The sequence below is a fragment of the Pseudomonadota bacterium genome, from assembly GCA_026388275.1.
GTDB lineage: Bacteria > Desulfobacterota > Syntrophorhabdia > Syntrophorhabdales > Syntrophorhabdaceae > JAPLKB01.
In genome coordinates this window covers 1-57,671 of the sequence record JAPLKB010000017.1, presented here as the reverse complement: position 1 = coordinate 57,671, position 57,671 = coordinate 1, and the positions used below count along the sequence as shown (strand labels likewise).

Below are 57,671 nucleotides of genomic sequence, written 5' to 3'. Positions count from 1 at the left end.
ACGTTTTTCCCTTCACTTATATATTCGGATATACATTTCATATAATATGCAATGCGGCTTTCTATATCCCCAATATATAACTTTTTTTCGAAAGCTCCATCTCCCCCGTATGTCTTCCGGGATGGGGCAAAGATTTTACCGGTAAAACTATCCCGGAATTCTATTAAACCGTTTTGAAAAGACTGAATAATTGCATCTTTTCCAGGATTTTTATACGCTTTTTTCAAGGGAACTCCCTCTAATGCTGATGTGCACGACTCCAGACTCCTGATGGAAATGTAGTTTTCAATCTTAAGCGTTTGCGGGAGGACAAATTTAAGCACCATACCGATAGGCGTTACATAATAACGGGAAGCCCATTCACACAAACGGATAATCTTGTCGTCAATTAAGGGGAATATGTCTATTATGTCACTGATGGCTTTCAGGCCTGCATCATCTTTTTCTTCAATATCGACAATAAAACCTGTTAATGTCCTGTTGTGAAAGGGGACGGCAACCCTTGAAAATGGTTTTATAAAGGACTCCCACTTTTCCGGCACCGAATATGAAAATGTTTTAGCTATTGGTATAGATAACGCAACATGAACAATCATGAAGAAAGCAAAAAATCATTATAATCGAGGCTTTTGAGATATTTTATATGTGATATTTTTTCTCCGAGAAAGCGGCCGCCTATTTCCTTAAACGTATCAGGGGAGTCAGTTACAAAATAATCACATCCCCCTTTCCCTGTGTCATTGACAATATTGTTTGTTTCAAGGGTATGCATCACTTCTTTGGCGGTTTCACATCCGGTATTTATAATATTTACGTCCTTACCCATAACTTTTTTAATAACATGCTCCAAGATAGGGTAGTGTGTGCAACCCATGACCAGCACGTCAACCCCTGAATGCTGAAAATTTTCCAGATACTTCTCTGCCATAAGGAAGGCAACACCATCATTTTCAAGCCCTTCTTCAACAATTGGAACAAAAAGAGGACATGATTTTGCCAGCACCTCTATCTCGGGATCGATCTTCTTTATAGCCTTTTCATAGGCCATGCTGTTTATTGTGGCTTTTGTACCAATAATGCCTACCTTTTTTGTTTTTGTGCAACGCACCGCTTCTGCCGCTGCCGGGGAAATAACACCCAGAACAGGGATAGGCAACTTTCTTTTGAGAATGTCCAGCGCCAGGGCAGAGGACGTGTTGCAGGCAATCACAAGGACTTTTATCCCTTTTGTGAGTAAAAATATTGCACTTTCAAGGGCATACTTTGTGATGGTTTGCGGAGATTTATTGCCGTAAGGAAGCCTTGCCGAGTCGCCAAGGTACAGGATGTGTTCTGAGGGCAGCAGCTCCTTTACCTCCTTTAGTACAGTAAGCCCCCCTATGCCCGAATCAAACATACCGATTGAAAGCGTTTTCATGGGAAAAGATTATTTTAGATACAGGGAAATGTCAAGCTAATAAGGTCTTCGGAGTTTCCTGAGTTTTTCACAAAATATTTTGGATCAGGAATATTAGCATAAAGCTAATCGTGGGCTTCCGTCCAATTCCTGCCCTTGCCAAGAGATACCTTCAGAGGTACAGCAAGGTTGATCACATGCTCCATTTCATGCCTTACAATCCTCTCCATATCAACAAACTCATCCTGCTTCACTTCAAAGACAAGCTCATCGTGAATCTGCATAATGAGTCTTGAGGCAAGCCTGTTTTCCCTGATCCTTCTGTGAATACTCACCATCGCCATTTTGATGATATCTGCTGCCGTACCCTGGATAGGCGTATTCATGGCAGTTCTTTCGCCGAGCTGCCGTACTGCTGCATCACGATTATTGATCTCCGGTATGTAACGGACCCTTCCAAAGAGCGTCCTTACAAAACCCCTGATGCGAGTTTCTTCCAGTACTGACTCAATATAGGCTTTTACGCCTTTATATTTTATAAAGTACTCATCTATATAATTCTGGGCATCTCTTTGCGAAACACCGAGTTCTTTCGAAAGTCCGTAGCCGCTCATGCCGTAGATTATGCCGAAGTTTATCACCTTCGCAACTCTTCTCATCTCCTGCGTAACATCGCCTGCCTGTACCCCAAAGACCTCCCGTGCCACATTTGTATGGATATCTTCATCCTTTAAAAAGGCATCTGTAAGAAGCTCATCTTTCGAAATATGGGCAAGAACCCGGAGTTCTATCTGCGAATAATCCGAAGAAAGGAGTAAAAAACCTTCTTCCGTTACAAAGGCCTCACGTATTCTCCTTCCTTCTTCACCACGTATAGGGATGTTCTGGAGATTCGGATCACTGCTGCTTAATCTCCCCGTAGCAACGACCATCTGGTTAAAAGAAGCATGTATCCTGCCTGTACGAGGGTTTATAAGGGTAGGCAGGACATCGATATAGGTGTTTTTCAGTTTGGTAAGAGTCCTGTATTCGAGAATCTCCTTTGGCAGCGGGTGAACCAAAGAGAGTTTCTCAAGAACCTCTATGTCTGTTGAATAACCTGTCTTTGTTTTTTTGCCTGGCGTGAGATGTAATTTTTCAAAAAGGATGCGGGAAAGCTGCTGCGGAGAATTAATATTGAAGGGTTCCCCTGAAAGGCTGTAAATTTCCTTCATGATGCCGGTAAGTCTTTTGTCAAAATCCCTTGAAAGCTCGTTAAGTATCTTCCGATCGATTTTTACGCCGGTGTTTTCCATACAGGCAAGGACTTCTACAAGTGGTATTTCTACTGTATGAAAAAGGTTTGTCAGCTCCAATTTTTCCATTTTCTCAGTCAGTATGTCTTTCAGTTCAAATAGATATTGAACAGTTTCTATCAGGACATGCTTTACATCGGCGGAAGATATATCTGCATCAATATGCTCCTCTATAATAGCGCCGATTCCATAATCTTTTCTCAAGGGATTGAGCAGATATGATGCGAGCATAGTGTCGAAAAATAGGTGAGAGAAGAGAGGCAAAGGATGAAATGCAAAAGGATTTAATGCGTCAGCTTTATTTAATAAGAAGAGTAAAACCGGTTTTATATTGTGGATTACGACCTCTTCCGCACTGCCCATGATGTCAATCAGTTCATCCTCATTCCTGGAGAAGTAAACGCCTTCATTGTCAAATGCGGCAAACCCGTCCAAATGTATATCATTAGGGCTTTTACCCTGAAAATTTGTAACGATTGCCACATTTTTCCTATTTAAGGAGGAAAGTTCTATTTCCTGCGATGCCTTTTTCTTTGTGTTCTCTGCCCCAATCTCCTTATAAAGTAAAGTAAATTCAAGCTCCCGGTAAATTCTCCTTAAGGCATTCGAGTCTTCTTCTTTCTGAACAAGATGTTCGACTTCCTTGCCGATAGGCACATCTATCCTGATTGTTGCAAGTTCCTTGCTCATAAAGGCCAGGTCTTTGCCTGCAACAAGCTTTTCCTTTACTGATATCTTTTTCACTTCTTCGAGGCGCTCATAAATTTCTTCTATTGACCCGATGCTGTCTATGAGTTCTTTCGCAGTTTTTTCGCCAACACCTGGCACGCCCGGTATATTGTCCGAGGTATCCCCGCATAATGCCAGATAGTCTGTCATAAGGGAGGGCTTAACACCAAATTTTTCCATTACTTCCTGCTCGCCTATTAACAGGTTTTTCATTGTATCACGGATAAAAACCCTGTTTGATACGAGCTGCATCATGTCTTTATCGCCTGTAACAATATACATTTGCACATTTTCTTCTCTGAACTTTTCTACTATGGTACCGATGATGTCGTCGGCCTCAAACCCTGCTTGTTCCAGTATCGGTATGCCCATTGCCTCCATAACCATCTTTACATAGGGAATTTGGACTGAAAGGTTGTCCGGCATGGGAGGTCTTTGCGCTTTATATGCCTTTGAGATTTCTTCACGGAAAGATGGTGCCTTTGAATCAAAGACTACGATCAGGGTGTCCGGTTTTTCTTCATTCATGAGTTTCTTCAGCATACTGATAAAGGCATAGGTTGTATTGGTTGGTATGCCTTTTGAGTTGGACATATATGGCGTAGCATGGAAGGCCCTGTATAAATAGGAATGGCCGTCAACCAGAAAGATCCTCCGGGTTATACCGGTTTCCTGCTGCTGAGTTATAAGTTCTGATTCTTCAGTCATTAACACTTTCCTTGCGCGGTCGCAGAGCCCATCGTTAAACCGGAAAATAGGTTTTTATCTTGAATACTTTTTTTTCAGGGAAACGGTAAATTTTAACTGCGTGCTTCTTTTCCAGGTCCGAAAGAAAAACTTCAATATCATCGCATGTTTTTGCAGCAATGGTAAACCAGATATTCAAATCACCTTCCCTTTCGTAATTATGGGTAACACCGCTGTGTTTATTGATCTCATCTACAAAGTCCATGATTTTGCCTTCATCCACACGTACCCCGCAAAGAGTGCTTACATATTTAAGCTTCTTTCGTTCAAGGATAGGCCCTATCCTTCTTATATAGCCATCATTTTTCAGCCTTTTGACCCTCTCGATCACATCTTTCTCATCCAGACCAACGAATTTCCCCACTTCAGCAAAGGGTCTCTGAGCGACAGGGAATTCCTCCTGCATCATATTCAATATTTTTTTATCAAATTCGTCCATTATCATTTCTTTGATCTTCTATTTTATACCAGTTTGTTTTCAAAGTAACGATAAAAGGGGAAATAGGTTCACACTGCGTGGTTTTCGCCTGAAATGCATACTGCGTGATTTTTTTAGAGGCACAAACAACTTCCTATAGTTGTTATCCTATTTCTGTTTTGTAAAGTACGTTATTATATGTGGCAATCATGTGTTCCTTGCAGAAAAAGAATATGCCGAAGAATGTCTTCCTATGCTTCGAGTGATGAAACTATCTCACGGTCAAAATGGGCTTCCAAAAGAACAAGAAAAGCTCTACAGGCCGGTGAAAAGCGTATGCCCCTTTGTATCACAATATCTATTCCCATTTTGAAGTCACTGTCAGTAACTGGAATGATTTTGAGTCGTTTTGCAGCCACATCCTCTTTCACGCTGGAAAATAACATCAGGGCCACGCCTTTCCCTTTTTGAACTAATTGTTTCATGAAATCTATGCTGTCAATATTTGCAACAGGAGATACTTTAATATTTCTCTCTTTGAAGAAATCAAGGATCAATTGTCTTACTATCGACCCCTCGCGGTGAAGTATAAAAGGATATCCCTGAAGATCATTCCAGGTAAGATGTTTTTTCATTGCCGGTCCGTCGCTTGGAGAGGTAACAAGCACCATGTTTTCAACTTCCGGAATGCGGAAAACCTGTAGCTCACCACTTACCTTAAAAAGTGGAGGCACAACACACAGATCATGTTGGAAATCAAGGAGTTCCTCGACAATTTGCACAGAGGCGCCTTCCTTTACACTTAAAAGTTTAGAAGGGTTTAATTCCTTGAATTTGTCAAGGATTGGGGTCAGATAGGCAGTCAAAGAGCTGGAAATTCCAACTCGCAGATTTGAATTTCGATCTCCTTGGAGAAAAGTCTCAGCGTTGATTGCTGAATGATATATTTCCTCGGCATACTGAAGCAGTGTACGCCCTGCCTCGGTCAAGTGGACTTTTCTCTTTTTTACGTGGATAAGTTTAACCCCGAAGTGATTCTGTAATGCCCTGATTTGTTTCGTAACAGCTGGTTGTGTTATGCAAAGCCTTTCAGAGGCAGCGCTGATATTCTCTTCCTTGCCGACAAAGTAGAAGGTGATAAGCTGTGAGACATTAATCTGCGGGAGTTTTAACACACTTAATTTTAACCCGCATAATGCCTGGAGCGCAAGAGGTACCCTTACCTCATCCGGGAAACGGATTGTTATCAAGTCATGACAAAATATGTCTTGAACTGCAAATAAGATTCTCTATAATTTATGTATGTCCTTCGGGGCGGAGTTGAAATGGTAAGCCGGTTCGAACATTTGACATTTGCCACATATGGATAGACTTTCCCCCATTTCGAATGTACAAATAGTGGGTTTATTTGCCGTGGCGAAGAGAAGGTCAAGTAAATCACGGGGAGGTTGTATGGCTAAGCTCAGGGCAAAGATAGGGTCAGGAGAAGTGGGACGTTTCGACCAGAGAAACACGATGTATATGCGGCCAAGGGATCCGGAAAAATCTGATGGCCGAATACTGGATATCGGCAAGCGCCATTACAGCGTAAAGCACTTCAGGAAAACACCGGGCTACACAATGAGGGATTGGGCATTCAGCATGTCAATGTGGTACATGGAGCGCTGGTGGGGCTTCGGGAACATGACGGGGAACGAAGGTCTCTTTACGTGGTTTCCGGATGAGGCGGAACGGGCATTGCGGGATCGCATGGAACCGGGAGAAAAATGGGAAGTCTCTGACCCCGAGGAGATGAGCAGGAATATTAAGAAGGCGGCGCTTTACATAGGCGCTTCTCTCGTCGGGATCTGTAAACTCGACCGGCGCTGGCTCTATTCGCACAGCTTCCACCCCCAAACCCATAAACACGTTCCCGTAGAAATCCCCGAAGAGTTTCAATACGCCATTGTCATGGCACACGAGATGCCTTATGAACTCATGCAAACGTCCCCTGCTTTAGGCGGTTTCTCATCGACCGGCCGGGGTTATTCAATGATGGCCTTTGTTGCCTCGTCGCTCGCTCACTATATTCGGAGCCTTGGCTACAAGGCAATCCCTACAGGTAATGACACTGCGTTGAGCGTACCCATCGCCATTGATGCAGGTCTTGGTGAACTTGGACGTAACGGGATGCTGATAACGGAGAAGTTTGGCCCCAGGGTAAGGCTCAGCAAGATTTTTACCAACTTACCTCTCGTGCCTGACAAGCCTGTTGAGTTCGGTGTAACAGGGTTCTGCAGGGCATGTAAAAGGTGCGCCGAAGAGTGCCCTGGTGTCTGTATCAGCTTCTGCGAACCGACGATTGACGGACCAACAATCTCGAATAACAATGGTATATACAAATGGTATATCGATCCTGAAAAATGTCTCGACTTTTGGGCGCGCAACAACGGGAGTTGTAGCAACTGCGTCCGCGTCTGCTCTTATAATAAACAGCCCGGAAAGCTGCATGATACGGCAAGATTCTTGATTAAACACGCATCCTGGCTGAACCCCGTGCTTGTGGGGATGGACAAGTTTGTCGGCTATGGCAGTCGGGTCAAAACGGAAGAAGCCTGGAAATAAACGAGCCGGGTTCATTCAGTAAAAGCATTCTCCGGTCCACTGAGAAACAGACTTGCCACTATTGTTCGATTATGCCGCTGAAGGGTGGCTAATCATTCCCTTCCTGTGATTTAGCTCTTGGCTGACAAAGCCGGGGGCCTGGTCTTGTTGCTTTGCACCAAAGATGTTGTTCATAAAACTAACATTTCATCTCATAATTCACGATCAAGGCCGCAAGGTTGTGTGCTCGATTGGCAAGTGTTAAAAATAGTCATCAAGGAATGTTTGAATATCTGATTTAGCATACATCCCGGTCTTTTTCTCAAAGTATGATTTTGCATTTTGTAAGACAGCAACCTTCTTTTTAATAGGTATGGGTTTCTGGTATGCTGATTCCAGTTTTCTTCTTTTGTATGCGGTAAGCATTTTCTCTAATTTAACATTGGTTACAGGCGTCTCCATTATTTCATCAAATATGGTAAAAAAGTCAGGACTTCCAAGGTTAGCAGTAAAGAGACATCCCTGTGAAACAGGAAGTTTTCCACTGATACGGTTTAATCACGACAGCGGAGTGACAATTACGTCCTGAATTTTAGGAACGAGTTTTAATAGGGATATCGTGCGGAACAAGGATGTGTAAGACTTTCCGGAGATTTCTATAATGGTGTCCACATTGGACACCACCGCGTTTGAGAGGGTTCCGGGGGAATATATAGCGTTTGTTAAAAAATAAGAAACTGCTTGACGTTCCTCTTGGACGTGTTAGGTATAGGGATATTTTTTAGAAAAGAAATAACTTTGGGAAGCAATAACCCCTCTTTCTCTTGGTAATCAATGCCTCTGGGAAACCACGCAGTGTGCGCATTCGCAGACGTTTCTCTTGGACGTGTAGGGAAGCATTGCTGCGAGAAATCCTTGCTTTTAGAAAACCGCGAAGCCGCTTATCCGTGCAAAGCTTTATTGACAACGAAGGATGTTTTTTATTAATATCCTTATTAAACCATGACCATGTATATCCTTTATTTTGTAGTTGCATACCTTATTGGCGCTGTTCCGGTTGGCGTAATCCTGTCCAAAATAAAGGGGATTGATCCGAGAAAGACAGGGAGCGGCAACATAGGCGCTACAAATGTTATGAGGGCAGCAGGCAAAGCCTTTGGCCTGCTTACACTCATAGGGGATATCCTGAAAGGACTTATCCCGACTCTGATAGCTACCAATTCCGGCTTGCCCTCTCCTGTAATTGCTGCAATAGGATTGGCCACTTTCCTTGGACACCTCTTTCCCGCTTATCTGAAGTTCAAAGGAGGTAAGGGCGTTGCAACTGCTCTCGGCGTTTACATAGCAATAAACCCTTATGCAATATTGATAAGTATAATTGTCTTTATATTGGTGTTTGCTAAATGGCGTTATGTATCCCTTGGCTCACTTATCGGGACAGGCGTTATGCCTTTAGCTCTGATTACATTGAAAGCACCAATGGAATATACTTATCTTTCTCTTGCAGTGGGCATTTTAATCTTCATAAAACACAAGGATAATATTAAAAGGCTTGCTGCGGGCAAGGAAAGCAGGTTCGGCCGTTCAGGCTGATCCTTCATATGCATAGTTGCATCGACAACCCTGTATATCCGGATAAAGGCATGAAAAATACATTGAAATACAGATGGATCGTTTTTTGGATCCTTTCCGTACAATACCTGCTTGTCTATTTTCATAGGGTTTCACCGGCTGTTGCAGCCCCGGAGCTGATTGAAGATAAAAAGGTTTATCTATTACTTTACTTCAATCTGCCATAATGGTATTGTATACAATGGATTGATAAGCAGAACAATTAACGACATTTAATATTGCCGTACTATGAAAGATCAAGAAAAAACAGCAAAACAGTTAATTCAAAAATTAGAGTCAACGCACCGGTACATTAAGGAGTTTGAGCCTCTTCAATTAGAACTCGCTAAGGGCGAGAAAGCCTTTGTTGTCAGCAGAGTAAAATATCGTAATCTTTCTTATAACACTACAATGGGTTTTTTTAAGGTAACCTCAGACAAACCTGATACAAGCATCAACCATGCCTTCGCCATAATCCGATCAGTCATTGTTGACAACACAGCAGAGCAATTGCTCGCAAGACAGCGGCCGGCAAAAAACAACATTTAACATCCGCCTCCCTCTTGCCGATAAATACGAAGGAGTGAACTAACTATGAGAAGAGTCAAAACAAGGATGGTTGGAAAGAACCCATGAAAAAGAGACGCATCCTGTTTGTGGATGATGAACCTAAAGTTCTCGAAGCCTTTCAGATGATGCTCAGCGACAAAAGCGCAGAATGGGACATGGAATTTGTAACCAGCGGTCAACAAGCTCTTGAGCGTCTCAGTCAGGCACCGTTTGATGCTATAATTTCAGACATAGTCATGCCCGATATGGACGGTCACCAGTTGATGAATGAGGTAAGAAATATATATCCCCATCTTATCAGAATAGCCCTCTCCGGTCACTCTGAAGAAGAATCAATAATGAAATTAGCCCTGGCTGCCCACCAATACCTCTCTAAACCATGTGACCCGGAAATATTGAAATCTACTATTAAGCAGGAATTTGTATTCCAGGACCTTCTTATTGACGATCCTGTCAGGCATGTCATATCAAAAATTGACAGGCTGCCAAGCATGCCGTCTCTCTATAGCCAGATTACTGCGGAATTGAAACATCAGAATACTTCTGTCCTGCGGGTTGCAAATATAATTGCCCGTGATATAGGGATGACAGCCAAAGTGCTGCAGCTCGTCAATTCTGCGTTTTTTGCATTGTCATATCGTGTATCCAACCTTGTTCAAGCAGTCAGTTTACTCGGACTTGACACAATAAAAACACTGGTACTCACAATTCACATCTTTTCCCAGTTTGACCCTGCTGAAGTCCATGCCCTTGATATCTCACGAGCTTGGAATCATAGCCTCAGGGTTGGGCTCTTTGCAAAAACAATCGCAAAAATACAGAATCAGAATCAGGTAGTGATCGATGAATGCTTAACGGCAGGGATACTGCATGATGTGGGAAAATCTATTCTTGCTTATAACTTCCCGAAAGAATACAAAGAGATCAGGCAACTGGCAAAAGAGGAAGGTATTCCTATACATAAAGCAGAAAGTAAAGTACTGAACTCTGCCACACATGCAGAAGTCGGCGGCTATTTGATAGGATTATGGGGGCTGCCGAATATAATTGCAGAAACCGTCCAGTTCCACCATAACTTTGATCGGACCGATATGAAAGCATTTAGTGCCTTGGGCGCTGTCCAGATTGCAAATGTTTTAGAATATGAAATAGAAGAAACTACAAATCAAACAGAAACAACGCATCAGGAAGAACGTGAGTTTTTTGCATCCTCAATGTGGGCCAACAAGCTTGATGAATGGCGGAAAGCATGCCAGGCAATAACAGAAAACGAGGTTTATTAGGCTGGCGTGCATTCTTTTGCTCCCTGATACAGACATTCCGGAACAGGCTTAAAAAATTATTTGCGGATTTTGTAATGGTCTTAAATAATCCTTTATGTAATTCAGCTTTGTTGATTTTAAATTGATTTCAATAAAAAATCATAGTTAAATAGCATATGATCTCTCTTATTAAGGAAAAACTTAGCAGTTATATTGGAAAAACACTGGAAAGTCCTCAGGATATATGCGCAGGTGTTATGATACCGATATTTGAAACGGATGGGGAAGTATTTATTGTACTTACAAAAAGGACTGAAACGGTGAAAGCGCATAAAGGCGAGGTATCGTTCCCTGGCGGCATGTGTGAAAATGAAGACGGCAGCAAGCTTAATACTGCCTTGCGGGAGTGCTGTGAAGAGATAGGTCTCAAGAAAAATGATGTTAAGGTTATCGGAAAGCTGGATGATATGATAACCCTTACAGGCTTTGTAATATCACCTTATGTTGGCATTATGCAATATCCATATACATTCAAGGCAAATCCACAGGAAGTGGCATACATTATATATTTACCTCTCAAGTTTTTGATGGAGGTAAATCCGGTTATGGAAAGGGCTGAATATGAAGGCCGGATCGAACAGGTTCCTTCGTTTCATTACAACAACGACCGGATATGGGGTGCCACATGCAGAATACTTCTGCAGTTAAGAAAGATTCTCACATCATAATTTACAAGCAATTAAGCCCATATTTTCAATTATGAAAGGACAATGTTTTTCATAAGAGTTGTACCCGTACCGTATCCTTTTTCTTTATACCTGCCTCTTTTGCAAAGCTTCCCATGTAACACCCGAACTCAATGTAGCCGGAGCTGTTAATAAGGCAGGTAAAGTTTTGCTCATAGTAGCTTTGATTAATAGAGCTGAAGGTCATATTGCCGATGTGTATTTTGAAAGGGTTTGTGGTGATGAAATCATTAAAAATCTCAAAATCAATATTAGTAATGGCATTCCCGAATCTGTCAAACATTACGACTTCCCCGGTTAATACCCCGTTTATAATATCAGGAAAGATGTCTGCAAGATAAACAGGATTTACTATCTTTGGTCCGAATGCAGAAGGATGCACCCCTGATGCAAGATGTGCAGCAACCGGCGCAAAGATATCTCTTCCATGAAAAGTTGAACTTATGCGGTTAAGTATAAAATCCCTGTTTTTTATCTCATAAACATCAGTATTTCTTTCAATAATATGGGAGAAGATCCCGTTGTCGGGCCCTACAAAATAATGTTCATCCTTAGAAAATACTATGGGTCTTCTTGTGCTACCCACGGTAGGGTCGATAACAGCTACATGACAGGTCCCGTTTTTAAAATAAGGGTAGTATTCTTTCATAAGGAAAGCCCCTTCGCGTATGTCCTGCGGGGAAACATTATGAGTAATGTCTATAATTGTTAAATCAGGATTGATTGAAAAGATGACCCCCTTCATAATGCCTACATAGGGGTCTTTCAATCCAAAGTCTGTTAAAAGTGTGATAATTTGCATGTCCCTACTCGAAGTGAATAGAATATCAAGGGTTGATCCTGAATTTGTTTTTGACTATTCACTGTTCACTATCTACTATTCACTGCCTTTAAAGCATCTTTATATATTTCTTAAAGGGTTTTTCTATTATACCCTTTTCTGTTATAAAGTTTGATATGTATTTTGCGGGTGTGACATCAAAAGAGTAATATTGCGCTTTAATTTTGTCAAGTGTTATGAGTCTGTCGCCGGCATACTTTACCTCTGTTCCCATCCTCTCCTCTATGGGGATATGAGCCCCGTTTTCAGTGTTTTTATCAAAAGTGGACACGGGTGCGGCTACAAAGAAAGGTATTTTATTCTGATATGCGCAGGTTGCTATCATGTATGTACCGATCTTGTTTGCAGTGTCCCCGTTTTTGGCAACTCTGTCGGCGCCTACAATGATTTTGTCGATCCTCCTGTTACAGCAAAGAAGGCCGGCGTGGTTATCAGGAACAAGCGTTACATCTATTCCTTCCTCATACAATTCCCAGGCAGTAAGTCGTGCACCCTGAAAATAGGGCCTTGTTTCTGTTGCAATAACCTTAATCTTTTTCCCGGCCTCATGAGCTGCACGTATTACGCCGAGTGCAGTTCCATATCCTCCTGTTGCAAGAGCGCCTGCATTGCAATGGGTGAGTATCGTATCGCCTTCATTGATAAGCTCTGCGCCATAGAGGGCTAGCATCCTGTTATTCTCTATATCTTCAACATGTATCGAGATCGCTTCTTCAAGCATAAGATCGGACATATCGGCGTTGTTTATGTATCGGCTGAAGGCGTCCTTCATCCTTTTCAGCGCCCAGAAAAGATTGACGGCAGTAGGTCGTGTCCTGCCCAAATCCTTGCATATCCTGTCCACATCTCTGTCCTCGATGTTTCTTTTTAAAGCAATGATCTCCTGAATTCCAAGGACCACGCCATAGGCTGCAACTATGCCGATGAGCGGCGCACCCCTGATGGTCATGTTCTTTATGGAATCAGCAACATCTTTTAAACTTTTACAGTGGACGTAGACTTTTTTAAAAGGAAGCAACTTTTGATCAAGCAGATACAATACGCCATTTTTCCAGTAAATATGGTTGGTCATGGTTACTCCTTCAATTTCTTTAACAGAAGCTCGTTCAACAATTTCGGATTTGCCTTTCCCTTTGTTTCTTTCATTACCTGTCCCACAAAGAACCCCAGCAGTTTTTCTTTGCCGCCTCTGAACTCCGCCAGTTCTTTAGGGAAACTTGCAATAACTGCATCAATGGTAGAGCCGATGGCTGTTTCATCGGATATCTGGATAAGCCCCTTTTTCTCAACCAGTTTTTTCGGTGAATCACCGCTTTTGTAAATCTCAGGAAAAATCTCTTTCCCTATTTTTATATTTATTGTACCGTCCTTTATGAGCGACAGGAGTTCTGCAAGATGGGCAGGAGAAAGCGGGGAATCTTTCGGGGACACATTGCCGTCCTTCAACTCCCGTAAAAGCTCGGTCATGATCCAGTTGCTCACCGTTTTGGGCTCGGGAAAAAGTCCGACTGCATCTTCAAAATATTGTGAAACCCCCGCGCCGGAGACCAATATTTCCACATCATATTTCGGCAGGTCGTATTCTTTCTTGAATCTTTCCATCTTCTCCATGGGCAGTTCAGGCAACCCTTTCCTGATATCCTCTATCCATTTATCATCGATTGTAAGCGGAAGGAGATCGGGTTCAGGAAAGTAGCGGTAATCATGCGCCTCTTCCTTGCCCCTCATCGAATAGGTAATACCCTCGTCCGCATTGAACAGCCGTGTCTCCTGCACTACCACGCCGCCTTTTCTGATAAGTTCTATCTGTCTTTTTATCTCATAATCAAGGGATTTCTCGATGAATTTGAAAGAATTCAGGTTCTTAAGCTCAGCCCTTGTGCCAAGTTCGTCTGCCTCCTTCTTTTTTACGGATACATTCGCGTCACAGCGGAAGCTCCCTTCCTCCATGTTGCCATCACAGATTTCGAGGCACAAAAGGACATCTCTCAACATCTTCAGGTATGCCACAGCCTCCTCAGGCGAACCAATGTCCGGCTCACTGACGATTTCCAGGAGCGGAATGCTTGACCTGTTGTAATCTACAAGACTGTATGAGCTTGCCTCTATGGCGCCTTCATGTACAAGCTTGCCCGCATCCTCCTCCATGTGGACCCTTTTAATCCTGATTCTTTTCTTTGTATCACCAACGGATATATCAAGGTAGCCGTTTTCACAAATCGGCTCTTCATACTGGGAAATCTGGTAGCCCTTGGGCAGATCAGGGTAAAAATAGTTTTTCCTGGCAAAAATGCTTTTTTTGTTGATGCCGCAGTGTAGTGCAAGTCCAAGCTTAATGGCAAAATCGACCACTTTTTTATTGAGAACCGGCAACGCCCCTGGAAGCCCCATACAGGTAGGGCATGTATGACTATTCGGCTCAGCGCCGAATTTTGTGGAGCATTTGCAAAACAATTTACTGTCTGTTAACAGGTGGGCATGGACTTCAAGCCCCATGACACCTTCAAAATCATCATATTCCACACTTCACCTCTTAGAAATAGCTTAAAATAAAAGAATGATTGAAAATATACAATACATTTGCAGTATTTTCAAAAATATTATTATTGGGGCTTAAGTTGCCCCCCAAAGAAGGTCGCGCCTGATACAGGCAAAGCAGCGCCCCGTTGTTTTCGCTATCTTTGCAATAGTGTAGAATATTTTATACGATCAGGCATTTATGGTTTGCAGCGAAGAGATACTATCGGGAAACAGAGAGATTTCCTGTCAGGCTTGTTATTTTGTCTTTTTTTATTTTCCCCGGGAGAGCGGCCTCACCGCTACTGCAATCCTCGTCACTCCTGCCTGCCTCACTGCGTCCATGAGGTCAATCACCCGGCCATGTTCCACCGCCCGGTCGGCATTAATCACTACCGAGACCTCCGTATTAGCCTTGGTTTGTGAGGCAAGGCGCAGAGATGCCTCGGCAGGGGAGGCAAGTTCTTCTTTGTCAAAGTAAAGTCTGTTATCCTTCGTGAGGGTAAGCGTCGTCACCTGACGTATCTCATCGCGGGCACTCGCCGCATGTGGGAGGTTTACAGGAAGTCCCCGCTGGACTGTCATGGAGAGGGTTGCCACCATGAAAAAGACCAGTAGAAAAAACATGGTGTCGATCATGGGAATAATCTCGATACGCGCCTTCTTCCTTGGTTTTCGCGGGAGCTTCATTATCACTCCTTTGGCTGCGCAGAGAGCGCCAGTTCAAGGCGGGTCGCATAGGCTTCGATTGATTCCGCTTCCCTGTCGACACGTGCCGTGAAGTAGTTGTATGGTATCAAGGTGACCACCGCCACTGCAATTCCGGCAGCCGTGCAGATGAGCGCCTCCGCCACTCCTCCGGTAACCGCATGGGGCTGTCCCAGACCTGTTGTGGCCATAATATTGAAAGAGTCGATCATCCCTATGATGGTGCCCAGGAGACCCAGAAGTGGTGAAAGGGTAATAATAGTATCAAGAGCCACCAATCCCCGCCTCATCAGTGAGAGCTCGGCAATCGCCGCCGCTTCCATGGCTCCTCCCGGCTCAAAACGATGGGTGATGCCGACCGACAGTACCTTCATGACCGGCAACAATGCCGTCTCATCAGTAATACCGAGTGCATCATCGGTGTCTCCCCTTCGGATCAGTGCGAGCACTTCCTCGCCGCGGTGTGATGCGCCGATGCGCCTGAAGAAGAGAAACCTTTCTATAATAATGGTTACTGCCACCACAGAACAGAGTGCCAGGGGAAGCATCATCCACCCCCCTCTTATAAGTAACTGAAACATGATAATCTCCTTTTAGTTTCTTGCGTTAAATATTATATTACCTTATCTTGCTCCGTCAAGACGGAATCTCACTCTCACATCGTGGAAGCTCGCTCCAGGGATACATTTCCTCGCCAAATATATTTGAATTATGGGTTAACATTATTATTGCCGACATTATTGCCGATCGGCTCTCACAAATTCCAGAATCTTCCTTGCCCTTTCCGAAAAGAGATGAATCTCCTGCCAGTCGGGTTGCGAGAAAATTTTTTGCATGAGCAGCCCGTCCTCACCAAACCATTGAGGCAGTATTCCGCCAAAGAAATAACCTTTATCCTTGAGCAAACCGACAATCTTACCAACCCAGGGCCACGACAATTTCAGCCAGACCTGGATTACCTCTGCGTTCCGGCTTATAATACGTTGCTCTTCCAAAAGAAAAACCTTCTCAAAATCTGATCCTGTCTCATGGACAGCTACACGGGCTATCCCGGAATTATCAAATATCTGAGTATCGATTCGGGTTTGCAATAAAGAAGGGATATCTTCCTTTGATTGTAAAAAAACCCGTCTGTCGTCAAAACTATTATAAATATATTTGAAATAGTCGGCATATATATCAGGGATATGGACAGTATGAGGATTCGGGGTAAGGGTCATGAACATGAGAAGCGTTGATACCCTGCCTGATGCGCTTTTTTCCTTCTCATATGCTTTGGCCGGCATGAGATCCACTTCAAGGGCTGTTTCCACTACAGGCAAAACGGAAATGGCGGCTTTCTGGATATATATATGATTACAGACCGGCTCTCCAAAAAACATATTTACATCGTTCATACCGGGCAAAATCTTTTTAACGTATTGAAAAATCATACTTATAACACCTGAATTCCGGTAATCCGGAGAGACCACTCCATTCCCTTTCTCATATACTCCCTTGTCAGGCGCTGCACGGAATAATGAGCTGTATCCGACTACCCTGTTATCCGGTGTGCGGACAACAATCGGTATATTATCCCGTTTTTCAAATGCGGCTATTAGTTCTTCAGGATTATAGACAACCTTTGCAGGATAACCGTCTCCGTAAATTTCTCTAAAAAGATTTGTCACACCTTCTGCATCTTCAGGCTTGAATAAATCAGCGGTCAAGATCTCGTTGCTCATATTTACTCCTCTTTTTAAATTTCGCAAAGCGTTATGCATGAAGCGTATCTCGTGAAGCGAATAAAGCCGTGGAACGTATCTCGTGAAGCGTGAAGAGTAAAAAAACCGACGTGAAGCCCTTGTCAAGCGAGGACGGGTGTTAAACCTTCCTGTTCTAACTAATATTCATAATCAACGACAGCCAAATCCGCTATCTCAGTCAGAAGATTCTTTATCCTGATGTGATCGGGATGATTCCTGTACCTCTCTAATGCTTCCACATTCTCAAAACTTGAAACTATTGCCAGGTCATAAGCTGTGCTCGAAGGCAGAGCTTGCTTGCCCATGCTCCATTCTCGTACCTCGGGAATAGATTGTCCCAGAGTACGGAGCATATTTATGGCATTCTCGCTTTTTTCTTCGGATGCTGAGGTACGAAACTTACAAAGAACTACATGTCTAATCATACTTTTTCCTCCTTTTACCGTCCAGCAATTAATATACGATGCTCGTTGTTTTCAGACTTTTTGTTATGGTATTCTTTGCTTATAATAAAGGCAAATAAAAAATGTTATTAATGCTATATACATCATTTTCCGGAAGGACATTACATCCCAAAATATAGCGACAAGCCCTGCTTCATATGGAATAACTCATACTATAGGGAAGGACGAAGTGCGACACTCAATTTGGCGGTACTTCTTCCATACCTGCTCATATAGAAATAGGGCAAAAACAGAATATAGCTTCGAGAAAGGAAGGACGGTCAATGAACTGGATTGCCTTCATGCCCATCCTGCGTGCAGTTACACAATGTGCCTCAGTATCATCTACAAAAAGAAGCCTCTCCGGTGCACAATTCAGACGTGTGATAATATCAGAAAAATGGGAAGGGTCCATCTTACTTTTTTTAAGATTATAGCTGTTAAACACAACATCAAAATATTTGAAGAAATCGTATTGTTCGTTTAATTCATCGAGCCAATTGGTTTGATCGCTGAGGATAGCAGTTCCAATACCATTTGCTTTGAGCTTTTTTACAATATCAAACATCCAGTGCCGCAGAACAAATCGTGAGAGGACTTCATTGCGGAGTATTGTGTCTTCATCTTCAATGCCTGTTTTTTCGCGGATTGCCTGCCAGAAGGCGTGTTCTTCAATGTGGCCCGTCAGATATCCTGTCGAGTAAATCAAGTCATAAGCCAGATTATAAAAGGCTGTTTCGTCTAACCCGTGGCGCATCGCAACAGCCCTCAATCCCTCTTCAAATCCTATTTCAGCCAGGACACCACCAAAATCAAAAACAACCATATCTATTGTTCTGTCTTGAATATTCATATTTATTTTCAAAATGAAGAATGTATCACACTCATAAAGCTATTTTCTACTTTTTAAAATGGACAAAAAAGTTTATCAGAAAGGATACATGTACTTATCTCGAAAAGAAAACATATACGCCACTGATCATTCACCCGAATTGAACACTCATCTTTTCTGGCGCCTTTCAGATGTTCATAGTTATTTGCAGGTGGAACACGTAAATCGTCTTCAGACAAGGCAATATCTATCATAATAAGCTTTTTCAAAGCCCGTGCAGGAAACTTAACGCTTCTCGTCTGTTAGCGTACCATCAGTTTTCAAATAACCTGATAATCCATCAACAGAACGTATGTGAATATCCCGCTGCGGATATGCTATTTTTATGTTGTGCTCCTTGAAAACCCTGTCAATTTCGAAACGGATTACTGATCTTACCTTGTCTCTTAAAAGTATTACGTGCATAATCCAGAATCGGAGATGGAAAATAAGCGCATTGTCCCCAAAATCATTGAACAGAACATAGGGGGGAGGTTCTTTCAATACATCCGGGTTTGAAAGCGCGGATCGGATGAGCAGATCTTTTATTAGATTCGTATCGGAACCATAGGCCACGCCTACAATTATCTCCGCCCTTCCCTTCGGGTCTTTATGCGTCCAGTTGACAATTTTTTTTGAAACCAGATCAGAGTTCGGCAGGAATATTGTAGAATCCTCATTGGTCTGCACTACAGTGCTTCTTATATTGATTTTTTCAACCCTTCCGTGAACATCTTCAAGCTGGATTTCATCACCGGGGTGTATGGAACGTCCAAAAAGCAGAATCAAACCGCTTACAAAATTCTTAATAAGATCCTGAAGGGCAAAGCCTACGCCTACCGACAGGCCTCCTGCAATAATGGTAAGATTGCCGATACCTATTCCCAGAAAGTTTAAAGAAACAATGACATAACAAAACCAGATTACATAAGATGAGAGGGTTTGAAGGGATTTTATGACTCCTTCTTCGATATTTTCCCAATGTATCTTTAGAAATTTTATGGCCGTATGAAAAAAGGCTATAAAAGAACGGGCTATAAAGAATAATGCAGCAAGGGTCAATAGCGTTGTGATCCGTAGTGATATCATACCCCAATCTTTTTTCCATTGAATAATTTTCATTAAAAGCGGCATTCCGCCGGTGTATATTGATGCCCATACAACAATCAGGGTAAAAAGCCCTATAAAGATAAGTGGTAAAACCATATTGCCCAATAAAATCAGGCTTATGGATTTCTGTTTGCCGGAATGTATGGTTCTCCAGAAATAGCTGCTCAATCCTGATCCGAGCACTATATTTAAGACAACCATGAACCAGAGCGCCGAGATGAGCATGGAAAGGCTTCCCCAGCCGAGCAAGGTCGTTACAGCAAGTATTGCAGTAAGCCCTGTTGTGAAAATGGATAGTTTTTGTTCCGGTTCGGATACTACGTGTTTCCTGATAAGGTAGTAATATACACTGCATATAATAAGTAAGACCGTGAACAATGGGGTCATTGTAACAATAGGGACGCGTAATGCCTGCACGGTTATTCCGGCGGCAAAGATAAGCCAGAGAGGCCATAGGATATTATAACCTGAGCGATGAGCCGTTGTGAGCGATGTTCTACGTAAATTCCAGGCAAGGGATACTACACTGCCTGCAAGCAGAATTTCCCCGAAGGCCTGATATGCGCCGAACTGAAAATAATCGGAAGTAACGGCATTGATAATGGTTGAGAGACCGAAAACTGCCCAGACACTGAAAGGCAAACAATATCTGACCGTATGGCTGTTATGCAATTTTTTGCCAAGCCATCTAAGGAAAAGATAGCAGATAAGAGAAACTATGAGCCCTGAAAAAATTATCTTGAGGATAAAATCATTAAAGGAGTGTTTTTGCTCTTCGGAAGGCGTTAATCCGTAAAGAGCTACAAATTTCAACCACTTTGTCGCTACCAAATAGGCCAGCTCCCATGAGCCTGATGTAAAATAATGCTTTGGCGTGGACGTGAAAAAATATGTTTTCCATGAGTCGCTAAATTCTTTCTCAACATCCGATCTTTTTTGTTCCAGTCTCAAGAGAAAATCTTCGATCTGATGAGGAAAAACGGTAAGGAGTTTTTTTGCTGTGTTTATAACGGCTAAAAGCTTTATCAAATCTTCTACATATTCTCTGCTTATCCGGGCTGATTCTACCAGCAATTTGTCCTCGGCTAATTTGCTGTATTCTTCCTTTCTTTCGTACATAGACTTTTCAAATTCGCCGGCATTTTTTATCTGCTCATTTATGGGGTTGATAAAACTGTTGGCACTTTTTTTAAGGGCATCCATTACTTTTAAAGTATTGCGGAATTCAATAGGGTTATTTTCCGCTATGCTGTGGATTAGGAGCAAATGTCTCAGCTCGCGGTTAAATTCCCGGGCTTTTTCCTGAAGCTTTTGAGCTTTTTCCGGCTGTTCGGCAATGAACTTTTCTATTTCAATCTGCACCTCCCTGACCTCTGTTTTCTCCCGGTTTATCATATCCCGCCATACCGAAGGTTTTTCCTGAGCTAATAAAGGTTGGGAACAGAAAGCAAATAAAGCGGACAGCAGGAAGAGCAGTGCAGGAACTATTTGTATCAAACGGAAATGTTTTGAATATTCGCGATACATATATAATTGATAACGTGCCACATCAATTCACTTTTATCAAGGTAAAACGTAATTTCCGCAGAACAAGTGCCATCCGTCCGGTTGACAACAGGTATAAGTTAGTCGTATAATAGTGATATTTTTCACTTATAAGAAGGAGGAGTTCATGGCAACAACTACACACGGATATCAGGGAAGCGATGATTACATAGCGTCAAGGCCTTTAATGGAGATTGTAAATGTTTCAGTCGCACTGGGAAAACCGCTTGTTATTAAAGGCGAACCCGGCACAGGCAAAACGCTTCTTGCTCACAGCATAGCAGGCGCGCTTAATAAGAAGCTTCTTATCTGGAATATTAAATCAACTACAAAAGCAAAAGACGGCCTATATGTGTATGATACCGTTCAAAGGCTAAATGATGCAAGATTCAAAGACAAAGACATCTCCGATATAAGGCAGTATATAAAGCTCGGCAAACTGGGACAAGCATTCACCAGCGACGAGCAACTGGTCCTTTTGATAGATGAAGTTGACAAGGCTGATGTGGAATTCCCGAACGATCTGCTTAACGAACTTGATGAAATGACTTTTCATATACCGGAGCTTGATGAAGAAGTCAGAGCAAAGCACAGACCTGTCGTAATCATTACAAGCAATTCAGAGAAGGAACTGCCTGATGCCTTTCTGAGAAGGTGCGTATTTCACTATATTGAATTTCCCGATCAGGAAATGATGGAAAAGATCGTAAAAGTACATTATCCGGATATTGAAAACAAGCTTATGAGAGAAGCAATTAAGAAATTCTACTGGATACGCGAAGTAGAAGGTCTACGGAAAAAACCATCAACAAGCGAACTTATTGACTGGATAAAAGTTCTCGCTCTTGGCGGAATCAGCATTGATAAAATATCATCTGAAATACCTTTTCTTGGAGCGCTCCTCAAAACCGAGCAGGATACAGGAAGGTTCGTAAAACTCAGCAGTGCTCAGGGTGGATCAGGATTCAGAAAGAGATTTTAAATAAAGGCGGATTAGTCTAAGGCATATATTTCAATGCCGGCAATTCGGGAGTTATAGAATGTTTACTGATTTTTTTTATCTTTTAAGAAAAAAGGGCGTACCTGTTGCCGTCACAGAATGGTTATCATTCATAGAAGCATTGTATAACGGTTATTTTCAATCAAGCCTTGATCATCTTTATTATATCGGAAGGGCTTTTCTTGTGAAAAGTGAAGCATTCTACGATATGTTTGACGAAGCTTTCCAGGAGTATTTCGGCGGAATCAAAACAGAGCCCGCCGATCTCGATAAAGTACTTGAATGGCTTGAAAACCCTACCCACAGGCTTCCCAAGATGAGTCCCGAAGAAATGGCAGAGTTTCAGCAAAAACTGGAGGATTTTAAAAAAGAGCACGATCTGGAAGAATTGATGAAGCAATTCAGGGAAAGACTGAAAGAACAGAAAGAGCGGCATGACGGCGGGGGTAAATGGATAGGAACAGGCGGCACATCACCCTTTGGGGCATACGGATATCATCCCGGCGGAATAAGGGTTGGCGGGGAATCATGGATGCAGTCCGCATCAAAAGTAGCAGAAGAAAGAAGATTCAAGAACTATAGAAATGACATTATACTTGATGTAAGACAAACAAAAATGGCTTTGAAAAAACTGAGAGAATTAAAAAGAGAAGGGACAGAAGAAGAACTGGATATAGATCAGACAATAGACAAAACTGCAAAGGAAGGCGGAGAAATTGAGCTTGTTTTTAACAAATCGAGGGAAAACTCGGTAAGGCTTATTCTGCTAATGGATACCGGCGGTTCGATGTGGCCATACTCAGAGCTTTGCGAAAGGCTTTTTTCTGCTGCAACCCAGATGGAGCACTTCAAAGAATTCAAATATTATTTTTTCCACAATTGTATATACCAGGACGTTTACGAGGACATATCGAACTATAAAAGAATGCCCACAGAAAAGCTTTTTTCAAACTTTCACAGCGGATATAAAGTTGTCTTTGTCGGCGATGCGAGGATGGCATACTCGGAGCTGTTCGATGTGAACGGCAATATAGACTACTACTATACAAACGACAAGCCTGGTCTGGAATGGCTTATGAAGATCAAAGAACATTTTCCGCATTCGGTCTGGCTGAACCCCACACACAGGAATTATTGGGGTCATTATACCGTAGACACGATAAGCAAGGTATTTCCTATGTTTGAGCTTACCCTTGACGGTTTAAAGGATGCGGTAAAGTCCCTCGTTTCAAGACCGAAACCAATAGGGCAAATACAGGGCTGACAACGATGTAGGCGTCACCCGAAACCGGAAACATTACGTAGAGGCTTTTCTGAACTCTGCCTTTCGCAGTTTCCTTATCTTTCCTGTAAAAACGATGTTAATTTAGGAAAAAATACATTATAATTTATTATGCTTGTAAAAAGGGCTCTATACTATTCATACGAAAAACTTCTTGAAAATGAAGTTCAGAAAGGGATAAAACCAACCCATATAGGCATCATCCTTGACGGCAACAGAAGGTTTGCCCGAGAGATGGGTTTTGATGACGTAACAATGGGACACAAAGAAGGAGCAAGGAAACTTGGCGGAGTCCTTCAATGGTGCAGCGATCTTGATATAAAAATTGTAACAATATGGGTCCTTTCAACGGAAAATATCCTGCGGGACGAGTCAGAGTTGGAAGGCCTCCTGAAAGTAATAGAAGAAAAAATAGTCGAACTCTCAAGAAGTCTTGTAATAAAAAAAAATGGCTTCAGAATTAAAATTCTCGGAAAGTTCGATGTGCTGCCCGACACATTAAAAGAAGCAATAAGAAATACCGAAGAATATACAAAAAATAACGAAAGGCACATTCTGAATATAGCTATCGGCTACGGCGGGAGAGAAGAGATCGTTGAAGCTGTGAGGGAAGCTATAAGAGAGAAAAAAGCTGAAAGCACTGATGAATTAGCAGATAGCATAACAATTGAAGATATAACAAACCATTTATATACAAACGGAATTCCTGATCCAGACCTTATTATCCGTACAAGTGGTGAAATTCGTTTAAGCGGTTTTCTTTTATGGCAAAGTGTATACAGCGAATTTTACTTTTGCGATGCCCTTTGGCCAGCTTTTAGAAAGATCGACTTTTTGCGGGCAATCAGAAGTTATCAGCACAGAGGGAGGAGATTCGGAAGATGAATGTTGTCTCAGAAAAGTTATCATGTCTTAAAAACACAGAGCTTTTTAAATCCCTGGGTGATGAAGAGCTTCAGGAACTGTCTGTCAGGCTGAAAGAGAGGGTTTATCCTCCTAATACGGCAATAGTAAGGGAAGGCGCGTCCGGGGATTCCATGTTCATTATTAAAAACGGTAAGGTGGATATAAAGAAAAGAGAGCCCAACCTTGGGATAGATCTGTCCATCGCCTCCCTTGACAGCGGGGCATGTTTCGGCGAGATGGCACTTTTGACAGGCAACCCGAGGACAGCCACAGTAATGGCAGTTCAGGCAACATCAGTATTTGTATTGGAAAAAACAGCTTTTGAGAGTCTTCTCAGAGAACACCCCTCAATCTCCATGTCTTTGAACAAGATAGTAGCTGAGAGGATAGAAACAATGAATGCCCAGAAAGGTATGGGCATTAAATCTCTTGCAACTATAAAAATTGACTCTGAAGTGCTTTCTTTGATTCCGAAACAACTCATAACAAGATATAGAGTGCTGCCTATTGCTTACTCGAATAGCACACTAACTCTTGCCATGGTCAATCCAACCGACCTTTTGGCAATAGATGAGGTAAGAAAGTTTATAAAAGGACTTGCCATTGAACAGGTTCTCATTTTGGATGAAGATCTGAAAAGGTTCATGGAAAAAGACTATCCTGAAATAATTAAGAAAGAGGAAGAAAAACCGGAAGTCAGCATAGACTCTATCCTTGAAAACATGGACTCTATACAATCCGACCTTATGAAGGATATAGAAATAGAGGAAGGTAAAGAAGATGAAATGGGGATAGCAGATCTGGAAAGTGAAGCAAAGGGTGCGCCCATTATAAGACTCACGAACAATATCATAGGCATGGCACTGAAAAAGGGTGCAAGCGATATCCATATAGAGCCCATGGAAAAAGGATGCAGGGTACGCTACAGAATAGACGGCGTCTTAAGAGAAGAAATGATGTTGCCCAGAAAGGTAATACTTCCGCTCATCAGCAGGGTAAAGATTATCTCAAAACTGGATATTACGGAAAGAAGACTTCCCCAGGACGGCAGGATAACAATGAAAGTAGGGGATAAAACTGTAGACTTCAGAGTATCGTCCGTTCCGACAAAATTCGGTGAGAAGATTTGTACGAGGATTTTGGATAAAAGCAATACTGCTATGGGCTTGGACAGGATCATATCACATCCGCCCACTTTAGAAATTGTTCGTGATATGATTAAGAAACCCTATGGTATTATTTTTGTCACAGGACCCACCGGTTCTGGAAAAAGTACTACTCTCTACAGCTCATTAGCAGAAAAAAATGAAATAGATGTGAACATATCTACCGTGGAAGACCCCATTGAATATGATCTTGCAGGTATAAATCAGGTCCAGGTGAATTCTGACATAGGACTTGATTTTGCACGGGTTTTGAGGGCCTTTTTGAGGCAGGATCCTGATATTATACTCGTCGGGGAGACAAGGGACAAAGAAACGGCTAAGATTGCAGTGGAGGCAGCTCTTACCGGACACCTTGTTTTTACGACACTTCACGCGAATGATGCGCCAAGTACATTTATGAGGCTTAATGAGATGGGTATAGAACCTTTCCTTATCTCCACATCAATCATCGGAATTATTGCACAGCGACTTGTACGGAGAATATGCCCGAACTGCAAAGAGAAGTATACTCCGGAAAAAGTAATTGCAAAATACCTCGGGCTGCCTGAAGATATAGAGCTATATAAAGGCAAGGGTTGCGATTTATGCAGCATGTCAGGTTACAAAGGCAGGGTAGGCGTATACGAGGTGCTCGTGGTCACAGAACCGGTAAGACACCTGATTGCAGAAGGAGCTGAAACAAATATAATAAGACAGGAAGCAATAAAAAACGGGATGAGAACCCTGAAAGACTACTGCCTGATACTGCTCGAAGGAGGTTTAACCACCGTTGACGAAGTATTAAGGACTGTGGCTATTCCAACTTGATAAAAAAATCCATAGTCAATTCCAAAACCACATCCATTTTACTGCGTGTAATACTGTGGTTCTGTATATGCGCCCTCATTTTACTTATGTTTTATGTTTATCATGAAGGTCAGTGGCGGCAGATAATAGGTTTTTATAAATTCTTCCTTGATCCAAGAAAACTCCGTGTTTTTATTGCCTCTTTCGGTCCATTTGCTGCCTGTGTATTCGTCTTAGTTCAAGCATTACAGGTTATAGTTGCTCCTGTCCCGGGGGAACTTACCGGTGTTGTAGGCGGTTTTCTCTTCGGGAACACATCAGGGGTAATACTCTCTACGATAGGGCTTGCAATTGGCTCCTTATTTGCCTTTGGCATAACAAGGCTGTTCGGCATGGGTTTTGTGGAAAAAATAGTAAAGAAAGAATATATAGACAAATTCAATTTTTTTATAACACATAGAGGTTTAAACATTACCTTTATCTTGTTCCTAATACCCGGTTTTCCCAAAGACACCCTCTGTTATCTCCTCGGCCTTACCCATATACGGCTCGTAGATTTCCTGTTTATGAATATTTTCGGCAGGTTGCCGGGGACACTTATGCTTACTTTACAGGGAAGTGCGTTAAAAGACGGCAGATATCAGACATTTTTCTGGCTGCTGGCCGTAAGCATAGCCTTTACTGTTGTTCTCTATTTCACAAGAAACTATATAATACAGGCATTCAGCGCTACTATACACAAGTTGCTTGGGAAAAAGAAGGATAATGAGGACAAAACCGATTCTGTAAACAACAAAAAATAGAGTACATGCTTCTTTATACCCTGAATAACTCCGGGCAGATTGTTTTTAAGCTCACTTAAGAGATGTCGCCCGGCAAAAACCTGAAACCTATCTCCATGGTTTCCATGTTGAGAGTCGTAGGTATAGGCGGTAGAGGGTCAACAGATCGTAATACCCGGAGTATTGATTCATCATATATCCTGTTCCCGGATCGCTTCTCAATGTTGATATCCACTATTCTTCCGTCCTTTCGTATTCTGATTGTCACTATTGTTTCCAGGTCTTTTTTGAATGAGGCCACGCCTGGTAAACCCCATGAATTTTTTATCTTCTCCCATATTTCAAGCATATATCTCTGTGATACCGGATCAAGGGATGTTCCTCCTCCTTCGGAAGAACCGGGCAGTCCATAACCGCCGCCTGTCCCCCTCGCTCCCCCTGTTCCGGACGATCCTTTTGTCTTGGTTACATCAAGATACTCAGTACGCCTTCTCATTTCTTTTATTCTGTCATTAAGCCGGCTTAATTCTTCTTTTGTAGTTGTTTCCTTTGCAGGTTTAGGAGGCACCTTTTTCTTTGAAAGGGACACGGCCTCTTTTTCTTTTCTCTCAAGCACCGGTTTTTTCATTGGTGTGGGAACAGATTTGCTCACCTTGGCAGAAGGTGTCTTTTTCTCCGGAACAGACTTGCCATCCAAAAAATTTCCCCCCTTCGGGCCACCGGGGCTTCGACCAATATCTCCAACAAGATTAACAGAATACGCCGATAATGTCTCAAATCTCTTTGGTGTTCTTTTTATCGGGATGCTGAACGCCCCAACCACAATGAAGTGGAGAATCGTAGAGATTACGAGCATTTTAAACCAGGTTTCTTCTTTCATGATAATCCGGCAGTCAGCGTTTCAGGCTTCGGTGATTAGTAAAATATGTGTTGTTTCCATGATTCTTATTTAAGTGCTGATAGCCTGACACTTGTTCACCATTATTCCTCCGCAGGCTTTGTCACTATATTTACCTTCTCCACTCCCGCTTCCTTTACAATACCCATACAAGTCACAACAAATCCGTAAGGAACATTTTTATCTGCCCTTAAGTAAATTTCTTTGCTGTTTTTGTTTGAAAAAAGGAGCTGTATTGCCGCCTTGAGGTCTTTTACATCTAATCTTTTTTCGTTTAATATGAGTTGTTTATTGCTTGAAATACTGAGTATTTGGGGCTCATCTTTGGTTGGCAGAGGTTTTGTTGTTACCCTGGGAATATCGATATTCATTCCATGCTGCATCATTGGCGCCGTTATCATGAATATGATAAGCAGGACAAGCATAACATCAACAAGGGGGACGATGTTTATTTCAGAAAGAGGGGCTTTTGAATCCTTTAATAACTTCATTTATCCAGAAGGTTCATTATATACATAGATGCATTTTCCATTTTTGATAGAATTCGTTTCAGCCTGCCGTTGAAATAATTATATGCAAGTACTGCCGGTATAGCTGTTGCAAGGCCTATAGCAGTGGCAATGAGCGCTTCACTTATGCCTGGCGCAACAACAGACAGGCTTGTTGTTCCCTTTAGCCCTATCTCACGGAACGAATCCATGATGCCCCATACCGTACCGAACAAACCAATAAAGGGTGCAGTGTTTGCTGTTGTTGCGAGAAAAGAAAGTCTTCTTTCAAGCCTCTCTGTCTCTTCAGACATAGTTATTTTTAAAGCATTTTCAACGGACGGCATTATTTCAGGTCTTATCCCGGGATTTTCTTTTTGTCTTGAGGCAATCTCTTTATAAGATGCAAACATCAAACGATAAAAGGTGTTGTTGGGTGTTTCCCTGTATGTTGTTACTAATTTCTTAAAAGAATCCGCATCTCTTGCAGTTCTCATAAATCTTTCCGAATCCTTCTCTGTTCTACTATATTGCTTAAATTTATATAGTATGATTGTCCATGATATAATCGAAAATATAAAAAGAATCGATACAACTGCCTTTGCAACCGGCCCGGAAGCATAGAGCAGACTTAAAATACCACCCGTATAATTATTTAAACTAGATATATCCACGGCAAAAAAACATACAACATATTGCCTGTCTTGTAAATAAAAAAACCCCCTGGGCGGTCCCAGGGGGAAGGGGGGTTATTATGAGAAGCTAATGAGGGTGATGTCGATATTAAAGTGTTACTTGTGAATAAATGAACAACTCCTTGAAATACAATTTAGTCATAAAGCATCTGTATATGTAATAGCTGCTAATAACCTGTTTTATTAGGTTTTTAGTACATTTACTATGTGAATTATTTAACATGATTATATATAATACATAAAATAATTATTGTCAAGATAAATATTACAATTGTTAAATATTATTTAGCTAATTGAATTAATGCCGGTTGCATCAACAAAAAGATTTTTGATGAATAATTTAGAGCTCTTTTGCTTGCAAAAACACTTGCGTGCTGTGGGCAATAATATTTATATCAATATGTCAGTCACTCCCCGTAATACAGAGTTATGTCTCATTTTATTTTCCGTAAAACAAGCCTACAGCTTTTCTCACCTCATTCATTGTTTCTTTAGCAATAATGCTGCATTTGTCACCTCCTGTGTTTATTACATCCTTTATATAATCGGGATTCTCGTTCAGAGAAATAGCCCTCTCCCGTATCGGAGTCAGTTCTTCCATCATATTTTTAAAAAGCATTGTTTTGCAGTCAATACAACCAATCGCAGCATTTCTACAGCCTTTATCTACCTCTAACAGTGTATCGTTTGGTGAAAAAGCCCTGTGTATTGTATATATATTGCAAACTTCAGGATTGCCGGGGTCTTTTCTCCTTACCCTGTTTACATCTGTTACTGCTGTCCTCAGCTTTTCCCATATGGAGTTTTTATCTTCCAATAAACCTATGTAATTATTCATTGATTTGGACATCTTGCTCGCCCCGTCCACCCCGAGAATCTTCGGTGCCACAGAGAGGATCGCCTGCGGTTCCGGAAAAAAGTTCCCATATTTGCTGTTGTATTTTCTTGCCACTTCTCTTGATAGCTCTACATGCTGAACCTGATCTTCGCCAACCGGAACAAAACCTGCTTTGTACAAAAGAATATCCGCAGCCTGTAGTACAGGGTATCCCATTAGCCCCATATTTATATTTGCCCGGTGTTGTTTTGATTTTTCCTTAAATTGCGTCATCCGCTCAAGTTCGCCTATCGGAGTCACACAATTAAATATCCAGGCAAGCTCTGTATGCTCCGGCACATGGGATTGGACAAGGATTTTACATTTTTCGGGTGACAAGCCGCAGGCAAGAAGTATCAAAGCCGTATCAACAGTCCTGCTTCCAAGCTTCTCTATATCATACTCCACGGTTATTGCATGATAATCAACCACACAAAAAATACAATCATATTCATCCATCAAACTAACCCAATTTCGTATTGCACCTACATAATTTCCCAGATGAATTTCGCCTGTCGGCTGAATTCCGCTAAATATTCTTTTCATGTATTCCTCCGGATACGGCCACGGCTTTCAACAATGCGTCTGCGGCAGTTGTTCCAATTATTAAGATTCGGTTCGTTTCGCGTCATCCCGCTTGGCAGGATTATGAAACAGCATTTCAATTTAACTTAAAAAGTCTTTAAAATCAATTGGGAATCATGAAAATATTATTGGCGGCAAGTTATGGAGAATTTACACGCACTCATTAAATAATGATGTTCAATAGTTGGCTCTTCATAATGTTTTTGTCAATAATCTCCAGTTTAGCATTATATGTTTCCGGCTGAAGCACTCCCAGTAACGTATTTATCCTGTCCTGATTTATTATAGTCGAGGCAGATTTTTCTTTTTCTTTCACCAGGGCAAGAGGCTTTTTCTTTGTGGATAATTCAACTTTATCAATAAAATTATCTTGTTTATGCTCTTTCAGCGTTGTGGACAACGCCTTGCTCTTCTCTTGAGACCGGTCAATCATACTTTTTTGTGTTGATAATTCCAATTTGTCTATAGTTTCTTTGTTTTTTGAAAGAAGGGCATCGGTCTCGGGTAAATCTTTTATATGCGCTGCATCTGGCTTTAAGACACTATCAAGGATAGCTGATTTTCTTTTTTTGTCTATCTTCATTCTATACTGATTAAAAGCAAAATGTATGCCATATTCCAATATTAAAAAATGTAATATATAAAGGGTGTTGCAACTCATTGCTATATAACCTGGCCGGGAGTGTCAAATAAATGTCATAAATCCTGTTGGGAGATTATACAAATTTTCGACTTTGTTACCCTATAATGTGGAGTTTGCTCTTTTTTGGTCTTTTTTTAAGGAGGATGTATGTTGCACCTGGCCCTCCGTCACACATCCTGCAGCTTGAGAAGGCGATGATCCATTTGCGGTACATTGCCTTGATGATCCAGGTTTTTAGATTTTCTTTCAAAACAGGAGCATTTCTTGATTTTAAACCTCTCCCATGTATTACTCTGACGCAGTGCTTTCCCGATAATACGGCCTCTTTTATAAAAACTTCAAAGGCAATTTGAGCGGTTTTTGTGTCATAGCCGTGAAGATCGAGCGTTTTTTGAATTGAAAAATCACCGGAACGCAGTTTTTCCATAATAAAGGGATTGATGCCTTCGATATAGCCTTCCATATACTCGGGAAGATTTGAAACTGTGAACGTATAATCGTCCTGAAGCGTTTCCCTGAGACAGTTTTTAACGTTTTCTCCGTTTGTAAGAATGATACAATGTAAATGTAACTCTTTATCGACTCTGTTTATCCGGTAATTGGGTTTTCTCACATCCTTCATTGCTTCTGAGAAGACACTATTGTCGTCCTCTCTGGTCAGAGGAATATTAAATTCCAATGGCTTGACATGTATAGGAAGATCTGTGAAGAACCGGTATATGGAATCGTCTCTCTGCATACTTGAAATTTACCCTAAGCAAGAAAAAAGTTCAAGTCATCAACTACGGCAAAGCTGGAGGTTTACTTTACAGAGATGGTTTATACAACAACAAAAAGATTGCACTGAAATAGGTTTTCATACATAATTAAGAAAATGAAGACAATGTTAGCGGCTCGCCCTTGGCAGCCGCTAACTTCATGATAAGAAAAAATCTGAGAGGTTAATATGAAATTTCCGGAATACAGGCCGAGGAGATTAAGGAAAAATGATAAGTTGAGGGGTATGATTCAGGAAACGGAGCTATCAACAAGACACCTCGTGTACCCCATGTTTGTCAAGGAGATGCAGGAAGAAAAGATGCCAATCCCTTCCATGCCGGATATTTATCAGTTTTCCGTTGAGGCGTTACTTAAGGAAATAGAAGATGTTGTAAGTCTGGGCATACCGGCAATCCTTCTATTCGGCATCCCGGAAAAGAAGGACGAGACAGGCAGCGGTGCCTACGATAAAAACGGTATTGTGCAGAATGCAACAAGAAAGATTAAAAAGCTTTTCGGCGATGATATTATGGTAATCACCGATGTTTGCATGTGTGAGTATACAAGCCATGGCCACTGCGGGGTTATAAAGGACGGCCATGTGGATAACGACGAGACCCTGAAGCTTCTTGCAAAAAGCGCTCTCACACACACAATGGCAGGGGCAGACATTGTTGCCCCCTCTGATATGATGGACGGCAGGGTGAAAGCAATCAGAGAAATGCTCGATCTCCACGGCGACTATAATATGCCTATTATGAGCTATGCGGCAAAATACGCCTCATGCCTATACAACCCCTTCAGAGATGCAGCCGAGTCTGCACCTCAATTCGGCGACAGAAAAACATATCAGATGGACCCGCCAAACCAGCGGGAAGCCCTCCGCGAGATCATGCTCGACATTGAAGAGGGTGCGGACATTATTATGATAAAACCGGCCATGTTCTACCTCGACGTGCTTGCCGCTGCAAAAAGAGAGTTTAATATCCCGCTTGCTGCCTATTCCGTAAGCGGCGAGTATACAATGATAAAACATGCCGGTTCGAAGGGATATCTCGATTACAAAAGGACTGTGCTTGAATTGATGACCGGGGTAAGGCGCGCAGGTGCAGATATTATCATCACATATTTTGCAAAAGATATTGCTGAATGGCTAAGATAGAATCCCCTCTCAGGATGGTTGCATGGGAACTCACCCGGAACTGCAACCTTAACTGTATCCACTGCCGTGCCTCGGCAACACTCGGTCCTCATACCGGAGAATTAGACCTAACCGAATGCTTTAAGATTATTGACGAAATAGCCGATTTTGCTTCACCTACCATCATTCTGACAGGCGGTGAACCCCTCATCCGGGATGATATATTTGACATTATTGAATACGGTACTATGAAGGGTTTAAGGCTCGTTATTGCCATTAATGGAACTCTTCTTAATGAAGAAAAAGCAAAAAGACTTAAAACCGGCGGCATCAAACGGGTAAGCTTGAGTATAGACGGAAAAGACAACGTGACTCATGACAGTTTCAGGGGCGTTAACGGCTCATTTGCATCAGTAATAAAGGCAGCAGGAATATTAACAAATACTGGATTGCCGTTTCAGGTCAATTCAACGGTTACACAGCTAAATATGGAAGATCTCGAGCATATATACAGATTAACAAAATCCATCGGCGCCGTGGCATGGCACATTTTCCTTCTTGTACCTGTCGGTAGAGGTCGGGGGCTGAAAGGCAAAGAATTGAGTACTGACAAATATGAGCATGTGCTCGAGTGGCTTTATGGCATTGAAAAAAAGAACGAGCTTGAGATAAAAGTCACCTGCGCACCACATTATTACCGTATTATAAAGGAAAAAGGCGAAACACCAAAAAGTGCCGGATGTCTTGCCGGAAAACATTTCATGTTCGTATCTCATAAAGGTATTGCACAACCATGCGGTTATCTCGAAATCCCATCAGGTGATGTAAAAAAGGACGGGATAAAAAAGGTTTGGGAAACATCATCCATATTTAATCAGTTGAGAAATCTGTCATCTTACCATGGCAAATGCGGTGAATGCAGATACCTCAAAATATGCGGCGGGTGCAGGGCACGTGCATACGAACTTTACGGAGACTTCTTAGGCGAAGAACCATACTGCTCATATAAAGAAAAAGATTAACCCGGATATGTCATTAGCAATGATACTTATCCGAATTGAAATATGGGATTAATTATTTCTGGAAATATATAAGATCAGTTGCTGAAAAATTGCTACCCTTTTTAACCTTGGCCCAACAGGCATCCACACCGAAAAGCTCCGATACCTCAAGCTCCCCTTTGTATTTTCCTTTTATTGTTCCGAGCGGCATTTTTGTCTTTGAATCTATGATTTGTTCCCCTGGAGAATATACGTCAAGGATGCTGCCCTTGTCTATACCGGATTGTCTTCCAGCATTAACATAAATTTTTCCATCCTCAACTGATGCAACTCTTGCATGCCAATCCAGCGTGAGTATAGCCTTTAAAAGATCCTCTGCCAATAATTCTATAGCCAGATCTATTGCCTTTATCTTTGCTTTTTCTGTACTCATTTCACCTTTCTCTCTTGAGAGAGATATAGGGTTTCTGCCGGATAGTTGTTTGAGAACAATACCTGTGTCGGTATTGTAAACTTCAATAGAGATTTTAGATATCGCAAAAGAAGTCTCTTTTTCTTCTTTGCCCTCAATTTTTGAAGAACTGGTATAGATATCCGAAAGCGTTCCCTTTAAAACAGCCTGTATCCCATAAAGCTCATTTAAATATTTCATGTTTTCAGGGTTTGTAAGTGCTCCTTTGGTATTCACTGTATGGGGGTCTACACAGATAATTGCACCGGCGTTCTCAAGTCTCGTTATAAGCCGTCTTGTTGCCAGTTCTCCCAGACCCTCTTCTTTATAATTTGTCTGGTCTACCAGGGGCAGCACAATTACCCGCCTCTTCATCTTGGGCGACGGATAGTTAAATGTAATCATTGTCATGCCCGGCATAAAACCCATGCCTGCCGGAAGAGAACCGATCTGGTACGGATATACCATCTGCGGAGCAATTCCTTTCTTTTTTAGGTCTTCCTCAAGCCTGGCAATCCTTTTTTCCATTTCTTCGCGCTCTTTCTTTCCAGCCGGTCCACCCGCTGGACCAGTCAACAAATTCTCCCCGAAACGCGGGCTATACTGATCTTTTCTTACCCATACATATTCCGGCTCATAAGGTGTGAGCATATACTTTCTGTTGGATGCATAAATATATTGAACTCCGTCGATAACCTTGATATCGCCAGGCTTAGGTTTAGATTCATCAATGTTTTCAACGTTTTCCATTTTTTTGTCTGATTTGGCAGAAGGGGACTTTGCCGATGTGTCTTCTTTCTTTTTTGAAAAGGTACTGCAGGAAACAATAAACAATATTATTACGAGGAGGATCAGAAATTTTTTAAACATTTAGGTGATTATAGTTATTTATGGCGGCAAAGTCAAACAATAAAATATGATATCCAGATACACCCTCAAAAATGCCGGGCATTACTCTTCAAAGACATTAACAAACTTAAAATACTCGCCGTCAAATAATCCCCTGTCACTCAACTTTAATTTAGGTATAACAAGGAGCGCCATGAAGGAAAGGGTCATAAAGGGAGCATCCAGGTGTGAGCCGAGCTGCTTGGCAAGCCGGTCTATCCGTGAGTACTGCCTCGCCACGCTGAAACCATCCTCATCAGACATAAGACCTGCGATAGGAAGGGGGAGTATTTCCCGGACATTGTCATATGAAACCGCCAGCCCTCCCTTATGCTCAATAACAAGGTTTACTGCACTGCATATGTCTTCATCTGTAGCACCGACGGCAATTATATTGTGTGAATCATGTGACACAGATGATGCAATGGCGCCTTTCACCAAACCGAAGTTCTTCACAAAACCTATTGCGGGCATGAGATTCTTGTATCGGTTAACAACTGCAATTTTCAAAATGTCTCTCTCAATATCCGGAACAATATATCCGTTTTCCTGTTTCAATATTGCCTGGGCACTGCCGGTTATTACCTGATGATTTATCGCCTCTATTATATGTACTTTTATATGTACTTTATTCCCCCTTGCTTTCATTGCAAATTCGCCTGTATTATGCATTCCTGTCTTAAAATTATTGATGCAGCTTACTGTTGCGTGAGACAGTAAAGACTTTCCATTTTCGGCAACGATGCGACCCTTTATGTATGTCTTAAGTACATTAAAACTATTCAAATCATCAATCTCTATAAAGTCCGCATCATCTCCGGCCCTCAACAAACCTACATCGAGCCCATAATGCAGGACAGGGTTCACACAGGCACATTTCAATATAATCATTTTGTCTATACCCATGATAACCGCTCTCTTTACAAGACCGTTTATATGACCGGCAACAAGATCATCGGGGTGTTTATCGTCACTGCACAACATGCATTGTTCGGGATATTTTGCAATCAAATGGCTCAGGACATCAAAATTCTTCGCAGCAGACCCTTCCCTCAGAAGAAGCTTCATGCCCATGGACAGTTTTTCTTCTCCCTCGTCATACTGGAAGGTCTCATGGTCTGTTGATATGCCGGCGTCTATATACCGCTTCAACGCTTCACCTCTAAGACCGGGAGCATGACCGTCGATGGGTTTTCCGTTTTTTTTTGCAATCTCGATCTTCGCCATCACATCCGGGTCACCCTCTATAACGCCCGGAAAGTTCATCATCTCGCTTAAATATTTAATTTCCTTGCTTTCAAGCAAAGTTTCTATCTCGTATTGCCCAAGTGAGGCACCGGCTGTTTCAAAAACCGTTGCAGGCACACAAGGTGGTGCACCAAAGTAGAACTTGAAGGGAACAGACTTTCCGTTCTCGATCATGAACTTTATCCCATCCATGCCAAGCACGTTTGCAATTTCATGTGGATCAGATACGGTAGCCACCGTACCATGCATTGCTGCCAGTCTGGAGAATTCGGAAGGTGCCAGCATGGAGCTTTCTATATGAACATGTGCATCTACAAAGCCTGGAAGGATAAAGGTATCATATTTCTCATTATTCCTCGAAATGGCCGCTATTTTCCCGTTCTGAATGTCAATTATGCCGGGATAGATTATAGAATTTAATACATCTACGATATTGGCGGAAATTTTCATACACCGGAAAATGAGAGGATAAAAGGATGAGAGATTAAAAGGTTAACTAAACTTCATCCTTTCCCGATTTATTCGAATATAGAGCACCGAAACGGCGTGCCCTGTTACTTGCCGACACTGATAATATTAGTTTCGCTGTATGCACGCATATATGCATTGATATTCTTCTGTGCAATCACCCCGAAACGTTCCCGAACCGGTTCCTCCAACGCTTCTATGCTGACAATACCCGAGGCTTTCACCAAAGATCCTATCATGGTGGTATTTGTAATTGGTATGCCAAGCTCCTCTTTTGCTATCTTCGAAGCATCAACATGGGCTATGTTGCGTCCCGGAAACATCGCCATCAACTCATCGGCAGACTTATTGGAATTTATAATGATAAAACCATGTTCTTTTAAGCCGGCTGTCGGGTTTGCGGCAACCAGTAATGTGGGGTCCAGTATAATAACATTATCCGGGTAATATATCTTGGACCTGAGCCTGATAGGCGTATTTGAAACACGTAAAAAAGCCTGAACAGGAGCACCTCTCCTTTCCGGACCAAAACTCGGGAATGCCTGAGCATAGTGATTAAGTTTTATTGCAGCCTGGGCAACAATTTCTGCGGACGTAACTGCGCCTTGGCCTCCTCTTCCGTGAAATCTTACCTCTATCATTTATCCTCTCCTTTTGACGTAAAAATATTTTTTATTCTCCATTCCGTGCCCTTTGGCGAATCCTGTAAAAAGATACCCTGCCCGGATAGCATTTCACGGATTTCATCCGCTCTCTTATAATTCTTACTATTTCTCGCATCTATCCTTTCTTTCATCAGACCTTCAAGAGAAGGCGTATCTAATCCGACACGCCTTAGGTGACGGATTTTCTCTTGGGAATCGAATGTATCGAAATCGCTTTTTAAGAATCCAAGGACATCTGCAATCGAAGTAAAAACATTCTTGGTATAGATAATGAACGGCCAGGCACTTTCATCGTTACTGTCAATCAACTTATTCAGCATCTTTGACAGCTCAAACATATAGGACAATGCAAGCGCTGTATTGAAATCATCATCCATAGCCTCATAGAATTTCTTTTCAATCTCTGCAGCTTCATTAAATTCCTTTGTTGCAACTTCTTTAGATCTTTCTATTTTTAAGGCTCTCTCAAGGGTATAGTAGAGCCGGTAAAGACTGTTGTTGCTATCTTCTATCGATTTTTCGTTGTAATCTACTGGACTTCTATAATGTGTTGAAAGAAAAAAGAGCCTTAGTGACTCGGGGTGGTATTCTTTTACAAAATCCTTTATTAAAAGAAAGTTACCCAGAGATTTAGACATTTTTTCCTTCTGAATGTTAACAAAACCGTTATGCATCCAGTAATTTACGAACTTACTGCCCGTGGCAGCTTCTGTCTGAGCTTTTTCATTTTCATGATGCGGAAACACCAGATCTTTTCCTCCGCCATGGATATCAAAAGGGTTGCCAAGGTACTTTGTGCTCATAACAGAGCACTCAAGGTGCCAGCCCGGCCTTCCTTTTCCAAAGGGGGTGTCCCATGAGGGCTCACCTTCTTTTGACGCTTTCCAAAGTGCGAAGTCAAGGGGATTTCTTTTTCTTTCATCCACTTCAACCCTTGCGCCCGCTATCATTTCTTCAAGGGGTCTTTTTGAAAGGGCGCCATAGTTTTTGAAACTCTCAACGGAAAAGTAGATATCGCCGTTTATGTTATAGGCATAGCTTTTTTTCAGAAGTGTTTCGACAAGAGCAATCATATCATCAATATGGTCGGTTGCCTTCGGCTCATGGGTAGGTCTTAAAATGTTCAGCGCATCCATATCCTCGTAAAAAGATGTTATGTATTTCGCGCCTACATCTTTCCAGGGAATTCCTTCTGCATTGGCCTTTTTAATAATTTTATCGTCAATATCGGTGAAGTTTTTTACAAAGGTAACTTCATAGCCCCTTGTCTTCAGGTATCTGTAAATCACGTCAAAAACAATTGCGCTCCTGGCATGTCCCACGTGACAATGGTCATAAACAGTAACGCCGCATACATACATTTTGACGGCATCAGGCTGCACAGGTATAAATTCTTCTTTTTTTCCTGTAATCGTATTGTAAACTCTTATAGCCATGGCGTATTTTTAACATAACGGACAGCGCATTGTCAAAAGTATCTTTGATGGAGCTTCCTGACTTTTTCATCGGGTGCAGAAAGTCCTAATTAAGTTTAAATACCGGCAATCAACAGGGAGGAAAAACCATAATGGGGAATAGGCAGCATATTGTTAAAAAAGAAAGTTTCCTCTCAATCTTGTACCTACAGGGAAATCTCTTCTTTAGTCAGATAGCACTGCGGGTCTTCTGCCCACACATCGCCTGTCACAGCCTCTGCCCTGACCCTGAAATTCCCCCCGCATATATTGAGCCATTTGCACATTGCGCATCTGCCTTTAACAAAGTGTTTCTTATCTTTCAGCTTTGCCATAAGCTCATTTGAGGTGTCCATCCAGATTTCGCTGAAGGGCCTTTCTCTAACATTGCCAAAAGCATAATGCCTCCAGAACTGGTCTGCATGGACATATCCTTCCTCATCCACACAGGCAATACCTCTCCCAGATGCATTCCCTTCATTCATCATAAGGAGTTCATATACCTCTTCCGCCCTTTTCCTGTCCTCTTTCAAAAGCCGTAAATATATGTAGGGACCGTCTGCGTGGTTATCAACAGTAAGCACTTCAATCGGCCTGCCTTTGTCAAAAAAGGTCTTTGTACGCTCCAGAATATAATCAACAACATTCCTTGACTCATTGTGCGGAAGATCTTCTTCAATCAGTCTGGAGCCTCTTCCTGCATATACAAGGTGATAGAAACAAACCCTCTCTATACCTTCTTCCTCAATAAGGTCAAAGACCTTTGGAATCTCTTTATAATTTCTTTTGTTTATTGTGAACCGCAAACCTACTTTTATCCCTGCCTTCTTTGCATTCCTGATCCCGGTTATGGCACGGCCAAAAGCCCCCTCAACACCCCTGAAGGCATCATTTATTTCTCCAATGCCGTCAATGCTTACCCCTACATAGGAGAGAGAGAACTCTGAAAACACCTGCGCCTTTTCCTGCGTAATGAGAGTACCGTTTGTTGAGATGACTGCCCGCATTCCTTTTTTGACTGCATGACCGATAAGGTGCGGCAAGTCATCCCTGAGCAGGGGCTCGCCTCCTGAAAAGAGGATTACAGGCGCACCAAAGGCAGCAAGGTTATCAATCATATCCATGCCTTCCTGTGTTGAAAGCTCTTTCCCTCTGTATCCCTCGTTTTCGGCAAAGGCATAACAGTGCACACATCTCAGATTGCACCGTTTTGTCATATTCCACACAACTACAGGTTTCTTATCCTCCGAAAACTGGAGCAGATGCGAAGGCAGTTTTGACGAATCCCTGCCATACCTGAGAGGGTCTGAGGCTTCAACGGCTCCACAGTACAACTTTGATATGCCGATCATGATGTTATTTTGTATGTAAAATATGCAAAAGTCAACGAAGTTATCTCTGCGCCCCCATCCATCCGGATTAAAATCATCCCGAAAGTTCCTTATAAAGCATTGGAGGCTCAAAATTTAAGAATCTGTTATACTTTAACTGTGTTATAATCAATCAGATTTAAAAAACCATGTTAAAGGAGTATCAAAATATGCCCTTTTTAGAAATTATCTCGGTGATAATTCTTTTAATCCTAAACGGTATTTTTTCAGCAGGGGAAATGGCCATTGTTTCGATGAGAAAGAGCGAGATAAGGGAAATGGTAAAAGAAAAAAAAAAAAAAAAGGCCGAGGCATTGTTCGAAATGAAGGAAAATCCGGAAAGGTTCCTGTCTGCAGTACAAATCGGCATTACTTTGTTCGGCACTCTTGCTTCAGCAATAGGAGGCGTCTTTTCGGTAAAATACTTAAAACCATTATTTGACAGGGTACCTTTTGTCCGGGTGATAAGCGACAGTGTTTCTCTCGTAATTGTGGTAGTGGTACTGACGTATTTTTTTCTCATTATCGGTGAGCTTGTACCGAAATATATCGGCATAAATTATAAAAAACGGGTTGCTCTCTGGGTTACACCCATATTCGGGTTTACCTCCAGAGTATTCTTTGTTTTTGTTAATTTTATGTCACTTTCTACAATGTTCGTGGTGCAAAGTCTTAATCTGAAAAAACGCGAAGAACATGTAGGAGAAGGTGAAATAAAAATACTGCTGGAGGAAGGCAGGAGGAAGGGCATCTTCGATAAGACAGAGGAGGAACTGATTCATGGCGTATTTGAATTTGCCGACAAATCAGTCAAAGATGTTATGGTCCCCAAACCGAATATTTACAGCATCAATATTGAAGAAAGCAAGGAAACAATCATGGAATATATCGTTGAAAATGAGTTTTCACGTTACCCTGTTTACAAGCACAATCATGATAACATTGTAGGTATTGTCTATCTTAAAGATATTTTTAAGCAAATGTGGGGCCAGCAGGCGCATTTCAATCTTGAAAGACTGGTGAGAAAACCCTATTTTGTACCTGATACAATGAAAGTGAGCGTCTTGCTGAAAGAAATGCAGAAGAGACGCCAGCACCTTGCTATTGTAATTGATGAATATGGAACAACCGTTGGCATTGTAACACTTGAAGACCTTATGGAGGAAGTATTCGGGGAGATTATGGATGAGACAGATGTGGACGACAGGATAGAAAAACTGAAGGATGGTACTGTCATTATCGATGCCTCCTATTCTGTCAGGGACCTGAACAACAGGTTAAATATCAATCTGCCGGAATCTCCTGATTATGAGACTCTCGGCGGGTTTATCCTTGTCCGGATTCAGGACATCCCAAGGGGCGGAGAGATAATTTATCATGGTGCGCATAGATTCACCATAGTGGGCATAGAAGGAAAAAGGATTACAAAAGTTAAACTGGACAAACCCTGAAGAAAGTCAGCCGCAAGTTGATAACCATATTCCCATTGAAAATACAGGGGTTATATGGTAGGTTTATCAGATTGAAAAGGAGGTAACATATGGGATCTGATACAAAGAAGGTGGAATTGAGAAGAAAGAGGAAAAGAACAGCTTCAGGAAAGAAGAGAAAAAGAGTTATGTCTAAGATGTCCACACCGGTTTTTCCTATCCACATAGAAAAAAATGAGTAATGCTTTCCGTTATGAAATAGGTCCGATTAGACCTCCAAATGAGGCATACAGCCTTTTGTTGAGGTTTACCCGGAACTGCCCTTGGAACCAATGTGCCTTTTGCCACGTATACAAAAAGAGGAAGTTCGAAGCAAGGGATCTGGAAGAGATAAAAAAAGACATTGATACTGTAAAAGCCATACAAGACGATATTGTAAATTTATCGCTGGAAAAGGGGTTCGATGGTAAGATAACCGAATCTCTGGCCGAATACATATTCTCCGGCAACACCTATAATGAATGTTACAGGAGCGTAGCTATCTGGCTTTATTTTGGCGGGAAAAACGTATTTGTACAGGATGCAAATTCTCCTGCCATGAAAACGGATGTTTTTGTCAGTGCACTGGAATATTTAAAAGATAAATTTCCAACTGTAGACAGAGTAACATCCTATGCCCGTTCAAGAACTATTGCAAAAAGATTATCCGTTGATGACTTAGTAAAGATGAAAAATGCCGGGCTTACAAGGCTTCACATAGGTCTTGAATCGGGCAACAACGCCCTCCTTAAGTATATGAAAAAAGGGGCAACCAAAGAAGATCATGTTGAATGTGGAAAAAAGGTCAAAGAATCAGGCATAGAACTTTCTGAATATATTGTTCTCGGCATGGGCGGCAAAAAATGGTGGAAAGAACATGCAATTGAAACTGCTGAAGTCCTTAACCGCATAGACCCGGATTTCATAAGGTTCAGAACATTAAAAGTTTTAAAAGATATGCTTCTTTACGAAAAACTTGAAACAGGTGATTTTACACTTTCGACAGAAGAGGAAATCGTTCTGGAGGAAAGGCTGTTAATAGAGAACCTGGATGGAATTACAAGCCATATAAAAAGTGACCACATTCTTAACCTGCTCGAAGAGGTCGATGGCAAGCTTCCGGAAGATAAAAAAAAGTTGCTGTCGATTATTGATGAATTTCTTTCTCTTACCGAGGAACAGAAGCTTGTATTCAGGTTCGGTAGAAGAGCCGGCATTTACAGAGGATTAAACGATTTAAATGATGAGCTTACATACTTCAAAATAAAAAAGCAAATCCGTGAAATGGAATCAAAAGAACCGGGCAGCACTGAAAAAACCCTCTCGCTGCTACTTGATAATTATATTTAACAAAACAGATAATCCCATATTTTCCATTAAGATAAGTAACGGTGTCGGGTTATTCCCAGCAAACACGCTTATTACGCTCCTGCGGCTTCATTCGCTCGCGTTCGGCTTCGGAACTTCTGCTTATGCAGAAGGCCAAGCTTCCATTACCGGGGCTTGTGTCGCCCCCTCCACGAACCAAGTCCGTGGAGCCTCCCCCTCTCGCTCACCTAGTGAGCTAAATGAGATACCTGCCTCTCGACGGTTTACTTAGAACAACCCGACACCGTTACCAGTGACACATCCGGGATAATTTTTTGAGACCTTCGCAAAACTCCACAATATTCGCCCCTTGACCACTCAGGCAAAAACCCCTTATAATAAGAAAATTTGAAACGCAGGGAGAAGACTATGATAAATACCGTTATTTTATTTGGAAGCCCGCGAAAAGAGGGCAATACAGTCCAGCTTGTAAACATATTGTCGAAAACATTAAGAGAAAAAGGACATAACGTTAGAACTATATACCTTAACGACCTGAACATCAGGCCCTGTCAGGGATGTCTTGCCTGTTTGCCTGAGGGAATATGCAGGATAAATGATGATATGAAAGACATACGTAAATATATGATGGAATCTGACATTATTGTCTATGCAACGCCCATCTACTGGTTTTCCCCATCCAGTCAATTGAAACTTGTAATTGACAGGTCTTTAGCTTTTCTTGATGAAAACTATGGGTCACGGATCAAAGGTAAAAAGGCCGTCACCATCATGACCTGTGCTGATGAAGATATTGAAACATGCAGGCCTTCCATAGATATATTCAAGAAGACCTTCAGCCTCCTTGGCCTTGAATATGCGGGCAGCATTGAAGCAATTGGATGCGAAGAGAAATGCACAGTCAGGAACGAGTATAAAAAGAAAACAAAAAAACTCGCAGAATCAATAGCATGAATATAAAAGGCCCCCTGTATTTTACAACAAAAAAGGTGGGCAAAGCTATCTGGGATTATCAGATGCTCAAAGAAGGGGATAAGGTACTGATCGGCGTGTCAGGCGGCAAAGACAGCCTTTCCCTTCTCAGGATCATGAAGGAACGGATAAAATTTGTCCCTATAAACTATGAGATCACCGCATGTTTTGTGGATATGGGTTTTGACTGGATCAATAAGGACATATTAATAGAACATTTTAAAAAAGAAGAAATTCCTTATATCGTTGCGCCGCACCCTGACGGATGGAACGGAGAAGAAACCTTCGGCTGTTTCTGGTGCAGCTGGAACAGAAGAAAGGCATTGTTCGACCTTGCCTACAAAGGCGGGTATAACAAGATTGCCTTTGCCCACCACATGGATGACATTATTGAAACAATGCTTCTGAATCTCTTTTTTCAGGGTGAAATAGGCACCATGCGTCCCTATCAGGAGATGTTTGACGGCGAGCTCGCAATCATAAGGCCCCTGGCATATGTAGAGGAAAAAGAGATAGTCAGGCTTGCAAAGGTGCTCGAACTGCCTGTCATCTCCTCTGAATGCCCCAATGGTAAAACATCCAAAAGGAGTCTTGTAAAAGGCATCGTTGCAGAACTTAAAAAACATAACCCGAATGTAAAGAAGAATATCTTCCGGAGCCTGCAGAAGGTAAGGAAGGAATATCTGCTGGATTGATTGTAATACCATGCTTCTCGTGCTTCCTGTCATAGCATGAAAAAGGTGGTGACGAGGTTTGTTTTTACTTTACATGAATGCATATCACACGTATAATATGCGTATAAATATGTGGAGGTGATAACAATGCCTAAATGCAAACTCAATATCACAATTGATGGAGACCTTATTGAATATATAAAAATCTATGCAGAACAACAGCGAACTACGGTATCCGAGGTTTTTACGCAATTTATTCTTAATCTTAAACGGGTTAAAGAAAAAGACCCTACAGAAATAATTCTGGCTGATAATGAATTTAAGGAAACCCTCATGCAAACTATCGCAAGCATTAAATCCGGTGATGCAAAATGGTTAAAATATGATGAGGTTTTCTGATGGAAGTCTTGTTTAGCAATGCCTTTGTCCAGTCTCTCAAAAAACATAGCTCCATTAAAAAGATAATCCGGAAAAAGGTAGATATGATAATAGAAAATCCTATTGCCCTGGGAGAACCCTTAAAAGGTAACTTCAGGGGATACTACAGCTGTCCTGTCAAAAAAAACTTTCTTATCATCTATTTGTATTGCAGGTTATGTAGAAAAAAAGGTGATGAAAAAACAGTCCTCTGCTTCAATTGCCATGAAAATAATGATGAAACCATCAAATTTGTAGACATGGGGCCACACGATAAAGCATATATTCAAGGTTAACGATTGGTACAGCGTTGTAACATAAGAAAATATTTGTATTTTCCATCTTTGAGAGTTAGAATTTTCATTACAGGAAAATGAAAAAAAGAATAGTGGTGTTGAACGACAGCCAGAGTGAAGGGATGAGGACTTACCAGCTTAGTTAAAAACATTTGCGATATTAACTATTAATGGAATATAACAGATAACGACAGAGGCAAACAATGTCTAAAACTCAAAGCATAATATCTCCAAACCTTGAGCAGTTTATCGAGCAAAAAGTTCTTGAAATCATTGGTGACCCGGATTCAGGTCTTCAATTAAAAAAGGATTTCAAATTAAAATTAGAAGAAAGGCTAAAAAACCATTCTAAACGAACTTCCCATAAAGAGGTCTTAAAGAAATTTGTATAAGCTTGAATGGATCTCTTGTTTTGTCTTAAAGCCAACATAACCCTGAAATTTCATTGACAAAAAGCCTTCATAGGGATAGGATTTCACAAACCACAGAGTATAAATAAACTTACCGTCCATCCCAAGGGGAGAGAAAAGGAGCGTGAGTGCCCGATAAAGAAGCCACTGCCCGCATCAAGATTAACAAGCTGCTCGAAGCAGCAGGGTGGCGCTTCTTCGCTTCAGCAAAAAGCCCTGCCAATATCTGTCTTGAACCAAGTGTCACGATCAAATCTATTGATCTCAACGACATGGGCCAGAACTTCGAGAAAACAGGCAAAGGTTTCATTGACTTCCTGCTTCTTGATGCAAAGGGATTCCCTTTCATCGTCCTTGAAGCAAAGTCAGAGGACAAGAACCCGCTTGCCGGCAAAGAACAGGCACGCAAATACGCCCGTTCCCAAAACTGCCGCTTTGTCATCCTGTCCAACGGCAACCTGCACTATTTCTGGGATTTGGAACGTGGCAACCCCTATGTCATAACTTCCTTTCCAACCCCGGATTCGGTGACAAACTATCAAAAAGTTACACCCAATCCTCAGCGCCTTATCGAAGAGCAGGTCGGCGATGATTACATCGTTCTTACCCAGCGCCCGAATTATCAGTCTGAAGCTGCGTGGCGCAATGATGCGGAACGCCCCGGTTATATCCAGTCCAACAAACTGCGTTTCTTGCGCCCCTATCAATTGAAAGCCGTCCACATGCTTCAAGCTGCCATAAAGGAAGGTAAAGACCGTTTTCTTTTTGAAATGGCCACAGGAACCGGCAAAACCCTCACTGCCGCCGCTGTTATCAAACTTTTTCTTCGCACCGGCAATGCCCGGCGTGTCCTCTTCCTTGTGGATCGCCTCGAACTTGAAGATCAGGCCAAAAAAGCATTCACGTCTCTGCTGTCCGCCGATTTTCAAACAATCATCTACAAGGAAAACCGGGACGACTGGCGGCGTGCGGAGATCGTGGTCACCACTGTGCAATCCCTGCTTTTCAACAACAAATATCAGCAGCTCTTCTCTCCGACCGATTTTGACCTCGTCATCTCCGACGAAGCGCACCGTTCTATCGGCGGCAATGCCCGCGCTGTTTTTGATTATTTCATCGGCTACAAGCTGGGTCTCACTGCCACGCCCAGGGACTACCTCAGGAAGTTCGACAATACTAATCCATCCACCCGCGATCCCCGCGAGTTAGAGCGTCGGCTGTTGCTCGACACCTACCGTACCTTCGGTTGTGAAAACAGCCAGCCAACCTATCGCTATTCACTGCTGGACGGCGTGAAGGAAGGTTACCTTATTAATCCCACGGTAGTGGATGCCCGTACTGAAATCACCACAGAACTACTTTCTGATGTGGGTTTCGTCGTCTCTTTTGTTGATGAAACAGGCGAGGACCAGCAGGAGGCATTTAAGCAACAGGAGTTCGAGAAGCGTTTTTTCGCCGATGCCACTAACCAGCTTTTCTGCAAGACCTTCCTTGAAAATGCCCTGCGCGATCCTGTCAGCGGGGAGATCGGCAAGTCCATTATCTTTGCCGTCAGCCAGAACCACGCCGCCAAGTTGGCGCAAATTTTAAATCAGATGGCCGACAGGATGTTCCCCGGCAAATACCAATCCGACTTTACAGTACAGGTCACATCCCAGATCCCCGACGCCCAGCAGTTTACCATCAACTTCGCCAATAATAATCTGCTCGGCTCGGCAAACTTTCTGCCTGCTTACAAGACCAGCAAGGCGCGGGTCTGTGTGACCGTAGGTATGATGACCACCGGTTACGACTGCACTGACATTCTCAATCTCTGCCTTTTCCGCCCCATCTTCTCGCCGACTGATTTCATCCAGATCAAGGGGCGCGGCACCCGCAATCACAACTTCCTTGAACAGCTTTTCGATGACAGTCTCAAAGATAACGTAAAACAGCCGCAGAAGTCCGCCTTCAAGCTCTTCGACTTCTTTGCCAACTGCGAGTATTTCGAGGAGGAATTCAAATACGATGAAGTGCTCAAATTGCCGAAACCCCAAAGCGGCCGCCGTGAAGGGGGAGATGGCGCACCAATAGTCACAGGCGGCGTCTACGACCACCCAGGCGCGGACATCCTTGCCTCTATCAGGGAAGAAACTATTGGCTTTGAAGGGATGAAGATCGACCGCATGTTCTTCGAGAAATTCGAGGACACCATACGCGAGAACGCGACTATCGCCAGCGCTGTCGAAGCCGGGCAATGGGATCGCATCATTGACTACGTCAACCGCGAGGTCTTTGACAAACCCGAGGAATACTACAACCTCGACAAGTTGCGCAAAGCTGCTGCCGTGGATCGCCGCCTTACCCTGCGCGAGATCCTGGAAAAAATCTTTGGCCTGATCCCGCGTTTTAAGTCCAGGAATGAACTGCTGGAAGAAGAATTTGCCAAATTTGTCGCTGACTACAAACCTGAAGAGGCCGAGGCCATCCCGGCAATCAAGAATTATTTTAAGGCCTATGTCACCAGTGATTCGATCCGCCACATCATTGAGGGCAAGCTTTTCACCGATCTTGCCACTAATCCGGTTTTTTCCAGCCGTGACTTTAAGGCTGTGCCTCCGAAATATCGCAGTCTCATCCCGGAATATGTCAAGGATTACGTGTCTTTGAACCAGTTCACCACATAGAGGGTAAAATGATATGACTACTAATGAACCTTTGATACCAAAGCATGGCGGCTACCGAAAGCTAAAGAGCTTTCAGGTGGCACAACTGATTTATGATATAACGGTCCGTTTTTGCGATAGCTACATTGAAAAACGCAGCCGCACTCACGATCAAATGGTACAGGCGGCAAGGTCTGGTGTGCAGAACATTGCAGAAGGAAGTCAAGCCTCGGGAACCTCGAAAAAGACCGAGCTCAAACTCACAAACGTGGCAAGAGCCAGCCTCGAAGAGTTGCGGCTCGACTATGAAGATTTCTTGCGCCAGCGTGGATTACCGATATGGGATCGTAACGATCCCCGCAGACAGGGACTGATCGACCGCCGATGCGCAACCGCTGGTGAGGTGGTACAATGGGTGCGGGAAGAACAACGAAAACAGGATGGTGGACGAGGTGGACAGAGTAGTGGACTTAGTGGACAGAATGCGTCCACGCCGTCTACTGTAGCTCCTTTGTCTACATCGTCCACCAGGTCTACAGTGTCCACTCCGTCCACCAGGTCTGTTGCGTCCACTCCGTCCACCAGGTCTGTTGCGTCCACTCTGTCCACTGTAGCTCCTTTGTCTACATCGTCCACAAAGTCCACGCCGTCTACCAGTCCTGCAATCTCCGTTCCTACCTTTCCCGAAATTACTGCCAACGCTGCCCTGGTGTTGCTGGTGGTGGCCTGCAGTCTGCTTGACCGACAACTGGCAGCCCAGGCAAAAGCCTTCGAGACAGAAGGCGGCTTTACTGAGCGCCTCTACCGCGTGCGCTCCGAAAAGCGATCATCACGCTTTTCGTCCACCCAGTCCACTAAGTCCACCGGTTCTACAACGTCCACTAAGTCCACTGACGATTAAGGAGACCCATGCTCGACACTGACACCAAACGCCGTATAGATACCGCCCGCGATATCCTCGTCGGCAAAGTGCCCGACCCCAAGAGCCAGGTGGAACAGATCACCATCGCCCTCATCTACAAGTTCATGGACGACATGGACGCTGAGAGCGAGGAGTTCGGCGGGAAGCGCAAGTTCTTTGCCAATGAGTTTGCTCACTACGGCTGGGCTAAACTTATGCGCTCCGGTCTGGGCGGCCACGAGACACTGAATCTCTACGCCGAAGCCATTGCCAGAATGCCGGAGAACCCCGGCATCCCGCTGCTTTTCCGCAACATTTTCAAGAACGCCTATCTGCCTTACCGCGACCCCGAAACACTCAAGATGTTCCTCAAGGTAATTGACGAGTTCAACTACGACCACAGCGAAAAACTCGGCGATGCTTTCGAGTATCTGCTCTCCGTGCTCGGCTCCCAGGGGGACGCCGGACAGTTCCGCACCCCGCGCCATATCATCGATTTCATGGTAGAAATCATCGATCCGAAAAAAAACGAGACCATGCTTGACCCGGCCTGCGGCACCGCCGGGTTCCTCATCTCGTCATACAAGCATATCCTGCGCGCGAATTCGGTTCAGACTTCACCGTCCACCTCGTCCAGTCCGTCCACACTGTCCACTTGCACCCTGACTCCTGACGAAAAAGGGCGCCTCGCGCAGAACTTCAAGGGCTACGACATCTCGCCCGACATGGTGCGCCTGTCTCTGGTAAACATGTATTTACACGGCTTTGCCGATCCGCACATCTTTGAGTACGATACCCTCACCAGCCAGGACCGCTGGAACGAATACGCCGATGTGATCCTCGCCAATCCGCCCTTCATGTCGCCGAAAGGAGGCATTAAGCCCCACAACCGCTTCTCGGTGCAGTCCAAGCGTTCTGAAGTGCTCTTCGTAGACTACATGGCCGAGCACCTCACACCTAACGGCCGTGCCGGCATCATTGTGCCCGAGGGTATAATCTTCCAGAGCCAGACCGCCTATAAGCAACTGCGCAAGATGCTGGTAGAGGAGCACCTCGTCGCTGTGGTCTCGCTTCCGGCTGGCGTGTTCAACCCCTATTCCGGCGTCAAGACCTCGATCCTCATCCTCGACAAGTCGCTGGCCAGGAAAACCAACACCATCGCCTTCTTCAAAATCGAAAACGACGGCTTCGGCCTCGGCGCCCAGCGCCGCGAGATCGACAAAAACGACCTGCCCCCCGCCGCCGCCTTCCTGAAATCTTATTTCCAGTCCACCTTGTCCACGTCGTCCACCACGTCCACTCCGTCCACCCCCAACGCTCTAATTGTGGAAAAAGCCAAAATCGCAGCAAATGGGGAATATAATCTGAGTGGGGAGAGGTATCGGGAGAACGGAGTCCGGCTCTCGGTGTTTCCACTGCGTCAGTTTGAGGACGTCTGCACTTTGGAATACGGTGCATCTCTTCCGAAGGAGAAACGCATTGACGGACCCTACCCAGTTGTCGGATCAAACGGCATTACTGGCTACCACAACGAGTATCTCGTCGAAGGTCCAGCGATCATTGTGGGACGCAAAGGCTCGGCGGGCGAAGTCACTCTTATTGAACAGCACTGTTTCCCGATCGACACCACCTACTATGTCAAACAAACAAATCCCAGCAAGTCGAACATCGTCTTCCTGTTTTGGATACTGAAGAGCCTGAACCTCCCTGATTTGCGAGGCGGTGCTGGAATACCCGGCCTTAATCGAAGCGACGTCTACAACACACATCAAATCCCCCTCCCTCCCCTTGAAGTGCAGAAAGAAATCGTGGCAGAAATCGAGGGCTACCAGAAAGTCATCAACGGCGCGCGTGCCGTCCTCGACAACTACCGCCCCCACATTCCCATCCACCCCGACTGGCCGATGGTGGAGTTGGGGCAGCATTTCGCAACTATGAGCGGAGGCACTCCGTCCAAGGTTGAGCATAGGTTCTGGATGGGCCAAATACCGTGGGTGTCCCCCAAGGACATGAAGGCGGACCTTATTGAGGACACCGAGGATCACATTTCAGAAGCAGCCGTTGAAGCGAGTGCAACAAAGTTGATTCCCGCCGGGTCTGTTGTCTGCGTAGTCAGGTCAGGCATCCTCAAGCATTCATTCCCGGTGGCCCTACTCGGCGGAGATATGTGTATCAATCAAGACCTTATCGCGTTCAGGCCAAAAACAGATGCGGTTATTTCCAAGTTCTTGTTCTATGTGTTAAAAACGAGGTCTTCTTCGATCATTGAAGACGGCATCAAGCCTGGGGTGACAGTGCAGAGTTTCTACAACGGGTTCTTTCGAGATTACCTCATCCCCCTCCCACCCCTCGCCACTCAGCAAGCCATTGTTGCCGAGATTGAGGCCGAGCAGGCGCTGGTTGCTGCCAACCGCGAACTGATCGCCCGCTTTGAGAAAAAGATCCAGACCACTCTCGCCCGCGTCTGGGGTGAGGACGAATTGTCCCAAAAGGAAACTGCTACTGTGGAGGGAAAGAAATGAAAGCTCTTTCAACAACAGCCGAATACAGGACATTTTTTAAAGAGATCAAAGAGCATATCCGTAAATCCCAGTATGATACCCTTAAAGCTGTAAATAAGGAGCTTATAAATCTTTACCGGGACATAGGCAATTCAATAGCGGGTTATTGAGGGAAAGATAAATGAAGGGAGTAGAAATGGAACGCAACAAAATCGTGGTTTTTGAGAGCAAGAAGATTCGTCGCATCTGGTACGAAGAGGAATGGTATTTCTCTGTGGTGGATGTCTGCGGGGCTTTAACTGATGCTCCAAATGATCTGACAGCAAGGAAATATTGGAATAAACTCGCTCAGAGATTACGTGCTGAAGGCAGCGAAGTGGTGACAAATTGTCACCGGTTGAAGCTTGAGGCTCCTGACGGCAAGATGAGGGAAACCGATTGCGCCAATACCAAAGGTATGTTCCGTATAATCCAATCCATTCCATCACCGAAAGCTGAACCGTTTAAGCAATGGCTGGCGCAAGTGGGGTATGAAAGAGTACAGGAGATTGAAAACCCGGAGCTGGCACAGGAGAGGATGAAGGAATTGTATGAACTTAAAGGTTATCCGAAAGATTGGATCGACAAACGTTTACGCGGCATTGCCATTCGCCAGAACCTTACTGACGAGTGGAAAGAGCGAGGCATTGAAAGCGAACGGAATTATTCGATTCTCACTGCTGAGATATCAAAGGCAACTTTCGGAATCACCCCGTCCGAATACAAAAATTTGAAAGGACTGACCAGAAAAACTCAGAATTTACGCGACCACATGACTGATTTGGAATTGATCTTCACCATGCTTGGCGAAAAAGTCACTACTGAAATATCACGCAATGAAAAACCGGAAACCTTTGAAAAAAACAGGAAAGTGGCCAAACGCGGTGGAGGAGTTGCCGGAAAAGCACGAGAAGAAACTGAAAAGGAATTAGGGAGAAGTATAGTAACTAACCAGAACTTCTTATTGAAAAAAAAGGAATCCATTGAGGGAAAGGAATGAAATCTCTTTCAACTACAGCCGAATACAAGACATTTTTTAAAGAGATCGAAGGGCGTATCCGTAAAGCCCAGTACGATACCCTTAAAGCTGTAAATAAGGAGCTTATAAATCTTTACTGGGACATAGGCAAATCGATAGTCGCAAAGCAGGATGAGCTTGGCTGGGGCAAGGAAATTGTTGAGACCCTGGCAAAAGATCTGCAAAAAGAGTTCCCCGGGATGCAAGGGTTTTCCAGTGCAAATCTATGGAGAATGAGAAACTTTTATCTCACATATCGTCCGAATGAAAAACTCGCACCAATGGTGCGAGAAATCAGTTGGGCAAAAAATGTCATTATTATGGAGCGTTGCAAAGACGACGTCAGGCGCGAGTTCTACATAAAGATTACAAAAAAGTTCGGCTGGACAAAAGATATACCGGACAATGATTGAATGTGCGCTGAAGGATACGAAAAAGCGATAGGTATATCCCAAAATGACGGAAAAGCTGCCCCGCGAACTTAAAAAATATCTGCCATCTCCCGAAGAGATGATGGAGAGGATAAAGCATCTGGAATAACACTTAAAGGGGGATATGGGGTCTTGTTTTTTGCACTCGAATGGGTGATGGATGCCTATAAAGGATATAAATAACTTGGCGGATGCAGGCAGCAAGGGAAAAGGTAAGGCTGGGAAGAAACATAAAAGGGGATAACTCAGAACGATGGGTTTCAAAGAGTCTGAAAAACGGGAACTGAAAAGGTCAACGTCCGAACTGAAAGAAGCGGTTGTCTCCATTGCTGCCATCCTGAATAAACATCAGAGGGGCGAACTCTATTTCGGAATCAGCAATGACGGAACCGTTATCGGGCAGACCGTCACCGGGAAAACCATACGGGACGTTTCAAAAACAATCTCAGAATGTATCGAGCCGAGGATTTATCCCATGGTTGAGAAAGTTGAGGTAAATTCCAGAGAGTGTATTAAGGTTGAATTCCGTGGAGACGAAATCCCCTATTTTGCATATGGAAGGGTTTACATACGTGTGGGCGATGAAGACAGACAAGTGAGTGCAAAAGAACTTGAAAATATGTTTCTCAGGAAAAATAGGGAGCAGCTTTCATGGGAAGGTAGAATATCCCTACGTTCTCTAAAAGACGTGAATGACAAAACTCTCAGTCAATACATCTCCAAGGCTCAATCTGTGGGCCGGCTTGATTTTGGCTTTGAAGGCATAAAGACAACCCTCAACAAGCTCAACCTTATTAAAGGAAATGCCCTGCTGAATGCCTGCGAAGTTCTGTTCTGTGATTCAAATTCCTTGGAGGTGCAGGCCGCTGTTTTTGCCGGAACCGATAAACTGACCTTTCTCGACATCAAGAAATTTCAGGGTACCATTTTCGATCTACTGGAAAAGTCAGAACAGTATATATCTGAACATATCAACTGGAGGGTAAAGTTCGGGAAGATAAAGAGAGAGGAGATTCCGGAGATACCCATAAAGGCCATTAGAGAGACTCTCGTCAACTCCTTCTGTCATCGTGACTATACCATTCCAAAAGGCAATGAAATTGCCGTATTTAAAGACAGAGTGGAGATTTACAACCCTGGTGCATTTCCGGAAGGGTATACCCCTGAAGATTTCATAACAGGGAAAGAAAGGTCAATCCTCAGAAACCCCCTTATTGCTGAAACCTTATACAAATCGAAAGAAATTGAAAAATGGGGTTCCGGATTGAAGAGGATTTATGAGGAATGCCGGTCGAATGACGTAAAGGTCGAATTTGAAACCCTCAAAAGTGGGTTCCTCGTTGTCTTTCATAGAGATTTAGCGATTGCGGAGACCGAAAATGTTCCGGATGATGGCGGAATAAATGGCGGAATAAATGGCGGAATAAATTCCTTGTTTTCCTACATAAAAAACAACCCCGGTAAACGGTCTATAGACATAGCAAAGAATTTGAGCATATCGTTGAGAACGGCTGAAAGATGGATACGGAAGTTGAGAGATGAGGGAAAGATAGAGTTCAGAGGCAGCAAAAAAACCGGCGGATATTACTTGCGAAGGGCTCATTTATGACAATTAACGGAGGTTGTTATTTGGAATTTCTGGCACCCGCTTGCGGGTGTTGATTGTTGGAATTTTCAGTAAACAAGGAGGATGACGAATGTCGACTAAGAAAACAGTTGAGAGTCCGGAATTTATGTACCTGCCACTCGAAGACATTATAGTGGAAGAACAGGTCCGTTCAGGGATCGATACGGAGAGTGAGTCTTTCAAGGCACTCATGGAATCGATTAAGGACCGGGGTGTTTTAGAGCCTGTCCTTGTAACTCCTAAAGACGGCAAGTATCTGCTGCTCTGCGGAGAACGCCGTTACCTTGCAGCTCAGAAGCTGGGTTTAGAATTCATTCCGGCTCGGATCGTTAATACGATCACCCAGAAGGATGAGATACTGGCTTATCAGTTGACGGAGAACCTTCAGCGGGAAGACCTCAACCCGATAGATCAGGCCAAAGGGATTTTATCATTTATTCAAGCAAGACATCCTGATAAAGGATATTCCTGACTACCTCCAGGATGGAGTTTCTGACACATTGTCAGAAACGGTCAATATCTCTGGAAAGTCAATACGGACGCTGCATCGCACTATTTCACTTTTAAAACTTTCTCCTGAAATTCAGGCTGCAATTACGGCAGGAAACCTGCCTGTTTCCCAGGGGTATCTCTTCGCCACCAATCTTGATTGCCCCGATCTTATGACGATATTTACCGACATTTTAAAAACACCGGTGACCTATACAACTTTAGAGGGCAGACTCATTGCATACAAAAAAGTCAAACCTGACCCGAATAATACGAAGCCCAAATCCGTTAAGAAACAAGTTAAAGGTCTGATATCCATAAAGACAGATTTTGAAAAGGGCATTGGAACCTATATACGGGAAGACGTTGAAAAATATCTCTATGAACTTCAGGTTTTCTGTAATTTTGTGCAGCAACAGACGTTTATAACCCCATACGGTAAAAAAAGACCGCCACAAGTATAAAGACAGTGAATAGTCATTAGTGAATAGTCAAAAAGGCAGTAATAGTGGATAGTGAATAGTGTACGGTTTAATCCCGCTTAATGCGGGACATAGTAGATAGTAAATAGTAGAAAAGATAAGAGGACTTGGCAGGCGGGAAGCGGGAAAGACAGTGAAGCGGAAAAACCTATGAATTTAAAAAAGACGACATATAACCAGTACACAATCTACACTCTTGAAGGCGCGGCGTTATCAATCGTTGATACTTCCACTCTTATTGAACGGTTCCGCAATGCTCTACCTTTAGAAAATAAAGGCAGAGGGGGCATTACATTGCTCGACATAAATGGCGGGCATATAGCCTGCCGGAAGTATATTCACGGCGGGTTGTTCCGGGCTATAACAGGAGATATCTTTTTCAGCGCAAAGAGGGCAATTGAAGAATTAAATATTCTGCTTTACCTGAATGGAGAAGGATTTCCGGTGGTGCAGCCATACGGCCTTATCGTCAGAGAGGGCTTTATTTCAAAATCGCTGCATATCCTTACCATATTTGAGGAAAATGCAGCCGACCTCACAGAGGTTTTGAATACTTCAACACGGAAACAAAGGCTCAGAATAATAAAATTTCTTGCGCAGCTTATGTGGCGTATGGAGACGCTTGGTGTCTATCATCCCGATCTGCACCTGAATAATGTACTTGTAGCTACCGAAGGTACACTGAAATTTCTCGATTTTGACAGGGCACAGAGAAAATCCATCAACAAGACGGATATGGAACGGATGTTCTGGAGGCTAAACAGATACGCGGAAAAGATGGAAAGACAGGGAAAGCTGAAGGTTGATATAAAAGAAAAGCTATTATTTCTAAGGACATACGGGAAACTTTCCGGTTTTGATATTGCCGGGGAAATGGAGAAAAAGATTGGTTTAAAAAGGATTTTTTCGCAGGCCGGCTGGTTTTTCGAATCACTCTTGTATGGGAGGAAAGGGCCGGAAAAATCGGAAATCGGAAATCGGAAACCGTAATTGCGTAAATGAAACCCATCTGTTTTTCAATCTACATTTCATTCCATCTTCAAATCAAAGATGATATCGAGGCGGCAAGGAAGAGGCGACGTAGGCGTACGGTAATAGTACGTCGGAGGAGCAGATGACGCGGCCAACGATGATAGCGCTTTCCCCAGAAAATAAATCTCCCTATACATGTTTGTTTGACTTTGTTTCTTTTTCTCACATGTGGATTAGCCGGTCCGGGTTATAATAATTTCCCCTGCGTGCTCTTTGGCAACACTGTTTTGTCCATATGACCGGCTGAGG

Annotated in this window: 55 protein-coding genes and 2 pseudogenes (1 of these 57 running past the window's edge); 30 read left to right on the top strand and 27 right to left on the bottom strand. The window is 43.0% G+C overall.

Annotated features, from left to right (window positions below; genetic code table 11):
* The 5 genes from priA to NT010_04870 all read right to left on the bottom strand — a co-directional run.
* Window positions 1–596, bottom strand: partial view of a primosomal protein N' gene (gene priA, locus NT010_04890; protein ID MCX5805392.1) — the start only. 1,372 nt of this gene lie to the left of the window's left edge; the window shows 596 of its 1,968 coding nt (coding positions 1–596); its start codon is at window positions 594–596; its stop codon lies off the left edge, out of view.
* On the bottom strand, window positions 593–1,417 hold the full coding sequence (gene murI, locus NT010_04885; protein MCX5805391.1) for a glutamate racemase: 825 nt from the start codon (window positions 1,415–1,417) through the stop codon (window positions 593–595). Before murI ends, priA begins: the two co-directional genes overlap by 4 nt.
* Before the next feature lie 104 nt (window positions 1,418–1,521).
* Window positions 1,522–4,128 carry a DNA polymerase I gene (polA, locus tag NT010_04880; GenBank protein MCX5805390.1) on the bottom strand — a complete coding sequence of 869 codons (2,607 nt, stop codon included), beginning with the start codon at window positions 4,126–4,128 and terminating at the stop codon, window positions 1,522–1,524.
* A gap of 34 nt (window positions 4,129–4,162) precedes the next feature.
* Complete coding sequence (locus NT010_04875) at window positions 4,163–4,612, bottom strand: Lrp/AsnC family transcriptional regulator (GenBank protein MCX5805389.1); 450 nt, start codon at window positions 4,610–4,612, stop codon at window positions 4,163–4,165.
* A gap of 224 nt (window positions 4,613–4,836) precedes the next feature.
* On the bottom strand, window positions 4,837–5,835 hold the full coding sequence (locus NT010_04870) for a LysR family transcriptional regulator (GenBank protein ID MCX5805388.1): 999 nt from the start codon (window positions 5,833–5,835) through the stop codon (window positions 4,837–4,839).
* Window positions 5,836–6,037: 202 nt separating this feature from the next.
* Between NT010_04870 and NT010_04865 the strand changes: the two genes are divergently transcribed.
* On the top strand, window positions 6,038–7,189 hold the full coding sequence (locus tag NT010_04865) for a reductive dehalogenase (GenBank protein ID MCX5805387.1): 1,152 nt from the start codon (window positions 6,038–6,040) through the stop codon (window positions 7,187–7,189).
* Between the two features lie 240 nt (window positions 7,190–7,429).
* On the opposite strand, the gene NT010_04860 is transcribed toward NT010_04865, so the two are convergent.
* Complete coding sequence (locus NT010_04860) at window positions 7,430–7,630, bottom strand: hypothetical protein (GenBank protein ID MCX5805386.1); 201 nt, start codon at window positions 7,628–7,630, stop codon at window positions 7,430–7,432.
* Between the two features lie 546 nt (window positions 7,631–8,176).
* Here NT010_04860 and plsY point away from each other — a divergent pair.
* The 4 genes from plsY to NT010_04840 all read left to right on the top strand — a co-directional run bounded on the left by plsY (window position 8,177) and on the right by NT010_04840 (window position 11,339).
* Window positions 8,177–8,761: a glycerol-3-phosphate 1-O-acyltransferase PlsY gene (plsY, locus tag NT010_04855; protein ID MCX5805385.1), complete on the top strand. Its 585-nt coding sequence runs from the start codon at window positions 8,177–8,179 to the stop codon at window positions 8,759–8,761.
* A gap of 267 nt (window positions 8,762–9,028) precedes the next feature.
* On the top strand, window positions 9,029–9,328 hold the full coding sequence (locus NT010_04850) for a hypothetical protein (protein ID MCX5805384.1): 300 nt from the start codon (window positions 9,029–9,031) through the stop codon (window positions 9,326–9,328).
* Between the two features lie 83 nt (window positions 9,329–9,411).
* Window positions 9,412–10,632, top strand: coding sequence for a response regulator (locus NT010_04845; protein ID MCX5805383.1), 1,221 nt, complete (start codon window positions 9,412–9,414; stop codon window positions 10,630–10,632).
* Window positions 10,633–10,868: 236 nt separating this feature from the next.
* Window positions 10,869–11,339, top strand: coding sequence for a CoA pyrophosphatase (locus NT010_04840; protein MCX5805382.1), 471 nt, complete (start codon window positions 10,869–10,871; stop codon window positions 11,337–11,339).
* A 49-nt stretch (window positions 11,340–11,388) separates the two neighbouring features.
* On the opposite strand, the gene NT010_04835 is transcribed toward NT010_04840, so the two are convergent.
* From NT010_04835 to NT010_04790, 10 genes are all read right to left on the bottom strand, one after another.
* The gene (locus tag NT010_04835) at window positions 11,389–12,159 is read right to left on the bottom strand and encodes an SAM-dependent chlorinase/fluorinase (GenBank protein ID MCX5805381.1); all 771 of its coding nucleotides are present in this window, start codon (window positions 12,157–12,159) and stop codon (window positions 11,389–11,391) included.
* An 88-nt stretch (window positions 12,160–12,247) separates the two neighbouring features.
* Window positions 12,248–13,270 (bottom strand): S-methyl-5-thioribose-1-phosphate isomerase, encoded by a 1,023-nt coding sequence (mtnA, locus tag NT010_04830; GenBank protein MCX5805380.1) that lies wholly within the window; start codon window positions 13,268–13,270, stop codon window positions 12,248–12,250.
* Between the two features lie 2 nt (window positions 13,271–13,272).
* The gene (gene gatB, locus NT010_04825; GenBank protein ID MCX5805379.1) at window positions 13,273–14,721 is read right to left on the bottom strand and encodes an Asp-tRNA(Asn)/Glu-tRNA(Gln) amidotransferase subunit GatB; all 1,449 of its coding nucleotides are present in this window, start codon (window positions 14,719–14,721) and stop codon (window positions 13,273–13,275) included.
* Between the two features lie 267 nt (window positions 14,722–14,988).
* Window positions 14,989–15,405: a biopolymer transporter ExbD gene (locus NT010_04820; GenBank protein MCX5805378.1), complete on the bottom strand. Its 417-nt coding sequence runs from the start codon at window positions 15,403–15,405 to the stop codon at window positions 14,989–14,991.
* A gap of 2 nt (window positions 15,406–15,407) precedes the next feature.
* The gene (locus NT010_04815; GenBank protein MCX5805377.1) at window positions 15,408–16,004 is read right to left on the bottom strand and encodes a MotA/TolQ/ExbB proton channel family protein; all 597 of its coding nucleotides are present in this window, start codon (window positions 16,002–16,004) and stop codon (window positions 15,408–15,410) included.
* 156 nt (window positions 16,005–16,160) lie between these two features.
* Entirely contained in the window at window positions 16,161–17,147 is a 987-nt protein-coding gene (locus NT010_04810; protein MCX5805376.1) for a GNAT family N-acetyltransferase, read from the bottom strand.
* 158 nt (window positions 17,148–17,305) lie between these two features.
* The gene (locus NT010_04805) at window positions 17,306–17,593 is read right to left on the bottom strand and encodes a Dabb family protein (GenBank protein ID MCX5805375.1); all 288 of its coding nucleotides are present in this window, start codon (window positions 17,591–17,593) and stop codon (window positions 17,306–17,308) included.
* A gap of 247 nt (window positions 17,594–17,840) precedes the next feature.
* Window positions 17,841–18,464, bottom strand: a complete 624-nt coding sequence (locus NT010_04800; protein ID MCX5805374.1) for an HAD family phosphatase — start codon at window positions 18,462–18,464, stop codon at window positions 17,841–17,843.
* A gap of 53 nt (window positions 18,465–18,517) precedes the next feature.
* The gene (locus NT010_04795; protein ID MCX5805373.1) at window positions 18,518–18,697 is read right to left on the bottom strand and encodes a type II toxin-antitoxin system RelE/ParE family toxin; all 180 of its coding nucleotides are present in this window, start codon (window positions 18,695–18,697) and stop codon (window positions 18,518–18,520) included.
* A gap of 31 nt (window positions 18,698–18,728) precedes the next feature.
* Window positions 18,729–20,987, bottom strand: a complete 2,259-nt coding sequence (locus tag NT010_04790) for a mechanosensitive ion channel (protein MCX5805372.1) — start codon at window positions 20,985–20,987, stop codon at window positions 18,729–18,731.
* Window positions 20,988–21,264: 277 nt separating this feature from the next.
* On the opposite strand from NT010_04790, the gene NT010_04785 reads away from it, so the two are divergent.
* The 5 genes from NT010_04785 (at window position 21,265) to NT010_04765 (ending at window position 27,080) form a co-directional block, all read left to right on the top strand.
* Entirely contained in the window at window positions 21,265–22,119 is an 855-nt protein-coding gene (locus NT010_04785) for a MoxR family ATPase (GenBank protein ID MCX5805371.1), read from the top strand.
* Window positions 22,120–22,177: 58 nt separating this feature from the next.
* Window positions 22,178–23,401 (top strand): VWA domain-containing protein, encoded by a 1,224-nt coding sequence (locus NT010_04780; protein MCX5805370.1) that lies wholly within the window; start codon window positions 22,178–22,180, stop codon window positions 23,399–23,401.
* A 129-nt stretch (window positions 23,402–23,530) separates the two neighbouring features.
* Window positions 23,531–24,304: a polyprenyl diphosphate synthase gene (uppS, locus tag NT010_04775; GenBank protein ID MCX5805369.1), complete on the top strand. Its 774-nt coding sequence runs from the start codon at window positions 23,531–23,533 to the stop codon at window positions 24,302–24,304.
* On the top strand, window positions 24,301–26,298 hold the full coding sequence (locus tag NT010_04770; protein MCX5805368.1) for an ATPase, T2SS/T4P/T4SS family: 1,998 nt from the start codon (window positions 24,301–24,303) through the stop codon (window positions 26,296–26,298). Before uppS ends, NT010_04770 begins: the two co-directional genes overlap by 4 nt.
* Before the next feature lie 86 nt (window positions 26,299–26,384).
* A complete protein-coding gene (locus tag NT010_04765) occupies window positions 26,385–27,080 on the top strand; it encodes a VTT domain-containing protein (GenBank protein ID MCX5805367.1) in 696 nt (231 codons plus the stop codon).
* Window positions 27,081–27,135: 55 nt separating this feature from the next.
* Here NT010_04765 and NT010_04760 read toward each other — a convergent pair whose 3' ends face one another.
* The 6 genes from NT010_04760 to NT010_04735 all read right to left on the bottom strand — a co-directional run bounded on the left by NT010_04760 (window position 27,136) and on the right by NT010_04735 (window position 31,984).
* Complete coding sequence (locus tag NT010_04760; GenBank protein MCX5805366.1) at window positions 27,136–27,939, bottom strand: energy transducer TonB; 804 nt, start codon at window positions 27,937–27,939, stop codon at window positions 27,136–27,138.
* Window positions 27,940–28,040: 101 nt separating this feature from the next.
* On the bottom strand, window positions 28,041–28,448 hold the full coding sequence (locus tag NT010_04755; protein ID MCX5805365.1) for a biopolymer transporter ExbD: 408 nt from the start codon (window positions 28,446–28,448) through the stop codon (window positions 28,041–28,043).
* Window positions 28,445–28,942: a MotA/TolQ/ExbB proton channel family protein gene (locus NT010_04750; GenBank protein ID MCX5805364.1), complete on the bottom strand. Its 498-nt coding sequence runs from the start codon at window positions 28,940–28,942 to the stop codon at window positions 28,445–28,447. The genes NT010_04755 and NT010_04750 overlap by 4 nt, the downstream gene beginning before the upstream one ends.
* Window positions 28,943–29,579: 637 nt before the next feature.
* A complete protein-coding gene (gene trpS / locus NT010_04745; protein MCX5805363.1) occupies window positions 29,580–30,563 on the bottom strand; it encodes a tryptophan--tRNA ligase in 984 nt (327 codons plus the stop codon).
* Between the two features lie 202 nt (window positions 30,564–30,765).
* Complete coding sequence (locus NT010_04740; GenBank protein ID MCX5805362.1) at window positions 30,766–31,185, bottom strand: hypothetical protein; 420 nt, start codon at window positions 31,183–31,185, stop codon at window positions 30,766–30,768.
* A gap of 154 nt (window positions 31,186–31,339) precedes the next feature.
* Window positions 31,340–31,984 (bottom strand): Smr/MutS family protein, encoded by a 645-nt coding sequence (locus NT010_04735; GenBank protein ID MCX5805361.1) that lies wholly within the window; start codon window positions 31,982–31,984, stop codon window positions 31,340–31,342.
* 207 nt (window positions 31,985–32,191) lie between these two features.
* Between NT010_04735 and hemB the strand changes: the two genes are divergently transcribed.
* Window positions 32,192–33,166 carry a porphobilinogen synthase gene (gene hemB, locus NT010_04730; protein ID MCX5805360.1) on the top strand — a complete coding sequence of 325 codons (975 nt, stop codon included), beginning with the start codon at window positions 32,192–32,194 and terminating at the stop codon, window positions 33,164–33,166.
* Complete coding sequence (locus NT010_04725; protein ID MCX5805359.1) at window positions 33,154–34,167, top strand: radical SAM protein; 1,014 nt, start codon at window positions 33,154–33,156, stop codon at window positions 34,165–34,167. The genes hemB and NT010_04725 overlap by 13 nt, the downstream gene beginning before the upstream one ends.
* 52 nt (window positions 34,168–34,219) lie before the next feature.
* Here the strand turns inward: NT010_04725 and NT010_04720 are convergent, their stop codons facing one another.
* From NT010_04720 to ahbC, 5 genes are all read right to left on the bottom strand, one after another.
* Window positions 34,220–35,347 carry a hypothetical protein gene (locus tag NT010_04720; GenBank protein ID MCX5805358.1) on the bottom strand — a complete coding sequence of 376 codons (1,128 nt, stop codon included), beginning with the start codon at window positions 35,345–35,347 and terminating at the stop codon, window positions 34,220–34,222.
* Window positions 35,348–35,548: 201 nt separating this feature from the next.
* Complete coding sequence (gene ade / locus NT010_04715; GenBank protein ID MCX5805357.1) at window positions 35,549–37,183, bottom strand: adenine deaminase; 1,635 nt, start codon at window positions 37,181–37,183, stop codon at window positions 35,549–35,551.
* Between the two features lie 104 nt (window positions 37,184–37,287).
* Window positions 37,288–37,842 carry a 2-oxoacid:acceptor oxidoreductase family protein gene (locus NT010_04710; GenBank protein MCX5805356.1) on the bottom strand — a complete coding sequence of 185 codons (555 nt, stop codon included), beginning with the start codon at window positions 37,840–37,842 and terminating at the stop codon, window positions 37,288–37,290.
* Window positions 37,839–39,302 carry a cysteine--tRNA ligase gene (cysS, locus tag NT010_04705; protein MCX5805355.1) on the bottom strand — a complete coding sequence of 488 codons (1,464 nt, stop codon included), beginning with the start codon at window positions 39,300–39,302 and terminating at the stop codon, window positions 37,839–37,841. Before cysS ends, NT010_04710 begins: the two co-directional genes overlap by 4 nt.
* A gap of 185 nt (window positions 39,303–39,487) precedes the next feature.
* A complete protein-coding gene (ahbC, locus tag NT010_04700) occupies window positions 39,488–40,672 on the bottom strand; it encodes a 12,18-didecarboxysiroheme deacetylase (protein MCX5805354.1) in 1,185 nt (394 codons plus the stop codon).
* A gap of 188 nt (window positions 40,673–40,860) precedes the next feature.
* Between ahbC and NT010_04695 the strand changes: the two genes are divergently transcribed.
* The 18 genes and pseudogenes from NT010_04695 to NT010_04610 all read left to right on the top strand — a co-directional run bounded on the left by NT010_04695 (window position 40,861) and on the right by NT010_04610 (window position 57,380).
* Window positions 40,861–42,141: a hemolysin family protein gene (locus NT010_04695; GenBank protein ID MCX5805353.1), complete on the top strand. Its 1,281-nt coding sequence runs from the start codon at window positions 40,861–40,863 to the stop codon at window positions 42,139–42,141.
* Between the two features lie 89 nt (window positions 42,142–42,230).
* Window positions 42,231–42,362 (top strand): hypothetical protein, encoded by a 132-nt coding sequence (locus NT010_04690; protein ID MCX5805352.1) that lies wholly within the window; start codon window positions 42,231–42,233, stop codon window positions 42,360–42,362.
* 55 nt (window positions 42,363–42,417) lie between these two features.
* Window positions 42,418–43,509: a radical SAM protein gene (locus tag NT010_04685; GenBank protein ID MCX5805351.1), complete on the top strand. Its 1,092-nt coding sequence runs from the start codon at window positions 42,418–42,420 to the stop codon at window positions 43,507–43,509.
* A gap of 387 nt (window positions 43,510–43,896) precedes the next feature.
* The gene (locus NT010_04680; protein MCX5805350.1) at window positions 43,897–44,442 is read left to right on the top strand and encodes a flavodoxin family protein; all 546 of its coding nucleotides are present in this window, start codon (window positions 43,897–43,899) and stop codon (window positions 44,440–44,442) included.
* A complete protein-coding gene (locus NT010_04675; GenBank protein ID MCX5805349.1) occupies window positions 44,439–45,155 on the top strand; it encodes a tRNA 2-thiocytidine(32) synthetase TtcA in 717 nt (238 codons plus the stop codon). Before NT010_04680 ends, NT010_04675 begins: the two co-directional genes overlap by 4 nt.
* Before the next feature lie 126 nt (window positions 45,156–45,281).
* A complete protein-coding gene (locus NT010_04670; protein MCX5805348.1) occupies window positions 45,282–45,533 on the top strand; it encodes a DUF6364 family protein in 252 nt (83 codons plus the stop codon).
* Window positions 45,533–45,847 (top strand): hypothetical protein, encoded by a 315-nt coding sequence (locus tag NT010_04665; protein MCX5805347.1) that lies wholly within the window; start codon window positions 45,533–45,535, stop codon window positions 45,845–45,847. The genes NT010_04670 and NT010_04665 overlap by 1 nt, the downstream gene beginning before the upstream one ends.
* Window positions 45,848–46,050: 203 nt before the next feature.
* On the top strand, window positions 46,051–46,239 hold the full coding sequence (locus NT010_04660) for a hypothetical protein (protein ID MCX5805346.1): 189 nt from the start codon (window positions 46,051–46,053) through the stop codon (window positions 46,237–46,239).
* A gap of 146 nt (window positions 46,240–46,385) precedes the next feature.
* On the top strand, window positions 46,386–48,923 hold the full coding sequence (locus NT010_04655; GenBank protein MCX5805345.1) for a DEAD/DEAH box helicase family protein: 2,538 nt from the start codon (window positions 46,386–46,388) through the stop codon (window positions 48,921–48,923).
* Between the two features lie 13 nt (window positions 48,924–48,936).
* Window positions 48,937–49,731 (top strand): annotated as a pseudogene (locus NT010_04650) (four helix bundle suffix domain-containing protein).
* Between the two features lie 80 nt (window positions 49,732–49,811).
* Window positions 49,812–52,325 carry an N-6 DNA methylase gene (locus NT010_04645; GenBank protein ID MCX5805344.1) on the top strand — a complete coding sequence of 838 codons (2,514 nt, stop codon included), beginning with the start codon at window positions 49,812–49,814 and terminating at the stop codon, window positions 52,323–52,325.
* Complete coding sequence (locus NT010_04640; protein ID MCX5805343.1) at window positions 52,322–52,474, top strand: hypothetical protein; 153 nt, start codon at window positions 52,322–52,324, stop codon at window positions 52,472–52,474. The genes NT010_04645 and NT010_04640 overlap by 4 nt, the downstream gene beginning before the upstream one ends.
* A 26-nt stretch (window positions 52,475–52,500) precedes the next feature.
* On the top strand, window positions 52,501–53,343 hold the full coding sequence (locus tag NT010_04635; protein MCX5805342.1) for a Bro-N domain-containing protein: 843 nt from the start codon (window positions 52,501–52,503) through the stop codon (window positions 53,341–53,343).
* Window positions 53,340–53,759: pseudogene (locus tag NT010_04630) on the top strand (DUF1016 N-terminal domain-containing protein). Before NT010_04635 ends, NT010_04630 begins: the two are co-directional and overlap by 4 nt.
* Before the next feature lie 286 nt (window positions 53,760–54,045).
* Window positions 54,046–55,401, top strand: a complete 1,356-nt coding sequence (locus NT010_04625; GenBank protein ID MCX5805341.1) for a putative DNA binding domain-containing protein — start codon at window positions 54,046–54,048, stop codon at window positions 55,399–55,401.
* Window positions 55,402–55,489: 88 nt separating this feature from the next.
* On the top strand, window positions 55,490–55,891 hold the full coding sequence (locus tag NT010_04620) for a ParB/RepB/Spo0J family partition protein (GenBank protein ID MCX5805340.1): 402 nt from the start codon (window positions 55,490–55,492) through the stop codon (window positions 55,889–55,891).
* Between the two features lie 28 nt (window positions 55,892–55,919).
* Window positions 55,920–56,372, top strand: coding sequence for a hypothetical protein (locus NT010_04615; protein ID MCX5805339.1), 453 nt, complete (start codon window positions 55,920–55,922; stop codon window positions 56,370–56,372).
* Between the two features lie 168 nt (window positions 56,373–56,540).
* Window positions 56,541–57,380, top strand: coding sequence for a hypothetical protein (locus NT010_04610; GenBank protein ID MCX5805338.1), 840 nt, complete (start codon window positions 56,541–56,543; stop codon window positions 57,378–57,380).
* Window positions 57,381–57,671: the final 291 nt, after the last annotated feature.

Bases quoted from the DNA above. Each gene is read 5' to 3' on its own strand.
- NT010_04835 (MCX5805381.1), bottom strand. From the start codon at position 12,159: ATGCAAATTATCACACTTTTAACAGACTTTGGATTGAAAGACCCCTAT.
- mtnA (MCX5805380.1), bottom strand. From the start codon at position 13,270: ATGACCAACCATATTTACTGGAAAAATGGCGTATTGTATCTGCTTGAT.
- NT010_04635 (MCX5805342.1), top strand. From the start codon at position 52,501: ATGGAACGCAACAAAATCGTGGTTTTTGAGAGCAAGAAGATTCGTCGC.
- NT010_04740 (MCX5805362.1), bottom strand. From the start codon at position 31,185: ATGAAGATAGACAAAAAAAGAAAATCAGCTATCCTTGATAGTGTCTTA.
- NT010_04690 (MCX5805352.1), top strand. From the start codon at position 42,231: ATGGGATCTGATACAAAGAAGGTGGAATTGAGAAGAAAGAGGAAAAGA.
- NT010_04805 (MCX5805375.1), bottom strand. From the start codon at position 17,593: ATGATTAGACATGTAGTTCTTTGTAAGTTTCGTACCTCAGCATCCGAA.
- NT010_04815 (MCX5805377.1), bottom strand. From the start codon at position 16,004: ATGTTTCAGTTACTTATAAGAGGGGGGTGGATGATGCTTCCCCTGGCA.
- plsY (MCX5805385.1), top strand. From the start codon at position 8,177: ATGTATATCCTTTATTTTGTAGTTGCATACCTTATTGGCGCTGTTCCG.
- NT010_04665 (MCX5805347.1), top strand. From the start codon at position 45,533: ATGGAAGTCTTGTTTAGCAATGCCTTTGTCCAGTCTCTCAAAAAACAT.
- NT010_04845 (MCX5805383.1), top strand. From the start codon at position 9,412: ATGAAAAAGAGACGCATCCTGTTTGTGGATGATGAACCTAAAGTTCTC.
- NT010_04875 (MCX5805389.1), bottom strand. From the start codon at position 4,612: ATGATAATGGACGAATTTGATAAAAAAATATTGAATATGATGCAGGAG.
- murI (MCX5805391.1), bottom strand. From the start codon at position 1,417: ATGAAAACGCTTTCAATCGGTATGTTTGATTCGGGCATAGGGGGGCTT.
- NT010_04710 (MCX5805356.1), bottom strand. From the start codon at position 37,842: ATGATAGAGGTAAGATTTCACGGAAGAGGAGGCCAAGGCGCAGTTACG.
- NT010_04820 (MCX5805378.1), bottom strand. From the start codon at position 15,405: ATGAAGCTCCCGCGAAAACCAAGGAAGAAGGCGCGTATCGAGATTATT.
- NT010_04780 (MCX5805370.1), top strand. From the start codon at position 22,178: ATGTTTACTGATTTTTTTTATCTTTTAAGAAAAAAGGGCGTACCTGTT.
- NT010_04640 (MCX5805343.1), top strand. From the start codon at position 52,322: ATGAAAGCTCTTTCAACAACAGCCGAATACAGGACATTTTTTAAAGAG.
- NT010_04610 (MCX5805338.1), top strand. From the start codon at position 56,541: ATGAATTTAAAAAAGACGACATATAACCAGTACACAATCTACACTCTT.
- trpS (MCX5805363.1), bottom strand. From the start codon at position 30,563: ATGAAAAGAATATTTAGCGGAATTCAGCCGACAGGCGAAATTCATCTG.
- NT010_04790 (MCX5805372.1), bottom strand. From the start codon at position 20,987: ATGATAAACCGGGAGAAAACAGAGGTCAGGGAGGTGCAGATTGAAATA.
- hemB (MCX5805360.1), top strand. From the start codon at position 32,192: ATGAAATTTCCGGAATACAGGCCGAGGAGATTAAGGAAAAATGATAAG.
- ade (MCX5805357.1), bottom strand. From the start codon at position 37,183: ATGAAAATTTCCGCCAATATCGTAGATGTATTAAATTCTATAATCTAT.
- NT010_04860 (MCX5805386.1), bottom strand. From the start codon at position 7,630: ATGGAGACGCCTGTAACCAATGTTAAATTAGAGAAAATGCTTACCGCA.
- uppS (MCX5805369.1), top strand. From the start codon at position 23,531: ATGCTTGTAAAAAGGGCTCTATACTATTCATACGAAAAACTTCTTGAA.
- NT010_04670 (MCX5805348.1), top strand. From the start codon at position 45,282: ATGCCTAAATGCAAACTCAATATCACAATTGATGGAGACCTTATTGAA.
- NT010_04620 (MCX5805340.1), top strand. From the start codon at position 55,490: ATGTCGACTAAGAAAACAGTTGAGAGTCCGGAATTTATGTACCTGCCA.
- NT010_04735 (MCX5805361.1), bottom strand. From the start codon at position 31,984: ATGCAGAGAGACGATTCCATATACCGGTTCTTCACAGATCTTCCTATA.
- NT010_04765 (MCX5805367.1), top strand. From the start codon at position 26,385: ATGTTTTATGTTTATCATGAAGGTCAGTGGCGGCAGATAATAGGTTTT.
- NT010_04660 (MCX5805346.1), top strand. From the start codon at position 46,051: ATGTCTAAAACTCAAAGCATAATATCTCCAAACCTTGAGCAGTTTATC.
- NT010_04750 (MCX5805364.1), bottom strand. From the start codon at position 28,942: ATGAGAACTGCAAGAGATGCGGATTCTTTTAAGAAATTAGTAACAACA.
- ahbC (MCX5805354.1), bottom strand. From the start codon at position 40,672: ATGATCGGCATATCAAAGTTGTACTGTGGAGCCGTTGAAGCCTCAGAC.
- NT010_04720 (MCX5805358.1), bottom strand. From the start codon at position 35,347: ATGGAAAACGTTGAAAACATTGATGAATCTAAACCTAAGCCTGGCGAT.
- polA (MCX5805390.1), bottom strand. From the start codon at position 4,128: ATGACTGAAGAATCAGAACTTATAACTCAGCAGCAGGAAACCGGTATA.
- cysS (MCX5805355.1), bottom strand. From the start codon at position 39,302: ATGGCTATAAGAGTTTACAATACGATTACAGGAAAAAAAGAAGAATTT.
- NT010_04770 (MCX5805368.1), top strand. From the start codon at position 24,301: ATGAATGTTGTCTCAGAAAAGTTATCATGTCTTAAAAACACAGAGCTT.
- NT010_04625 (MCX5805341.1), top strand. From the start codon at position 54,046: ATGGGTTTCAAAGAGTCTGAAAAACGGGAACTGAAAAGGTCAACGTCC.
- NT010_04645 (MCX5805344.1), top strand. From the start codon at position 49,812: ATGCTCGACACTGACACCAAACGCCGTATAGATACCGCCCGCGATATC.
- NT010_04675 (MCX5805349.1), top strand. From the start codon at position 44,439: ATGAATATAAAAGGCCCCCTGTATTTTACAACAAAAAAGGTGGGCAAA.
- NT010_04785 (MCX5805371.1), top strand. From the start codon at position 21,265: ATGGCAACAACTACACACGGATATCAGGGAAGCGATGATTACATAGCG.
- NT010_04850 (MCX5805384.1), top strand. From the start codon at position 9,029: ATGAAAGATCAAGAAAAAACAGCAAAACAGTTAATTCAAAAATTAGAG.
- NT010_04840 (MCX5805382.1), top strand. From the start codon at position 10,869: ATGATACCGATATTTGAAACGGATGGGGAAGTATTTATTGTACTTACA.
- NT010_04755 (MCX5805365.1), bottom strand. From the start codon at position 28,448: ATGAAGTTATTAAAGGATTCAAAAGCCCCTCTTTCTGAAATAAACATC.
- NT010_04760 (MCX5805366.1), bottom strand. From the start codon at position 27,939: ATGAAAGAAGAAACCTGGTTTAAAATGCTCGTAATCTCTACGATTCTC.
- NT010_04795 (MCX5805373.1), bottom strand. From the start codon at position 18,697: ATGATAGATATTGCCTTGTCTGAAGACGATTTACGTGTTCCACCTGCA.
- NT010_04800 (MCX5805374.1), bottom strand. From the start codon at position 18,464: ATGAATATTCAAGACAGAACAATAGATATGGTTGTTTTTGATTTTGGT.
- NT010_04680 (MCX5805350.1), top strand. From the start codon at position 43,897: ATGATAAATACCGTTATTTTATTTGGAAGCCCGCGAAAAGAGGGCAAT.
- NT010_04865 (MCX5805387.1), top strand. From the start codon at position 6,038: ATGGCTAAGCTCAGGGCAAAGATAGGGTCAGGAGAAGTGGGACGTTTC.
- NT010_04810 (MCX5805376.1), bottom strand. From the start codon at position 17,147: ATGAGCAACGAGATCTTGACCGCTGATTTATTCAAGCCTGAAGATGCA.
- NT010_04725 (MCX5805359.1), top strand. From the start codon at position 33,154: ATGGCTAAGATAGAATCCCCTCTCAGGATGGTTGCATGGGAACTCACC.
- NT010_04695 (MCX5805353.1), top strand. From the start codon at position 40,861: ATGCCCTTTTTAGAAATTATCTCGGTGATAATTCTTTTAATCCTAAAC.